Source organism: Clostridium paraputrificum AGR2156 (assembly GCF_000424025.1).
In the GTDB taxonomy this organism is placed as follows: domain Bacteria; phylum Bacillota; class Clostridia; order Clostridiales; family Clostridiaceae; genus Clostridium; species Clostridium paraputrificum.
The window spans coordinates 57672-115342 of record NZ_AUJC01000007.1; the positions used below are offsets into that span (position 1 = coordinate 57672).

Annotated in this window: 59 protein-coding genes, 2 riboswitches and 1 other annotated feature (2 of these 62 cut by a window edge); of the genes, 10 read left to right on the forward strand and 49 right to left on the reverse strand. The window is 29.6% G+C overall.

Annotated elements, in window-relative coordinates:
• Both feoB and G594_RS19890 read left to right on the forward strand, forming a co-directional pair.
• Positions 1–425: the 3' end of a ferrous iron transport protein B gene (feoB, locus tag G594_RS0108210; RefSeq protein ID WP_027098144.1), read on the forward strand. 1339 nt of this gene lie to the left of the window's left edge; the window shows 425 of its 1764 coding nt (coding positions 1340–1764); its start codon lies beyond the left edge, outside the window; the stop codon is at positions 423–425.
• Positions 426–441: 16 nt separating this feature from the next.
• The gene (locus G594_RS19890) at positions 442–573 is read left to right on the forward strand and encodes a FeoB-associated Cys-rich membrane protein (protein WP_081663621.1); all 132 of its coding nucleotides are present in this window, start codon (positions 442–444) and stop codon (positions 571–573) included.
• Positions 574–908: 335 nt separating this feature from the next.
• On the opposite strand, the gene G594_RS18610 is transcribed toward G594_RS19890, so the two are convergent.
• Positions 909–2096: an AI-2E family transporter gene (locus G594_RS18610; RefSeq protein ID WP_051195945.1), complete on the reverse strand. Its 1188-nt coding sequence runs from the start codon at positions 2094–2096 to the stop codon at positions 909–911.
• Between the two features lie 290 nt (positions 2097–2386).
• Positions 2387–4078 carry an arginine--tRNA ligase gene (argS, locus tag G594_RS0108225; protein WP_027098145.1) on the reverse strand — a complete coding sequence of 564 codons (1692 nt, stop codon included), beginning with the start codon at positions 4076–4078 and terminating at the stop codon, positions 2387–2389.
• A 38-nt stretch (positions 4079–4116) separates the two neighbouring features.
• Positions 4117–4321: a binding site (T-box leader), on the reverse strand.
• A gap of 129 nt (positions 4322–4450) precedes the next feature.
• Here argS and G594_RS0108230 point away from each other — a divergent pair.
• A complete protein-coding gene (locus tag G594_RS0108230; protein WP_027098146.1) occupies positions 4451–5968 on the forward strand; it encodes a Ppx/GppA phosphatase family protein in 1518 nt (505 codons plus the stop codon).
• Positions 5969–6015: 47 nt separating this feature from the next.
• Here G594_RS0108230 and trmB read toward each other — a convergent pair whose 3' ends face one another.
• The 4 genes from trmB to G594_RS19605 all read right to left on the reverse strand — a co-directional run bounded on the left by trmB (position 6016) and on the right by G594_RS19605 (position 10516).
• A complete protein-coding gene (gene trmB / locus G594_RS0108235; protein ID WP_027098147.1) occupies positions 6016–6657 on the reverse strand; it encodes a tRNA (guanosine(46)-N7)-methyltransferase TrmB in 642 nt (213 codons plus the stop codon).
• Between the two features lie 82 nt (positions 6658–6739).
• Positions 6740–7777, reverse strand: coding sequence for an NHL repeat-containing protein (locus G594_RS0108240; protein ID WP_027098148.1), 1038 nt, complete (start codon positions 7775–7777; stop codon positions 6740–6742).
• A 17-nt stretch (positions 7778–7794) separates the two neighbouring features.
• On the reverse strand, positions 7795–8817 hold the full coding sequence (locus G594_RS0108245; protein WP_027098149.1) for a phosphodiester glycosidase family protein: 1023 nt from the start codon (positions 8815–8817) through the stop codon (positions 7795–7797).
• Positions 8818–8962: 145 nt separating this feature from the next.
• Positions 8963–10516: an LCP family protein gene (locus G594_RS19605; protein WP_051195946.1), complete on the reverse strand. Its 1554-nt coding sequence runs from the start codon at positions 10514–10516 to the stop codon at positions 8963–8965.
• Positions 10517–10685: 169 nt separating this feature from the next.
• On the opposite strand from G594_RS19605, the gene G594_RS0108255 reads away from it, so the two are divergent.
• Complete coding sequence (locus G594_RS0108255) at positions 10686–11651, forward strand: biotin--[acetyl-CoA-carboxylase] ligase (RefSeq protein ID WP_027098150.1); 966 nt, start codon at positions 10686–10688, stop codon at positions 11649–11651.
• 54 nt (positions 11652–11705) lie between these two features.
• Here G594_RS0108255 and asnA read toward each other — a convergent pair whose 3' ends face one another.
• Together asnA and G594_RS0108270 are read right to left on the reverse strand one after the other, a co-directional pair.
• Positions 11706–12719 carry an aspartate--ammonia ligase gene (asnA, locus tag G594_RS0108260; RefSeq protein WP_027098151.1) on the reverse strand — a complete coding sequence of 338 codons (1014 nt, stop codon included), beginning with the start codon at positions 12717–12719 and terminating at the stop codon, positions 11706–11708.
• 138 nt (positions 12720–12857) lie between these two features.
• The gene (locus tag G594_RS0108270; RefSeq protein ID WP_027098152.1) at positions 12858–13808 is read right to left on the reverse strand and encodes an L-lactate dehydrogenase; all 951 of its coding nucleotides are present in this window, start codon (positions 13806–13808) and stop codon (positions 12858–12860) included.
• Between the two features lie 312 nt (positions 13809–14120).
• Here G594_RS0108270 and rocF point away from each other — a divergent pair, with 312 nt between their 5' ends.
• Together rocF and G594_RS0108280 are read left to right on the forward strand one after the other, a co-directional pair.
• Entirely contained in the window at positions 14121–15017 is an 897-nt protein-coding gene (gene rocF / locus G594_RS0108275) for an arginase (RefSeq protein WP_027098153.1), read from the forward strand.
• Between the two features lie 63 nt (positions 15018–15080).
• The gene (locus G594_RS0108280) at positions 15081–15692 is read left to right on the forward strand and encodes a 3'-5' exonuclease (RefSeq protein WP_027098154.1); all 612 of its coding nucleotides are present in this window, start codon (positions 15081–15083) and stop codon (positions 15690–15692) included.
• Positions 15693–15743: 51 nt separating this feature from the next.
• Here G594_RS0108280 and G594_RS19610 read toward each other — a convergent pair whose 3' ends face one another.
• The 5 genes from G594_RS19610 to G594_RS0108305 form a co-directional block, all read right to left on the reverse strand.
• Complete coding sequence (locus tag G594_RS19610; RefSeq protein ID WP_051195947.1) at positions 15744–16433, reverse strand: hypothetical protein; 690 nt, start codon at positions 16431–16433, stop codon at positions 15744–15746.
• Entirely contained in the window at positions 16430–17317 is an 888-nt protein-coding gene (locus G594_RS0108290) for an ABC transporter ATP-binding protein (RefSeq protein ID WP_027098156.1), read from the reverse strand. Before G594_RS0108290 ends, G594_RS19610 begins: the two co-directional genes overlap by 4 nt.
• A gap of 9 nt (positions 17318–17326) precedes the next feature.
• Entirely contained in the window at positions 17327–18391 is a 1065-nt protein-coding gene (locus tag G594_RS0108295; RefSeq protein WP_155849297.1) for a hypothetical protein, read from the reverse strand.
• A 245-nt stretch (positions 18392–18636) separates the two neighbouring features.
• Positions 18637–18900, reverse strand: coding sequence for a hypothetical protein (locus G594_RS0108300; RefSeq protein ID WP_027098158.1), 264 nt, complete (start codon positions 18898–18900; stop codon positions 18637–18639).
• A gap of 407 nt (positions 18901–19307) precedes the next feature.
• Entirely contained in the window at positions 19308–20549 is a 1242-nt protein-coding gene (locus tag G594_RS0108305; RefSeq protein WP_027098159.1) for a M48 family metallopeptidase, read from the reverse strand.
• A 152-nt stretch (positions 20550–20701) separates the two neighbouring features.
• On the opposite strand from G594_RS0108305, the gene G594_RS0108310 reads away from it, so the two are divergent.
• Positions 20702–21001: a hypothetical protein gene (locus tag G594_RS0108310; protein ID WP_027098160.1), complete on the forward strand. Its 300-nt coding sequence runs from the start codon at positions 20702–20704 to the stop codon at positions 20999–21001.
• A gap of 45 nt (positions 21002–21046) precedes the next feature.
• On the opposite strand, the gene pflA is transcribed toward G594_RS0108310, so the two are convergent.
• The 35 genes from pflA to G594_RS18620 form a co-directional block, all read right to left on the reverse strand.
• A complete protein-coding gene (gene pflA / locus G594_RS0108315; protein ID WP_027098161.1) occupies positions 21047–21763 on the reverse strand; it encodes a pyruvate formate-lyase-activating protein in 717 nt (238 codons plus the stop codon).
• Between the two features lie 72 nt (positions 21764–21835).
• Positions 21836–24064, reverse strand: a complete 2229-nt coding sequence (gene pflB / locus G594_RS0108320; RefSeq protein WP_027098162.1) for a formate C-acetyltransferase — start codon at positions 24062–24064, stop codon at positions 21836–21838.
• Positions 24065–24140: 76 nt separating this feature from the next.
• Positions 24141–24222: riboswitch (ZMP/ZTP riboswitch) on the reverse strand.
• A 57-nt stretch (positions 24223–24279) separates the two neighbouring features.
• A complete protein-coding gene (gene pyrE, locus G594_RS0108325; protein ID WP_027098163.1) occupies positions 24280–24954 on the reverse strand; it encodes an orotate phosphoribosyltransferase in 675 nt (224 codons plus the stop codon).
• 89 nt (positions 24955–25043) lie between these two features.
• Positions 25044–25940: a dihydroorotate dehydrogenase gene (locus tag G594_RS0108330; RefSeq protein WP_027098164.1), complete on the reverse strand. Its 897-nt coding sequence runs from the start codon at positions 25938–25940 to the stop codon at positions 25044–25046.
• A 12-nt stretch (positions 25941–25952) separates the two neighbouring features.
• Positions 25953–26696: a dihydroorotate dehydrogenase electron transfer subunit gene (locus tag G594_RS0108335; RefSeq protein ID WP_027098165.1), complete on the reverse strand. Its 744-nt coding sequence runs from the start codon at positions 26694–26696 to the stop codon at positions 25953–25955.
• A gap of 23 nt (positions 26697–26719) precedes the next feature.
• Complete coding sequence (gene pyrF / locus G594_RS0108340) at positions 26720–27589, reverse strand: orotidine-5'-phosphate decarboxylase (RefSeq protein ID WP_027098166.1); 870 nt, start codon at positions 27587–27589, stop codon at positions 26720–26722.
• A gap of 12 nt (positions 27590–27601) precedes the next feature.
• Positions 27602–28798: a dihydroorotase gene (locus G594_RS0108345; protein ID WP_027098167.1), complete on the reverse strand. Its 1197-nt coding sequence runs from the start codon at positions 28796–28798 to the stop codon at positions 27602–27604.
• 24 nt (positions 28799–28822) lie between these two features.
• Entirely contained in the window at positions 28823–29260 is a 438-nt protein-coding gene (locus G594_RS0108350) for an aspartate carbamoyltransferase regulatory subunit (protein WP_027098168.1), read from the reverse strand.
• Positions 29261–30181, reverse strand: a complete 921-nt coding sequence (pyrB, locus tag G594_RS0108355) for an aspartate carbamoyltransferase (protein WP_027098169.1) — start codon at positions 30179–30181, stop codon at positions 29261–29263. It lies immediately after the preceding gene.
• Between the two features lie 230 nt (positions 30182–30411).
• Complete coding sequence (locus G594_RS0108360; RefSeq protein WP_207636987.1) at positions 30412–31026, reverse strand: cyclase family protein; 615 nt, start codon at positions 31024–31026, stop codon at positions 30412–30414.
• Positions 31013–31630, reverse strand: a complete 618-nt coding sequence (locus G594_RS0108365; protein ID WP_027098171.1) for a DUF1919 domain-containing protein — start codon at positions 31628–31630, stop codon at positions 31013–31015. The genes G594_RS0108360 and G594_RS0108365 overlap by 14 nt, the downstream gene beginning before the upstream one ends.
• Positions 31631–31755: 125 nt before the next feature.
• Complete coding sequence (locus G594_RS0108370) at positions 31756–32130, reverse strand: hypothetical protein (protein WP_027098172.1); 375 nt, start codon at positions 32128–32130, stop codon at positions 31756–31758.
• 17 nt (positions 32131–32147) lie between these two features.
• On the reverse strand, positions 32148–32708 hold the full coding sequence (locus G594_RS0108375) for an HD domain-containing protein (protein ID WP_027098173.1): 561 nt from the start codon (positions 32706–32708) through the stop codon (positions 32148–32150).
• 104 nt (positions 32709–32812) lie between these two features.
• Positions 32813–34267 (reverse strand): cobyric acid synthase, encoded by a 1455-nt coding sequence (locus G594_RS0108380; protein WP_027098174.1) that lies wholly within the window; start codon positions 34265–34267, stop codon positions 32813–32815.
• A 9-nt stretch (positions 34268–34276) separates the two neighbouring features.
• Positions 34277–34924 carry a Dph6-related ATP pyrophosphatase gene (locus G594_RS0108385; protein WP_027098175.1) on the reverse strand — a complete coding sequence of 216 codons (648 nt, stop codon included), beginning with the start codon at positions 34922–34924 and terminating at the stop codon, positions 34277–34279.
• Positions 34925–34927: 3 nt separating this feature from the next.
• Positions 34928–35683, reverse strand: coding sequence for an ABC transporter ATP-binding protein (locus G594_RS0108390; RefSeq protein WP_027098176.1), 756 nt, complete (start codon positions 35681–35683; stop codon positions 34928–34930).
• Positions 35684–35687: 4 nt separating this feature from the next.
• The gene (locus G594_RS0108395; protein WP_027098177.1) at positions 35688–36713 is read right to left on the reverse strand and encodes a FecCD family ABC transporter permease; all 1026 of its coding nucleotides are present in this window, start codon (positions 36711–36713) and stop codon (positions 35688–35690) included.
• The gene (locus G594_RS0108400; RefSeq protein WP_027098178.1) at positions 36706–37617 is read right to left on the reverse strand and encodes an ABC transporter substrate-binding protein; all 912 of its coding nucleotides are present in this window, start codon (positions 37615–37617) and stop codon (positions 36706–36708) included. The genes G594_RS0108395 and G594_RS0108400 overlap by 8 nt, the downstream gene beginning before the upstream one ends.
• A 150-nt stretch (positions 37618–37767) precedes the next feature.
• Positions 37768–37944: riboswitch (cobalamin riboswitch) on the reverse strand.
• Positions 37945–37973: 29 nt separating this feature from the next.
• Positions 37974–38954: a hypothetical protein gene (locus G594_RS0108405; protein WP_027098179.1), complete on the reverse strand. Its 981-nt coding sequence runs from the start codon at positions 38952–38954 to the stop codon at positions 37974–37976.
• Positions 38951–40015 (reverse strand): threonine-phosphate decarboxylase CobD, encoded by a 1065-nt coding sequence (cobD, locus tag G594_RS0108410; RefSeq protein ID WP_027098180.1) that lies wholly within the window; start codon positions 40013–40015, stop codon positions 38951–38953. Before cobD ends, G594_RS0108405 begins: the two co-directional genes overlap by 4 nt.
• The gene (gene cbiB / locus G594_RS0108415; protein WP_027098181.1) at positions 40015–40956 is read right to left on the reverse strand and encodes an adenosylcobinamide-phosphate synthase CbiB; all 942 of its coding nucleotides are present in this window, start codon (positions 40954–40956) and stop codon (positions 40015–40017) included. Before cbiB ends, cobD begins: the two co-directional genes overlap by 1 nt.
• Positions 40957–40959: 3 nt before the next feature.
• Complete coding sequence (locus G594_RS0108420; protein WP_027098182.1) at positions 40960–41559, reverse strand: histidine phosphatase family protein; 600 nt, start codon at positions 41557–41559, stop codon at positions 40960–40962.
• Positions 41552–41932 (reverse strand): bifunctional adenosylcobinamide kinase/adenosylcobinamide-phosphate guanylyltransferase, encoded by a 381-nt coding sequence (locus tag G594_RS0108425; RefSeq protein ID WP_027098183.1) that lies wholly within the window; start codon positions 41930–41932, stop codon positions 41552–41554. Before G594_RS0108425 ends, G594_RS0108420 begins: the two co-directional genes overlap by 8 nt.
• Positions 41933–41942: 10 nt before the next feature.
• Positions 41943–42695 carry an adenosylcobinamide-GDP ribazoletransferase gene (locus tag G594_RS0108430; RefSeq protein WP_027098184.1) on the reverse strand — a complete coding sequence of 251 codons (753 nt, stop codon included), beginning with the start codon at positions 42693–42695 and terminating at the stop codon, positions 41943–41945.
• Positions 42670–43233, reverse strand: a complete 564-nt coding sequence (locus tag G594_RS0108435; protein ID WP_027098185.1) for a bifunctional adenosylcobinamide kinase/adenosylcobinamide-phosphate guanylyltransferase — start codon at positions 43231–43233, stop codon at positions 42670–42672. The genes G594_RS0108430 and G594_RS0108435 overlap by 26 nt, the downstream gene beginning before the upstream one ends.
• The gene (gene cobT, locus G594_RS0108440; protein WP_027098186.1) at positions 43230–44312 is read right to left on the reverse strand and encodes a nicotinate-nucleotide--dimethylbenzimidazole phosphoribosyltransferase; all 1083 of its coding nucleotides are present in this window, start codon (positions 44310–44312) and stop codon (positions 43230–43232) included. Before cobT ends, G594_RS0108435 begins: the two co-directional genes overlap by 4 nt.
• A 69-nt stretch (positions 44313–44381) precedes the next feature.
• Positions 44382–44990, reverse strand: a complete 609-nt coding sequence (locus tag G594_RS0108445; protein WP_027098187.1) for a hypothetical protein — start codon at positions 44988–44990, stop codon at positions 44382–44384.
• A 70-nt stretch (positions 44991–45060) separates the two neighbouring features.
• The gene (locus tag G594_RS0108450) at positions 45061–45705 is read right to left on the reverse strand and encodes a CpsD/CapB family tyrosine-protein kinase (RefSeq protein ID WP_120362597.1); all 645 of its coding nucleotides are present in this window, start codon (positions 45703–45705) and stop codon (positions 45061–45063) included.
• Complete coding sequence (locus G594_RS0108455) at positions 45656–46465, reverse strand: YveK family protein (protein ID WP_027098189.1); 810 nt, start codon at positions 46463–46465, stop codon at positions 45656–45658. The genes G594_RS0108450 and G594_RS0108455 overlap by 50 nt, the downstream gene beginning before the upstream one ends.
• 284 nt (positions 46466–46749) lie before the next feature.
• The gene (locus G594_RS0108460) at positions 46750–47529 is read right to left on the reverse strand and encodes a serine hydrolase (RefSeq protein WP_027098190.1); all 780 of its coding nucleotides are present in this window, start codon (positions 47527–47529) and stop codon (positions 46750–46752) included.
• A gap of 158 nt (positions 47530–47687) precedes the next feature.
• A complete protein-coding gene (locus G594_RS0108465) occupies positions 47688–48788 on the reverse strand; it encodes a 6-phosphofructokinase (RefSeq protein WP_027098191.1) in 1101 nt (366 codons plus the stop codon).
• A gap of 430 nt (positions 48789–49218) precedes the next feature.
• Positions 49219–50082: an undecaprenyl-diphosphate phosphatase gene (locus tag G594_RS0108470; protein WP_027098192.1), complete on the reverse strand. Its 864-nt coding sequence runs from the start codon at positions 50080–50082 to the stop codon at positions 49219–49221.
• Between the two features lie 88 nt (positions 50083–50170).
• Entirely contained in the window at positions 50171–51274 is a 1104-nt protein-coding gene (locus tag G594_RS0108475; protein WP_027098193.1) for a hypothetical protein, read from the reverse strand.
• A gap of 64 nt (positions 51275–51338) precedes the next feature.
• Entirely contained in the window at positions 51339–52316 is a 978-nt protein-coding gene (locus G594_RS0108480) for a type I phosphomannose isomerase catalytic subunit (RefSeq protein ID WP_027098194.1), read from the reverse strand.
• A 200-nt stretch (positions 52317–52516) separates the two neighbouring features.
• Positions 52517–54277: a tetratricopeptide repeat protein gene (locus G594_RS18620; RefSeq protein WP_051195948.1), complete on the reverse strand. Its 1761-nt coding sequence runs from the start codon at positions 54275–54277 to the stop codon at positions 52517–52519.
• 216 nt (positions 54278–54493) lie between these two features.
• Here G594_RS18620 and G594_RS0108490 point away from each other — a divergent pair, with 216 nt between their 5' ends.
• On the forward strand, positions 54494–55852 hold the full coding sequence (locus G594_RS0108490; protein WP_027098195.1) for a Mur ligase family protein: 1359 nt from the start codon (positions 54494–54496) through the stop codon (positions 55850–55852).
• A 16-nt stretch (positions 55853–55868) separates the two neighbouring features.
• Positions 55869–56591 carry a type 1 glutamine amidotransferase gene (locus tag G594_RS0108495; RefSeq protein WP_027098196.1) on the forward strand — a complete coding sequence of 241 codons (723 nt, stop codon included), beginning with the start codon at positions 55869–55871 and terminating at the stop codon, positions 56589–56591.
• A 145-nt stretch (positions 56592–56736) separates the two neighbouring features.
• On the opposite strand, the gene G594_RS0108500 is transcribed toward G594_RS0108495, so the two are convergent.
• The gene (locus G594_RS0108500) at positions 56737–57480 is read right to left on the reverse strand and encodes a polysaccharide deacetylase family protein (protein WP_027098197.1); all 744 of its coding nucleotides are present in this window, start codon (positions 57478–57480) and stop codon (positions 56737–56739) included.
• A 174-nt stretch (positions 57481–57654) separates the two neighbouring features.
• Here G594_RS0108500 and G594_RS0108505 point away from each other — a divergent pair, with 174 nt between their 5' ends.
• Positions 57655–57671 carry the beginning of a D-alanyl-D-alanine carboxypeptidase family protein gene (locus G594_RS0108505; RefSeq protein WP_027098198.1) on the forward strand. The gene runs 1285 nt beyond the window's last position, so only the first 17 of its 1302 coding nucleotides appear in the window; its start codon is at positions 57655–57657; the stop codon falls past the right edge of the window.

Consider the following 57671-nt stretch of genomic DNA (forward strand, 5'->3'; position numbering starts at 1 on the left):
CTATGAGTGTAGTTATTTGGTTATTATCTAACTTTAGCCTTAGCGGAATGGTTGATAACGTAAATGATAGTATCTTAGCTAACATTGGTTCCTTTATAGCACCAGTATTTACTCCATTAGGATTTGGTAACTGGCAATCATCAGTTTCTTTATTATCTGGGTTACTAGCTAAAGAAACAGTAGTTGCTTCTATGGGAGTTATATTTGGCGGAGATTTATCAGTAACATTAGCTTCACATTTCACTGCATTATCAGCTTACTCTTTCTTAGTATTTGTATTACTATACACTCCATGTGTATCTGTAATTGGTGCAATGAAAAAAGAATACGGAACTAAACTTACACTATTCTCAGTAACTTATCAATTAGTATTAGCATGGGTTGTTTCATTCTTAGTATTTAACATAGGCAAGTTCTTAATTTAGAAAGGTTGGTGATATTATGGAAATCTTAATTACTGCAGGAATAGTAACTTTAGCAATTTTCATAATTTATAAAAACATAAAAACATCTTCTAAAGGAAAATGTAATTGCGGCACTTGCTCTAAAAACTGCCCAGCCAGAAAAAATTAATAAATAAGATTTTTAAAGACTGCATCTTAATTGCAGTCTTTTTCTATTCTTTAGGAAATTATATGCCTCTGGTCTTTTGATTACATTGAATTCCAAAGTCCAGAGTGCACTGAAAAAAATCCACCACTCGGCAAGCTCGTCTTGACGACTTTTTTATAAATAAATTATTGAAAAATACTATCTACAATAAATAAACATATAAATATGTATTTATATAAATATACAAAGATATAAATATATATTTATACCCTTTCTTCATCTTAATAAAACAAAATATAATTCCATTGCTTCACCTTTATACTTCCCCAGACGTTAAAAACTCAGTAGTATTTAACCTACTGAGTTTTTTCTTTATCTATATTATCCTTACTATCTATCTTATCCTCATTAAAAAAATCTTCTTCTCTTGTATCAAATCTTTTCATAAGATTTTTATTCCTTGCCTTGAATAAATTCACCTTTCTTTCATAATATATGTTTATAGTTGCCATAGTAGGTGATGCAAGTAACATTCCTATTGGACCAAAGAATCCCCCACCTATTGTAACTGCTAATATTATATAAAATGGTTTTACTCCTACTTTATCACCTATAAGCTTAGGATCTAAGTACCACGCATCAAATTGTTGAAGGGCTAGTAAAAATACAAATATTGTTATAGCCATAGCTGGAGATACAAATATACCAACAGCTGCTCCAACCACTTCTCCAACAAATGGTCCAAAGTATGGAATCATATTAGTAACACCAACTATAATTGCTAATAACGGTGTATATGGTGCACCAATTATCATAAGTCCAAAAAATGCTAATACTCCTATTATGGCTGAATCTATAGCTTTAGTTCCAATATATTTACCTATCATTTCATGATAAGTTCTAACTAAACCTATTAATTTTGTTCCTTTCTCTTCTTTTAATATCATATAAGTTAAAGTTTTAACTTCAGTAATAAATCTTTCTTTATCTAATAATATATAAATTGAAATTAAGAATCCAAATCCTATTTTTACTACGTTTGTAGTAATTGATACTATAGAAGATACAGAACCGTCTAAGATTCCAATTATAATACTACTCATTTTTCCAGATATAACACTTATATTATCTAAAAGTCCAGTGCTATTTATTAAGTCATAAAGATTTTGATTTTTTAACGCTTCATTAATCCAACCTTGTACAGTTTCCATGTATTTAGGTATTTCAGATGTAATTGATATTATACTATCAACAATACTAGGAACAATATATAATGCACCTATTACTATAGCTCCTCCTATTAATAGATATGTACTTAAAATGGATAAGCCTCTTTTCATCTTTAATTTTCGTTCAAATAGATTCATTATTGGATTAATACAATAAGCAAATATCATTGCGTATATGAACGGAGATATTACAGACATTGTTGTACTTATAAGGTTTAAAAACATTTGATAATTGTCAATTAACTTATATCCCACAAGAGCTATTAAAACTATTACTAGAATGTCTCTATACTTTATATATTTATTAAAAAACAAACTTTTCCCACCTCTCTATAAAAAAGTGGCTTCGCCACGTTTTAGCGAAGAAGTCACTTTTTTCAGCCATACCACAGGTTCCAAAACTTGCTTTTGGTGTTCTGTGGCGGCACTATAATTTTTATTTTTTAACGTCTTCACATATTTTTACCACTTAATCTCGGTATCCGTAAGGTTTGCTACTCAAAAATTTTATACTTTTCTAGACGTTTAAAATTATTATAATTATAGCATATTTTTATCAATAATAAAGAGTATGTATTATACAAATACATACTCTCCTATCATAATTACATTTTTTCTACTACATCTATACCTAAAAGGTCTAATCCATTCTTTATAACTTGAGCAGAAGCTTCAACTAGCTTTAATCTTGTTGCCTTTAAAACTTCATCTTCTAAGTTTAATATTGAATGAGCATTATAGAATTTATTAAATGCCTTAGCAACTTCTATAGTATATCTTGTAACGATTGATGGCTCTAATTTATCTAATGCTAATAAGATTTGATTTTTAAAGTTATCTAAAGTCTTAATTAATTCAAATTCTTCCTTAGATGATAATTTACTATACTCTACTTCCTTGCTAATTCCTTCAGCTCTTCTTAAGATACTCTTTGCTCTAGCATATGCGTATTGAACATATGGACCAGTTTCCCCATCAAATGAAAGGATTTCTTTCCAATCAAATACTATATCCTTTTCTCTAGAGTTCTTTAAGTAAGTGAATATTACAGCACCTACCCCTATCTTCTTAGCTACTTCTTCTTTATTTTCTAATTCTGGATTCTTTTCATTAATAACTTCTAAAGTTTTTTCTACTGATTCTCTAATTAAATCATCAAGTAAAACAACTTCTCCCTTTCTTGTAGAAAGCTTTCTATCAGCAAACTTAACTAATCCAAATCCTACATGCACACAATCATTTGCCCACTCATGTCCAGCCAATTCTAGCACTTTAAATACTTGTTTAAAATGTAGAGCTTGAGGTGTTCCTACAACATATATACTCTTATAGAAGTCATATGTCTTCTTTCTATACATAGCTGCTGCTAAATCTCTTGTTGCATATATTGATGCTCCATCAGCCTTTAAAACTATGCATGGTGGCATATTATAGTCTTCTAGCATAACTACTTGTGCACCATTACTTTCAACTAAAAGCTTCTTTTCTTTTAATTCATTTACTACAACCTCCATCTTATCATTGTAGAAAGCTTCTCCGTTGTAAGAATCAAAATTTACTCCAAGTATATCATATACTCTTTCAAATTCCTTTAAGCTTAAGTCTCTAAATCTCTTCCATAAAGCCTCTGCCTCTGGATCTCCATTTTCTAAAGCTTTAAAATATGCTCTTCCTTCATCTTCTAATGATGGATCTTTTTCTGCTTCATCATGGAACTTAACATATATTCTTAATAATTCTTTTATTGGATCAGCTTCTAAAGCTTCTTCATCTACCCATCTATGATAAGCTGAGATAAGCTTACCAAACTGAGTTCCCCAATCCCCTAAATGATTTATACCTATTGCATTATATCCTTCTTTTTTATACATCTTGTATAATGCATTACCAATAGCTGTTGTGAAAAGATGTCCTACATGGAAAGGCTTAGCTATATTAGGTGAAGAATATTCAACACATACATTTTTTCCTTCTCCAATATTAGAAGCTCCATAGTTATCTCCTTCTTCTAATACCTTTTCTATTGTATTTTTACTGAATACACCTTTATCAACAAAGAAATTTACATATGGTCCTAGTTGTTCAACCTTTTCAAATCCATCTTTATTTATATTTTCTGCTAATTCACCAGAAATCATATTGGGTGCTTTTCTCATAACCTTAGCTAATTGAAAACATGGAAATGCATAATCCCCCATTTCTGGTCTTGGTGGAACTTCTATTAATCCTTCTATCTTGTCTAAATCTAAATCAACATGTTCTTTTATTAACTCTGCAATTTTCTTTTTATAATCCATATTTATCCTCCTAAAATAAAAAAATCGCCTCTTGAATAACAAGAGACGGAAATATCCGCGGTACCACTCTAGTTGCAATAAAATTGCCACTCAACTTTTTAACGCAGTATTCTGCGGCCAGTCTTACTCAATTCAGATGGCATCTCAGAGGCTCTCTTCCAAACTAACCTATTCACAGGGCTTACACCCTCCCCTGCTCGCTTTAGAAATCAGTTAGAGTACTCTTCTCTTCATTGATTTTCTATTATCTTTTATACATTATACCTATAAATAACTTTTAATGTCAATATTCATTTTTACATAACATTTTTCTATACACTATAGTATAATAATATTATTATTAATCTAATTATATATCTTAAGGAGTTATTTATGAATAGGGTTGGTGTTATAGACATAGGTTCTAATGCTATTAGATTTATGTTGACAGAAGTTGAAGAAGGTGGGTACTTTCGTATTATAGATGAATTAAGTACCACAGTTAGATTAGGATACGACTTAATTGATAATGATTTTATTTCTGATGAAAAGATACAAAAAACAATTAGCACGCTAACTACATTTAAGTCTCTTGCCTCTGTTTCTAAGGTATGCGATATTGTAACTGTTGCTACTGAGGCATTAAGTGCTGCTACAAATAAGGATAGGTTTGTTCATACTATAAAAGAAGCACTAGATATGGATGTTATTGTACTTTCTAGCGAGGAAGAACTTTATTTTAGTTACCTTGGTGTTACAAAAAGTATCTACTTTGATAATTCTCTTTTAGTTGATGTAGCTGGTACTTCTACTTATATAGCTTGGATATTAAATGGTGAAATAAAAGAAAGTGTAACCTTGCCTATAGGTAGCGTAAACTTAACATACAAGTATAATCTTCAAGATAGAATACTTAGGGATGATTTAGAGGGCGCAATTACAAAAATCTATAGTGAACTATCAGATATAGAATGGTTAGGAAACAATACTTTTGATTCTATAATCGGTGTAGGTGGAACAGTCCGCGCTATTGCAAAAATGAACAGAATAAAAAATAGATATCCTTTTGATATCACACATAACTACATAATGACTGATTATGATGTTCATGATATTTATAATCTTTTAAAAAGTAAGGATTATAAGCTTAGAAATAAATTCGATGGTTTATCAAAAGAAAGAGCTGATATTATAGTTGGTGGAGTTTCTATATTCCATGAAATAATTAAGTATGTTAACGCATCAAAAATAATCGTGTCTGGTAGAGGTCTTAGAGAAGGTATAATGTATGAGTACATAAATACTCATTTTAAACCTATAGAAGACATTCTAGATTATAGTATAAATGGTATATTAGAAGATCTTCACATTAACAAAGAACATGCTAAAAACGTGTATAACCTTAGCACAAAACTATTTGAAGCTTTCAAACCATTACATCATTTAGGCAATGAGTATGACCATATAATAAAGACAGCTGCTATGTTACATGATTGTGGTACATCAATAGATTACTATAATCACCATAAACATACTTTTTATATTATTTTAAACTCATATATTAATGGATTAACACATAAAGAACTTTTAATGAGTGCATCAATTGCAGCATCTCACAGAAATAATAGCTATCATGTTGCTTTACCTCAGTTCTGTTCAATAATAAATAGACTGGATTTTAAAGTTATTGAAGAATTAGGGGTCATTTTAAAAATTGCTGAAGGTCTTGATAGAAGTCTTTCTGGTGCAGTAAAAGATTTAAGTGTATCTATAAATGAAGATACTGTTGAGATTAAACTATATTCTTGTTTAAATCTTGATTTAGAAATTTCTCAAGCACTAAGATGTTCAGATAAGTTTAAAGAAGTATACAGCAAAACCTTAACTATAAAAAAGGTTTGCTCTAATTAATAAACAGAAAGGAGATATCAAAATTACCTTTTGATATCTCCTTTTTTCTACTTTAATGTTGCAATTAAACACATAGTCTTCATACCTAATGAAGTAAACTTTGTTTCATACTCTGTCATTATATTATTCTTAAAATCTGAGTTATGTAAATCATAAGTTAAGAAATCTATATTAAATCCACATTCCTTAAAATACTCTTGTGAATCATTGAATAAGTCTGTATCATCAGTTTTAAACCATATTTGTGCTCCTGGCTTTAAAAACTTCTTATACTCATTCAAAAACCTTATATGAGTTAATCTTCTCTTATTATGTCTATCCTTTGGCCATGGATTACAGAAATTTATATATATCTTATCTATTTCATCTTTATCAAACAGGTCTGCTATAAAGCTTATATTTAAAGCTACTATTCTAGCATTAGTTAATTCAGGTTGGACTTCCTTAACCTTTCTTAATGCATACACTAATACTTCATCTTTTAAATCTACAGCTATATGATTAATATCAGGATATCTTTTGCAATTTTCTGTTAAGAATCCTCCTCTACCACATCCAAGTTCTAAATGAATAGGATTGTTATTTCCAAACTCTTCTCTCCATTTTCCTTTTAAATCAGCTGGTTTGCTTATGAATATATTACTCTCTTCTAATTCAGGTCTAGCCCACCACTTTTTTCTTAGCCTCATATGTAAAAATCCTCCTAGGAACGTTTTTCGTTAGCGAGTTGTATTATACCATATATATTAATGAATATACAATTATACTTCTTTAAACCTCTGTTGCACTATCCACATCTTTTATATTTTTAATATAAATATAACCTTCTTTATTACTATATATAATCTTATCGTTCATACTAACAAACTTTCCTTTATATGAAATAGTTTCACCAGTAGTTTTATTTAGAACCATCCCTTTTAAATTATCATTAATAAGGATTTCTCCATTTTCAGTTACATAAATATCTTCTTTATTTTTGCTTTCATCAAGTGCTAATGATTGCCATTCACCTTCCTTAGTATTTAAAGAACCATACACTATTCTGTAGATTTTATCTCCTTCATATTCACCGAAATAAATATTATCATTGCTATCTGTTCCTAGCACATCTAGTTTCCCAGAAATATTTAGATTTAACTTTTTACTTTTTCCATTTGTATAACTATAAAAGCTATTTCTTGACTCATCTTCACAGATTAGTATATCTTTATTTTGAAAAGCAGCAATCTCCCCTAAATTCTTTATATTATGAGATACCTTAGTAAGTGTTTCATTAATATCAATTCTATAAATTGTTGGTCTACTACTTCCCCATGTTAATGCAATATATTTAACACCTGTTTTACTTGATACCTCTAATCCATTAATCTTCATACTATTAGAATAATTGCCTAATTCTTTTATTTTATGTTCAGTTTTTGAATTTATATCATATGTATAAAGTTGTACTCTATCGTTTATATCTCTTATAACTAATATAATTCTATTTACATTCTCTATCCAATCCGCATATAGTATTTCATCAGAATCCTCTATTGATATTTCATTCTCTTCACCATTTTTAGTGTTTATAGCATATAACTTATCATTATTAAAATATGAAATATATCTTCCTGAGTATGAAACTTTTACATCTTCTATATTATTAGGAATGGTAACATTAGCTTCTACTGGCTTAACTTCTACTTTCTCAACTTTAAAATCTGAGGAATGCTTAAAATACATCCTCTCTAAAATGTATAGCCCTCCAGCTTGTAAAGATAATGATAATAAAGCCCATATTACAACACGTTTTAAGTTTTTCATATATATTACCTCACCACTTATTTAACTATGAATGCAGATGCTATTGGTCTTTCACCTAAACTATTAGAAGGATTATTAATTACCTCTCCATCATAATACATAGTTGCAGATTTCCCACCATCAAGCATTGTTGCTGTAACACAGTCTAACTTGTACATAATTTCTTGGCTTTCTTTTAATGTGGCTGCTATCCTTCCTCCAGGAACCTTTGAATCTAACACAACTAGCACTATAGCACCATCTCTTCTTTGTCCAATTAATGTTCTTGGAGCAGTTCCTAATCCACCATCTCCTGATATTTTAGTCATTTTACCATTTATAACCAATACTGGACTTGCTCCCTCTGGTGTAAATGTAAGAGCATCCACTACATTCTGTTCTTCTAATTGCTTTAATGTATAGCCTCCTACTAAAAGTCTTCCATCCTTCGTCATAGCAGCTACATCATAACGCCCACCTGGAGCATCATCATTTAATATCTTTCCATCGGAAATTAATACCCCAACAGGTATACCACCATTGGATGTCCACAATTGGCTACCTTCTTCATCTGTAAAAGCTCCTCCATTAATAGCTGCTACAGCATCATAATTTTGAGCTATTTGCGATGTAGTTTCACCTTCTTTAAACAATTTTGATGTAACTCCAACCTTAACCCTAGTAGGATCTTTTACTATTAATACATGACCTGTAAATTTACTGTTATCAGTTAAAGTAGCCACCTCTATACTGTCATCCTTTACCTTTGAAATTTCTATAAGGCTAAAATCTTGATTTTCATTTGACACAACTTCCTGACTTTTACCTAAAATCTCATCAATTTTATCTTGAGATAAAAATGTTGTTGCTAACCACTGATAGTGCATTGAAGACATTGCTGTTCCAACAAATGTTCTTTTTGCATCTTCAAAAGGTCCATATAAAATCATAAATGGAGCTGTTACCCCTGTAAATATAATCATAAAAGCAAAAAAGGCTAATATTACTTTCCAACTCTTTTTCTTATTCTTTTTCGATCTCGTTATCTTTTTTCTCCCCATGTTACCACCTATACTATATCTATTTTTACTTATAAAATTATATCTTTTTTTACACAATACTTCAACACAAGTAATAATTTTGTAATAATATGAAAAAAAGATAAGATAATTTATATCCCATCTTTTTAGTTCAGCGTCATTCTTACTATTCATTTACATATTTATAAACCAGAATTTTAACTTCAGTCCACTCTTTAACGTGAGTGCCAACACCAAATACTGTTTTAACCATCCCATTATTTGCTTCTGTTGCTCCATCCGTAACATATTCTACAAAGCAATTTAGCTTTAAAGCACGTAACTTTTCTCTAGCATTGCTTTCACTTTCACCAACCAAGTTTGGTATTTCCACACCAACATATTTTCCAATATTAATAGTTACTTCACTTCCTCTTTCAACTTCACTGCCTACTCCTGGAGAAATTGAAATAACCTTGCCAGATTGATTTTCATCTGTAACATCTATCTCCTTAACGTTTGCCTTTAATTCTTTTTTATTTAACTCACTTATTGCTGTGTCCTTGCTCAAGCCTACTACAGAAGGAACTTTCACCAACTTTGGTACTTCAGGATCTGTTGTATTGTTAGACGGCTTTTCCTGTTCAATTTTATCTAACTCATCATCATTTTCTTCAATATGAGTAGGCTCTCCATGTTGTTGCTTATATTCATTATTTAAAGCATTGTAATTTGCCATTATACTATTAAAATGATCCTTATCTATATCTTCACTAGAATATGGTTTATCATTATAGATAAAATCATTTAGTATTTTTCCATTCTGCTCTTTATCTGTTAATAAAACCCATCCTTTATTTCTATATAAGCCACCTTGAGATAATTCAGTAGCAGGAATTTGCAATTGTTCAAATTTAAGTTCTCCAAACTTAGAAACCGTATATGCATAATTTAATAAGGTTAATGGTTCTATATTAGTCTTAACTGATGGCAATAAGTCATATAAAAGACCTGGATATTTAACTACGCTTACATCCATCATTTTTTCAGCTACTATATCAAGAACTCTTCTTTGACGTTCTGTTCTTTCATAGCTTCCATTACCAACTTTTCTTATTCTTGCATATGCTAAAGCCTGCTGTCCATCTAAATGTTGTAATCCTGGTGTAGTTAAAGGTGGTGATTTTACATCTCTAACTTCTCCAATAAATTTATTAATTTCTGGAATTTCATAATCTTTTACATCCACTTCTATTCCACCAATACCATCTATTATATCTTCAAATCCCCAGAAGTTAACCATTACATATTTATCTAATGTAAAGTTAAAATTCTCTTTTATGGTCTTCATTAATAATTCTGGTCCACCTAATGCTAAAGCAGCATTAATTTTTTGTTCACCATATCCTGGTATATCTACAAAAGTATCTCTCATTATTGAGGACAACTTTAACTTCTTAGTATTATTATCTATTGTTGCAATTATAATAGAATCTGATCTTGCCCTCTCATTAAGATCTCTAGCATCTGTACCTATTAATAGGATATTAGTTATTCCTGGTACCTCTTCAAATGAATCTTCTGTTGTTATATCTGATATATCTGAATTACTGTATATCTTACTTCTAACATAAAAATATCCAAATACAACGGATCCAACTAATAAAGCTAGAATAATGGATATTGTTATTATAATTTTAGTCTTCTTTGACATTTTCTTTTTATCTTTCTCTGGCTTCACCTTACTCACTCCTTTTCCTACTTCTCTTCATAATAATATTATTACAAACAAAATTCAATAAATAATTACGAAATACTTAAGATTTTGTAGACTACTTAATCTTTTTTATTATTTTCTATGTTATAATATGCAATATGTTAAGTTAATAATCTATTGTGGGAGATTTTTTATGAAAGAAGAAATAATCAAACTTCTAAAAGAAAGTGACAACTATGTATCAGGAGAAGAAATTAGCAAAGGTTTAGGAATAACTAGAGCCTCTGTTTGGAAACATATAAAAGTTCTAAAAGAGGATGGATACGAAATTGTAGGAGTATCTAATAAAGGATATAAATTAGTTAACTCTCCTGACTTAATATTAAAAAGTGATATAAATAAATATTTAACTACTAGATATATAGGACAAAATATAGAATACTTTAAGTCACTCTCATCAACTAATGATAAAGCAAAACTACTTGGAAATAGCATTGATATAAAAGATGGAACAATAATAATTGCTGAAGAACAAAGTGGCGGAAAAGGTAGATTAGGACGATACTGGTCATCACCTAAAGGTGGATTATGGCTGTCAATTATATTAAGGCCTAATATTGAACCTACAAACGCTCACAAAATTACTCAAATAGCTTCTGCCGCCTTAATCAAAACATTAAATAACTATGGAATAGATGCAAAAATAAAGTGGCCTAACGATATATATTTAAATAACAAAAAAATATGTGGAATATTAACAGAAATGAAATGCGATATGGATAGAATAAACTATATCGTAGTTGGCGTTGGAATTAATGTTAATATAAATTCAAATAATATTCTAGAGGAACTAAAAAATACTGCAACATCTTTAAAGATAGAGACGAATATTAGTTATGATAGAAATAAACTTCTTGCTTTATTTCTAAATAATTTCGAATATTTATATATTGATTTTATAGAAAAAAATATATATTCAGAGGTTGCTGAAATTAGTAAAACTCATTCTCTTATAATAAATAAGCAAGCTTTTCTTGTTACTTCAAGGGGGAAAGAGAAAGTTAACTGTATTGGATTAGACGATAATGGCGAATTAATTGTTTTAGACGAAAATGGAAATAAAAAAAATATTTTAAGTGGTGAAATTACTTTTAAATAATAAGCATCCTATATTAAAAATAAGAGAAATTGCAATGCAATTTCTCTTATTTTTCTATAATAGTCTTATTCCGTTTTCTTCACATATCCTATGGTTTTTTTCATCCCAAACAGAAGCTTGCACTTCTCCAATATGAGCTTTTCTTAGAAAGTACATACAAATTCTTGATTGTCCTATTCCTCCCCCTACTGTATAAGGAAGTTTTCCTTCTAATAACAATCTATGAAACTCTAATGACTTTCTTTCTTCACAGCCTGTCTTTTTTAATTGGTACTCTAAAGCGTCCTTATCTACTCTTATTCCCATAGAAGATAGCTCTACAGCTCTATCTAAAACTGGATACCAGAAAAGAATATCTCCATTTAACTTCCAATCATCATAATCTGGTGCTCTTCCATCATGTTTTTCTCCAGATGCTAAAACATCTCCTATCTTCATTATAAACACAGCTCCATGTTCTTTACATATTGCATCTTCTCTATCTTTAGGAGATAAATTTGGATATTTATCTTCTAATTCTTGAGATGTTATAATGAATATTTCATTAGGTAATTCCTTTTCTATACACTTTAATTCATTAGCTACAAAGTTCTCTGTTTCTTTAAATACACTATATATACTTCTAACTATCTCTTTTAACTTCTCTTCATTTCTTTCTTCTTTTAAGATAATCTTTTCCCAGTCCCATTGATCAACATAAATTGAATGAATGTTATCTAAGTCTTCATCTCTTCTTATAGCATTCATATCAGTATATAACCCATGTCCAGGTTCAAAACCATATCTATATAAGCTTAATCTTTTCCATTTAGCTAAAGAATGAACAATCTCTACATCTTCTCCTGTTGCTTTTAAGTCAAAATTAACAGGTCTTTCAACTCCATTTAAATTATCATTTAATCCAGTGGATGCTCCTACAAATAACGGTGCTGATACTCTAATTAAGTCTAATTTTTCTGATAAAGTTCTTTCAAAGAAATCCTTAATTTTTTTTATATGAATTTCTGTTTCTATAAGCGTTTCTTTTACTTCATAATCTTTTGGAATTATTATTCCATCTACATCCATTGTTACGCCCCCTTAAAGTTTATAAAATAGATTATACCAAATTACTTAAAGTTATTGAAGTATATTATCTAAATAAAAGTACTAAATCTCTCCAAAAGTAAGAAAGAAACACTATTAAAAAGTGTTTCTTTCTTACTTTTATTTAATACATTCATTTAAATGCTTCTTTAATATGTCTGCTGATTTCTTTAATTTATCTTCTTCTTCACTATTTAAAGATATTTCTATAACTTGTTTTATACCATTTCTGTTAACTATTGATGGTACTGCAAGATATATATCACTAATACCATATTGTCCTTCAAACAAACTAGATACAGTTAAAATTGAATTTTCATCTCTAAATATTGCTTCCACTATTCTATTTACAGCAAGACCTATAGCAAAATAAGTTGCTTTTTTCCTACTTATAATTTCATACGCTGCATTTTTAACATCATCTTCTATAACTTTTTTAATTTCTTTATCCCACTCTAAATTAACTCCCTTAGAATAGTTATCTAAGTCTTCAACCCCTATTCTTGCATTGCTCCAAGTAACAACTTCACTATCACCATGCTCACCTATAACATAACCATGCACATTATTATTATTAACTTCAAAATATTTACCTAAAACATACTTCAATCTAGAAGTGTCAAGTACAGTACCTGATCCAATGACTCTTTCTTTAGGGAATCCTGATAGTTTATATGTGATATAAGTTAAAATATCTACAGGATTAGATACAACTAATAGTATTGATTCTGGACTTAGTTTAGCCAATTCTGGCACAAAGCTTTCAAAAATCTTATAGTTCTTATCAATAAGATCTAACCTTGTTTCTCCATCTTTTTGACCAGCTCCAGCTGTTATTATAATTATATCTGAATCCTTTGTTTCACTAATTCCACCTGCATATATATTAACAGGTTTTACAAATGAAGTTCCATGAACTAAGTCCATTACTTCACCTATTGCCTTCTCCATATTTATGTCGTATATACAAATTTCCGTTGCTATTCCACTGTTCATTAAGGCGTAAGCTGTTGTTGCACCTACAAAACCTGCTCCTATTATAGATATCTTTCTTTTTCCTTCTCCAATCATTTTCAACCCTCCTATATTAGTTCTATTACTTAGTTTTACTATATAGATAATATTTTATTCCCGTTACAAATATTATATCTCATATAATAATTATTATCAATTAATTTTAGGAAATATTTTCTTTTTATTTGTACTTATTTTTACTTTTTTTTCGTATTTTACATATAATAAATTTGAATTTAAATTTCTAATTATCCCAAACTATAATAATAATATGAAATTTTTAAAATATTATTTACATTAAACTTTTAAAAGATTAATATAGTACCTGTAGCTATTTTAAAAATTTGTTAGCATACTTGGAGGAATGAAATGAAGATAAATATTATAGGAGTTCCTTTGTTCTATGGTTGTGATAAACCCGGTGTAGAAAAGGGACCTGATATTCTAAGAAAAAATGGTTTAATTGATGTATTTACTAAAAAACATGAGGTATGTGACTTAGGAAACGTAAAAGTAAACAAAGTATCCTCTGAAAATAAATATAAATGTAATAACAAAATGAAGTATTTAGATGAAATAATTAATATAAATAATGAATTAGCTGATAAAGTTAATAACTCTTTTGATAATGGTGCATTACCTTTAGTAATTGGTGGAGATCATGCTCTTGGTATGGGAAGCTTAGCTGGTTGTGGTAAATATTTCGGACAAGACCTAGCTGTAATTTGGGTAGATGCTCATGGAGATATAAATACACCAGAAACATCACCTTCTGGTAATGTTCATGGTATGCCTTTAGCTGCTTCTATGGGCGTTGGATATGATTCTTTAATAAATATTTATTATAAAGGTTGTAAAGTTAATCCTAAAAATGTTTATATAATTGGTGCAAGGGATCTAGATAAAGGTGAAATTGAATTAATTGAAAATAAGCATTTAAATGTTTGGACTATGAACGATATAAAAGAAAAAGGATTAGAAAAATGCTTGGAAGAATTAATTTCTACTTTAGATTCGTCAAACATAAATAATGTTCACTTAAGTTTTGATATAGATTCAATAGATCCTACTTTTATTCCTGGTACAGGCACACCTGTAGTAGATGGACTAACTATGGAAGGTGGAAAAAAGATTATAAAAGACTTATTAAATACTAATCTTATTAGATCTATTGACTTTGTAGAATTTAATCCAAGCTTAGATAAGGAAGATATTACTTTAAATAACTGTTTAAGCCTTTTAGAAGAAATTAGTAATAATCTATAGTTCCTAAAGTTTTAATTATGATATAATATTTTTATTATAATCGCTTCAACAGGAGGAACTAATATGAAGTTATTAATCTTTGATACTGAAACAACAAGTATTAAACCAGGACATATTTGTCAATTAAGCTATATTACAATAGATGCTTCAACAAAACCACAACAAACAATAGGAAAAAACTTTTTCTTTACAGTTGACGAAATGGATCCAGCTGCTGAAGCTGTTCATGGGTTTTCTTTAGAAAAACTTTATGATTTATCTAATGGTCAATATATTGAAGATTTAATTGAAGAGTTTATTAATGATTTTAGTGAAGCCGATTTTGTTATAGGTCATAATGTTAATTTTGACGTTAGATTCTTAAAATTAGAACTTGAAGCTATGGGAATTGACTATGAGCCAAAGAATATGTTCTGCACAATGCAATACTATAGAGATATATGTAAAATTCTTAGACCAAGTGGAGATTATAAAAATCCAAAACTTGAAGAAGTAATTAATTTTTTAGGAATTACAAAAGATCAAATATCAAGTAAGGCTGATGAGCTATTCCAAGGTAGTGGTGACTATCATGATGCTAGATTTGATACTGCAGCAACTTACTTGTTAATTATAGAAGGTTTAAAGAAGGGCTATATCCCAAGAGGATATTTTTCAAAAAAATTATTAAATTAATTTAGAAAGAGAAATTGCTTTGCAATTTCTCTTTTATATAATATCAAATAATTATATATGCCTTTTTCTTCCTATACTTTTATAAAACCCCCATAAAAATACAATTGATAGTATAAAGTAAAATAATTTCACCTTAACTCTAAAAGAATCATCTCCAACATCTAAAAAGAATCTATGAGCTAGCACTCCATATTCTTTAGTTATCTTTCCCCTCCATAAAAATTCTTGAATAAAATATCCAAATGTAACAAGTGTCATACTAATAGAAATACTTCTTGTTACCCCTATACATAAAAGTGTAAAAGATATTACAAAGATTTGGGTGATTAAAGAATATATAAGTATAGTTTTTATATTTGCATGTCCATCTATCCTCATTCCAATCAAAACATTAATAGCCGTACAAAAATATATTGGTATATAGATAGAAAGGAAGGTTATTAGCTTTCTTATAACATAAATATTACTTTTACTACCACCAGCAATAATAGAAATATCTACTATACTATTGGTATAATCCATACCTATAATAAACAATATACATGTTGTACAAAATAGCAACATCCAAAAATTTATTACACCTTCAAATACTCCTATAGTTGAAAAATATTCTTTACTACCTAAATTCTTAAATTTTATTACTATAAAATATATATTTATAAATAATGCTATACCCATACCTATCTTCAATATAGGTACTTTTAATATGTTTTCTATATGCTTAAAGTATTCTTTTATCATATATTCCACCCATTTTCATATTTCATACTATGGATTATATATGAGTCCTGTAACGTTGGTATAATATTTTGTGAATTTTCTACTTCGGCTTTCTTACTTATATACCTTATCCTAAAACAATCACCATCTATAATAGTAGATATAATTTTCAGCTTATCCAAATTCTTAACATATTCCTCTCCAGAGAAGGTTACTTCCCACAATAATCCCATTACTTCTTCTATAAAACTTTCTTTTGAACCTTTATATATTAATTCTCCATCTTTTAACACAATTAAATAATTACAATAATTCTCTATATCCTCAACTATATGAGTAGTTACAAATACTATTCTATCTCTACTTATTCTAGGAAAAAGCTCCCTAATAATATTTCTCTGCTCTGGGTCTAATCCTACTGTAGGCTCATCCATTATTATTACTTTTGGATATCCTATTAATGCTTGAGCAAAACCAAGCTTTTGTTTCATGCCACCTGAATACTCTTTAATTTTTCTTCCAATAAACTTTTTCATATTCAGAGTATTTACTATTTCATCTATATGCTTACATCTTTCCAATCCTTTAATTCCCTTTTTTAATGACGCAACTATTTGGAGAAACTCTTCACCTGTAAGATTATCATATACCTCAAAATTCTGTGGTAAGTACCCCAAACTATTTCGTATATCCTTTAAGTTCTTATCATATGATAAGCCATTTAGCTCTATACTTCCCCCTTGAAGTTTATATAATGTTGTTATAAGCTTCATAAGTGTACTCTTACCTGCTCCATTAGCTCCTAACACCCCTATTAATCCATCATTAACTTCAAAAGAAATATTATCTAATGCTCTTAAGTTTTTATATTCATAACTCACATCACTTACCTTCAAGTTATTCATAGCCTTCTCCTAATTTCTATAAATTTTATTTTGAAAATCTAATTCTCCTATTAAAACGTAATCTTTATATATATTTCTAACTAAATATTGCTTATCACTTCTTGGTGTGAAAATTATATTTGTTTTTTCATTTAACATACTTATTTCATCTTCATTAAATATACTATTAACTACTTCTACTTTTTCTCTAGAATCTATTAACTCTATATTTCCTACATAAGTATGATTATCATACTTCTTTTCTTCAATATTTCCCATCACTAAAAAAATCTCTTTATCCCTTCCCTCATACTTCCCAGCACTTGTTGAATTTAGATTACTGTATATCTTTTTATTACCACTTTTAATTATATTCAAGCTATATTTTTTATCATATCCCCTATATTCTCCCTTTGGATACCATTCAAAATAATCTGCTAAAAATATACTACTACTATTGGAGAAATACTTTTTACCTTCTCTCTCACCAAAAGTATTAATTATCCCCTTATATTTAATGTTTATATTAAGAGTTCTATCATATGTATCTCTATTAATTATTATGTTATCTCCATCTCTTTCAAATGATATATCTTTGTTATTCAAAGAAAGTTCTGTAACTTCCAATTTATTAAATAACTTTAGTTTTATAGTAGACAAATTGTCATTCACCACTTCTATTTTTATATTACAATCATTTTTAAATTCTTTATTAATATTAATTTTCATATCATATTCAAGTATATTAAATCCATCATTGTTTTCTTTGTTTTCATCATATAAAATACCAATATTATCAGTTGCCACACTATATTCTACAGGTTCAAACTTTTTTGTATTCAATATAATTAAAGATATTATTCCAATTACAACAACGGTACATATTATAGATTTAACACTTATTAAACCTTTTTTACCCTCTCCTTCTCCAATGTATAATAATATTAAAGACAAGATAATTATTAAAGTATAAATAATTATATGACTTTTAAAGACAGATCCTGTAGAAATCAATTCAAAAGTGCTTTGAACCATATCAATATGATATAATGGCGCTAATACATTTGTATTTTTATAAAAATTATTAATCCCCATGAATAATAATAAAATCAATATATATTTAATAATATCAATCTTTATAAATTTCCCTATAAGTAGCCCTAAACCCATAATGGTAAACAAAGACAAAGAACAATTTATTAATGCTAAGCTTGATTGATATAGAAAGTATTTAAACGGAACATTACAAATCCATCCTACAAGAATAAGAGTAATTAAAGTTACAAATAATATTAAACCGGTTATAATTAGGCTAGCACAAACCTTACTTGCAAACCTATTTACTGGCTATTAATTATCTTAAAAACTTCTGTATCACTTGCTCCTATATCTGAAAAAATTATTAGTAAAGGAATATAGATCAAATTTATTGGCAACCAATAATTCTTTAAAAAAGTAACTAATCCAAGATTAAATGAATTGTCTATTTTTCCTGCCCACAAGACTTGTTGAAGACCAAATAAAAAAAGTATTCCAACTATTATAACTATTGGTTTTCTACGTAATTCTATTAGCTCATACCTTATTAAACTTATAATCCTCATAAACCATACCCTTCACATTCTTAAAGTAGAGAATATCTACTTTATATTAACTATTTTTGTACTGTTTTCGAGTAATCTATATAATAACTTCTCAACTGCTCTCCATTTCTAAAACAAGCTCTATTCCATTCCTGGTCATTTTATAATCCTTGTATCTAATATTGTATTGGCTTATAGCATGGCCACCTCAATTCTAACCTTGTTCATTCATAGTAGTTTCTGCATAAACATCTAACATTCTATTCTTATTCCATTTTTTGTAATTACAATTTAATCTTACCACAGACTTTAATACATTTTTTTACTTTTTATACTTTTATTCTAGAAAAAAATAAAATATTCTTATTAATCTCGGAAATACTCATATATACACATGAATAAAATAAATCTAAAAAAAAATGTGAACTTTATTCACATTTTTTCTTTATAAACTCATTACTTAGTTCTATTCTTTCTCTACAAGTAGGATGATCATAAGCTAGCCATTTAATTACTGGATCAACATCAACTGGAGTTAAATTGCTTTCTATAAACTTAATCTCTAAAGCTCCATTTGTATATCCATCATTAGTTATTTCCATTGCAAAGGTATCAGCCTCTACTTCCATCTTTCTAGAGTAAGCTGTTTCAATTGGTGAAAATAAAAGGCCAATTACATTTAAGATAAATAATATATATGGTACTTTTTCTATTTTTCTATAATCTTTAGTTGAAAATCTTCTCATTAAATTATGAACTAACATTAATGTCATTAGTGTCAATAAAGATGATATTATTGTTGATTTCTGAATATGGTTTAATTTATAGTGCCCCATCTCATGAGCTGCTACTGATAATACCTCTTTTTCACTTAATCCATTTAAAGTAGTATCCCAAAATACTATTCTTCTACTATTATTAATTCCTGTCATATAGGCATTCATACTATTTGTTTCACCACTTTTAGGAATAACCTTTATATCTAAATTTTCTATTCCAGCTTCTTTTGATAAATCTATTATTTTGCTCTTTAATTCTCCCTCCTCCATAGGCACTAAATCATTTTGGGCCTCATCAAAATATGGATAAATATAATTACCTATTAGAGATACGCTTATTAGTATTACTGCTGATAAGAAATACCAACTTTTTCTCTTAAGAAAAATAACATATATTATGGCTACTATTGGAAGTGAAATAAGTAAATCTATAGAATCACTTACTATATAATCTTTAAGAAAATCTAAAAAGCCTAAATTACTTAATCCAACAAGTCTCCCTCTATAGAAAGAACTAAAAAGTGATTTAGGAAACATTAAAATCATATTAAATAGGTAATAAACAATAAAAAGAATTCCACCTTCAACTATTTTAAACCTAAAATTCCATCTCTTTATTAATCCAATACCACCATAAATATAGAATAATATAGGAAGAATAAGACTTAATACGATGCCACTGTAAAAGTATAATTTAGTAAACTCATAATTTGCAGCTACTTTATCTGGTGTTTGTGGAATAATTATCTCACCATCCCTTATCTCACACTCTACTTTAACTTTACTTTGAAGAGCCTTCTTATTCTTATTTTCTAATACCATAGTCATTGAGAATAAAAATATAAAAATAAGAGAAAATGCAAGAAAGGTTTTTAAAAGAAACTTTTTCATTTTATCTCCTCCATCCATGTTTATATATATTTATATAATCTCAAAAATATTTCTAAAAACTATGTAAACATTTAACTTATTTCCTTTATATAATTGTAAATTTTTTTATAATTATGTATAATAAAGATATATTTAGTGGGGAGGACTTATTTATGGATTTTAGTACTAAAAATATGATAAAAGCTTTACTAACAGATGCTGTATTATCTATAGGATTTTATTTTTTCTTTGGTATGAAGCTATTACCATTAGCTATTTTAATAGGAACTTTTTTAAGCATATCAATGTTCTTTAACCCAAGCAAACTTCAAAAAGCAAGAAGAGAAGCTGAACATAAAGCAAACTCTAAAATTGAAGTACCTAAAGAACTTGATCCAAAAGAAATATCTGAAGAAGATATTAAGAGTTTAGGATTAGATAATATTGATATAGATGACGATTCAGAGAAATAATATCTTAAATTATAAAAAAACTTTGCTTTCGCAAAGTTTTTTTCTTTATCCAATTACTTCATTAAGTAATTCTTTATACTTATTACATATCTCTTTGTCCATTGCAGGAGTACCTTCTAGTCTATACTCCATGCCTAAATTCTCATATTTATTTACTCCAAGTAAGTGATAAGGTAATAACTCTACCTTTTCTACATTCTTGATATTTTTAATATATTCACCTAATGCCTTTATATGTTCCTCTCCATCTGTTAATCCAGGAACAACAACATGTCTTATCCACATCTTTGTGTTATTTCTTTGCATCGCTTCTAAGAAATTAAGTGATTCATCTATTTCCAAACCAGTAACCTTCTTATAGCCTTCTCTAGTAAAATGTTTCACATCATATAATACTAAATCAGTATACTTAAGTATTTCATCATATTCCCCTAAACCATAACCTGCTGTATCAACACAAGTATGTATTCCCTTTTCTTTACAAAGCTTAAGTACTTCTATAAGGAATTCTGGTTGTCTTAATGGGTCACCACCTGAAATGGTTACTCCTCCTCCACTTTGCTTAAAGTAAGGTTTAAATCTTTCTATCTTCTTTACTAATTCTTCAGTGGTATACTCATCTCCACCATTACAATTCCAAGTATCTGGGTTATGGCAAAACTTACATCTTAGGGAACACCCTTGAAAAAATACAACTACTCTTATTCCTGGACCATCTACTAGTCCCATTGATTCTATTGAATGAATTCTTCCTTTTATCATTTTATCCTCCGTATTATAAAAATCCCATACCTATATATTACACTACAAATAGGTATGGGAGCAAAATATTAATTATAAACTTTCATGGAAAGTTCTACTTATTACTTCAAGCTGTTGTTCTCTAGTTAACCTATTAAAGTTTACAGCATAGCCTGACACCCTTATAGTAAGTGTTGGATATTTATCTTGATTTTCCATAGCATCCTCAAGCATTGCTCTATTTAATACATTAACATTTAAATGATGAGCCCCTTGAATAAAATACCCATCTAATATAGACACTAAATTATTCTCCCTTGTCTCTTCATCTTTTCCTAATGCATCAGGTACAATAGAAAATGTATTTGACACACCATCTTGGCACACCCCTCTATATGGTATTTTAGCCACTGAGTTTAATGATGCCAAAGCACCATTTTTATCTCTACCATGCATTGGATTTGCTCCTGGTGCTAAAGGTTCCCCCTTCTTTCTTCCATCAGGAGTTGTACCTGTCTTCTTACCATACATTACATTTGATGTTATAGTTAAGGCTGATAATGTATGGATTGCCCCTCTATATAACGGATGTTTCTTAAGCTCTGATATAAACTTATTTACTAGTTCAACTCCTAAATCATCTGCCCTATCATCATCATTCCCATACATAGGAAAATCTCCAACAGTTTCGAAATCAATTGCTATTCCCTCTTCATTTCTTATTGGTCTAACCTCTGCATACTTTATTGCAGAAAGGGAGTCTATTGCAACAGATAGTCCTGCAATACCAAATGCCATTAGCCTTTCAACATCTGTATCATGAAGAGCCATTTGTCCTGATTCATAGGCATATTTATCATGCATATTATGAATTATATTCATTGTATCTACATAAAGCTTTGCTACATACTCTAATACTTTATAGTAGTTTTTCTTAACCTTATCAAAATCTAATATTTCATCTTCTATTTTTTCTATACTTGGAACTACTTTTGTTCCTTTTATCTCATCTATCCCACCATTTATAGCATATAATAATGATTTTGCCACATTACACCTAGCTCCAAAGAACTGCATTTGTTTACCAACCTTCATTGCTGAAACACAGCAAGCTATTGCATAGTCATCTCCATATACTGGTCTCATTATATCGTCATTTTCATATTGAATAGCATCTGTGGCAATTGAGATTTTAGCACAGTATTTTTTAAAATTCTCTGGTAGATTCTGAGACCATAAAACAGTTAAATTTGGTTCTGGCGCTGGTCCTAAATTAATTAAGGTATTAAGATATCTAAAGGAATTTTTAGTAACTAATGGTTTACCATTAACACCAATACCTCCAATCGATTCTGTAACCCATGTAGGGTCTCCAGCAAATAATTCATTATACTCAGGAGTTCTTAAGTGTCTAACCAACCTTAGTTTTATAATAAATTGATCAATTAACTCTTGAGCTTCTTTTTCTGTTAATAACCCTCTCTCTAAATCTCTTTCTATAAATATATCTAAAAATGTTGATGTTCTACCAAGGGATGTAGCAGCTCCATTATTTTCTTTAACTCCTGCTAAATATCCAAAATATACAGCTTGTACTGCTTCTTTAGCATTAGATGCAGGCTTAGATATATCACATCCGTATTTTGATGCCATACTTTTAATTTTATTTAAAGCTCTTATTTGTTCTGAAACTTCTTCTCTCTTTCTTACAAGTTCATCAAGCATATCTCCCTGAAGCTCTTTTAAATCTTTTTTCTTTTCTCCCATTAAATAATCAATACCATAAAGTGCAATTCTTCTATAATCACCTATTATTCTTCCTCGTCCATAAGCATCTGGTAATCCTGTTAAAAGTCCTGCATGTCTCGCAGCTCTTATTTCATCTGTATAGCAATCAAATACTCCTTCATTATGTGTTTTTCTATATAATGAAAAATGTTTATCTATTTCTGGATCAAGTTCATATCCATATTCCTTAAGACTTTGATGCACCATTCTTATTCCACCAAAAGGATTTACAATTCTCTTTAAAGGAGCATCTGTCTGAAGCCCTATTATAACTTCATTATTCTTGTCTATGTATCCAGGTTCATAATTGTCTATTCCTGATACTCTATCTGTTGCGACATCAATTATTCCCTCTTTCATTTCTTTAATTATAAGTTCTTCACATTCGTTCCATACTTTCTTAGTCTTTTCAGTTATTCCCTCTAAAAAACTCTCATTACCTTCATAGAACTTATAGTTCTTTTGAATAAAATTTCTTACGTCTATTCCTTGTTGCCATGTACCTGTTTTAAATCCATCCCATTCTTTAAACATATTAAACCTCCTAAAACATATATAAGCTCATTTTGCCTTAATTAATGATTTAGAATAAAAAAAGCCGACAATCTGAGCTTATTGCCCAGACGGTCGGCATATTATCTTAGTCATACTTCATGTGGTATACTCCACTTCCGTCAGTCATATGACTTCATATATATGATATACTTATTCAGCATAAAATGTCAATATAATCCTTTTTGTTTTAATTCTTATTTAGCTCCATATTGCTCGTAATAAGAATCTATTCTAGCTTTTATCTCATCATTAATAATTACTTTTCCATTTACTTCTCTATTATATAGATATTTAATAACTTCTTCCATAGTAACTATAGCACAAGCCTTAAATCCATACTTTTCTTGTAATTCAACTAATGCAGATTTTTCTCCTTGTCCTTTTTCCATTCTATTTACAGAAATCATAAGTCCAACTGCATTTACATCAGCTTGTTCTTTTAATATTGGCATTGTCTCATAAATTGATTTACCTGATGTAGTAACATCTTCAACTATTAAAACTTTATCTCCGTCATTTAACTTACTTCCTAAAAGAATTCCAGTATCTCCATGATCCTTAACTTCTTTTCTGTTTGAACAATAACTTACATCTATTCCATATAAATCACTTAATGCCATAGTAACTGTTACACTTAGTGGAATTCCCTTATACGCAGGTCCAAATACTATGTTATAATCATCTCCAAAGTTTTCTTTTATAGCCTTTGCATAATATTCACCAAGTCTCTTAAGTTGGCTTCCTGTCTTATAGTTTCCTGTATTAACAAAGAAAGGTGTCTTTCTTCCACTCTTAGTTACAAAATCACCAAAAGTTAAAACTCCACATTCTATCATAAATTCAATAAACTCTTTTTTATAAGCTTGCATATTGATCCTCCAAATTTTAAATTAATATTTTAAGTAAATTATCTAGGTAAAAATCTTGTAGTAATTTAAACTATACTACTTTTATTACCCTACAATATTCCCACAATCTCATTAATATCTTTTATTCCTTGTTCTCTACAGAATCCTTCTATCTCTTCAATTATTTCTTTACCTGCCATTGGATTCATAAAGTTAACTGTACCTATTTGTACTGCACTAGCACCAGCCATCATAAACTCAACAGCATCCTTACCTGTAGTAATTCCACCTAATCCTATTACTGGTATACTTACAGCCTTTGATACCTCATGTACCATTCTTAATGCTACTGGCTTAACAGCTGGGCCTGAAACCCCTGCATAAACATTATCAAAAACTGGCTTTCTTTTATATATATCAACAGCAAGCCCCTTTAATGTATTTATTAAACTTAAAGAATCTGCCCCTGCCTCTTCACACTTTAATGCCATTTCCACTATATTTTCTGCATTTGGTGATAATTTAACCATAAGAGGCTTTTTACATAGCTTCTTTATTTCTTTTACAAAATCATGAGCTACATCAGCTTTAATTCCATAAGCCATTCCTCCACATTTAACATTTGGACATGAAATGTTAAGCTCTATCATTTGAACTGATGTGCCATTTAACTTCTCTATAGCCTCTGCATAGTCTTCAAAGCATCCTCCACCAACATTAGCAATAATATTAGTCCCTAGCTTCTCCATCTCTGGAAGTTCCTTATTTATAAAACCTTCTATTCCAGGATTTTGTAACCCTACTGAATTCATCATTCCTGATGGAGTTTCATAAACTCTTATTCCAGTATTACCCTCCTTAGGATTTATTGTAAGACCTTTAGATGATACTCCTCCCAAAATCCCTACATTGTAAAAGTTGTTATATTCTGCACCAAACCCAAAGGTTCCTGAAGCCGCTATAACAGGATTTTTAAATTCTACTCCATTTATATTAACCTTTAACATACTTCATCCCCCTTATAGTTCTACATAATATCCATCAAATACTGGACCATCTTTACAAGTTCTCTTGTGTCCATCTTTTGTCTTACATGTACAAACTAAACATGCTCCTACGCCACAAGCCATATGCTTTTCCATAGAAACATATACTTTAACCCCTTTTTCTTTACACATATTAACCACTGCCTTCATCATAACTTCTGGTCCGCAGCATAACACTGTATCATAATCTTCAACCTTTAAAATCTCAGTTACAAACCCCTTATGTCCATGTTTCCCTGTATTAGTGGAAACCTCTACCTTATTACCATACTTTGAAAGATTCTCTATTAAATAAACTTCGTCTCTAAACCCTGCATATATATCTATAATACCCTTAGGATTCTTTTCTCTTAACTTCTTTGAAACTTCAACCATAGGGGCAGTTCCTATTCCACCTGCTACTATTGCTACTTTTCCTAAGTCTTCATCTAAGTTAAAGCCATTTCCTAAAGGTCCTGTAAGACTTATCTCTTCACCAGATCTTAATTTAGAAAACTCTTCTGTACCCTTACCTACTACTGCATAAAGAAATGTAATTTCATCTCCATTTTTCTCACAAATACTAATGGGTCTTGGTAAAAGTGTTTGTCCATCTAATTTTAACATGTAAAATTGTCCTGGCTTTATCTCACCCTTATCTTCACAAACCATCTTATAAATTCCATCAACTATCTTTTCATTTGAAAGAACCTTAGATTTCTTATAAGTAATGCTCATTTCTTCTCCCCCTAATTTATATTTTATAAATTATTAACTGCTGCTCTTATCTCATCTCTCATTCTTATAGCTTCTTCTCTAGCACTTAATGCAAAATCAGTTTCTGGTTTGTTATCCTTCTTATAAGCTAAAAGTATTCCCCTTGATGAATTTACAACTCCACCATTTCCATTGTTTAAATACATAGCAACATCTTCTGCTTTCCCACCTTGAGCACCATATCCTGGTATTAAGAAGAACATTGAATTAAATCTCTTTCTTAACTCTTTTCCTTCTTCTACATGAGTACAACCTATTACTCCACCTAATGGGTGATATCCACATTCAGCAGTAAGTTCTTTTCCCATTTTCATTAGCTTATCTCCAACTACATGATAAACCTTGTCTCCTGATGCAGTATCTAAAAATTCAATATCTGCAGCTCCTGGGTTTGAAGTTCTTACTAAACAGAATATCCCTTTCTTTCCTGTTTCAATATATGGCATGTATGGTTCAATACTATCTAATCCCATGTATGGACTTAATGTAACAAAATCAGCTTCGAAATCTCCTTCAAAGTGTCCTTTAGCATACATCTTTGCAGTTGCAGCTATATCTCCTCTCTTAATGTCAGCAATTATTATAGCATCCTTTTCTCTTAAATACTCTAAAGTTCTTCTATACGCTCTCATTCCTGATAATCCTAAAGCTTCATAATAAGCTATTTGAACTTTATAGCATGCAACAACATCTAAAGTTTCATCTATAATTCTCTTATTAAATTCAACTATAGCATCCTCATTATTCATTCCTTCTTTTAAGAACTCTGGAATATAATCTAATGCTGTATCTAATCCTAAACAGACAACTCCTCTTTCTTCAACTCTTTTATAAATTTTGTCCATAATATTCATAATAGTATCCTCCTATTTTTTATAAACTATTTTACCGCCCTTAATTGTCATCTGAACTTCTCCGTAATATTCCATTCCATTAAATGGAGTATTATGCCCCTTTGATGCAAATGACTCACTATCTATTTTAACTTTCTTATCTAAATCCACAAGTACTAAATCTCCATCTCTTCCAATTCCTAGTGTCCCTTTATTCATTCCTAATATTTCTGATGGATTCTTAGACATTATTTCACTAAGTTTATTTAGTGATAGTCCATTTTCTTTTACTAAAGTAGTGTAGCATATAGAAAATGCTGTTTCTAATCCTACCATTCCTGGTGAACCCTTCTTCTTCTCTTCTTCTGTGTGAGGCGCATGATCTGTTCCTATACAGTCAACCATACCAGTCTTTATTGCATTTATTAAATAAGCTACATCCTCTTTTTCTCTTATAGGAGGATTTACTCTATAATCATTAACCTCTCTAGTTAAAGCTATATGATGAGGTGTAACTTCACAAGTTACATTAGTGCCTAAGAGCTTGGCATTTATTATATATTCCATAGATTCCTTAGTAGAAACATGACACATATGAAGTCTTCCACCTGTTAGCTTACATAGCTCTACATCTCTCCAAGTCATCATATTTTCAGCAACTCTCATATCCATCCTAGAGAATTCAGATGTTTCTGCATGAGACATAACGACCCAACCGTATTCCTTAGCTTTTAATAAAGCATCATGCATTACCTTCCCGTTTCCAACTCCTACTCCATCATCAGAGATTGCTTTTATTTCCTTATCATCCCTTAATTCATCTAAGTGCTCTAGAGTTTTCCCATCAAAATTCTTTGTTATAGATAAACATTGATGTAAATCAGCAAGTCCAACTTCTTTTCCCCTTCTTCTTACCTCTTCAAGAACCTCCTTTGAAGAGCATATAGGTTTTGTATTTGCCATCAAGCAAACTCCTGTAAACCCACCCTTAACTGCTGCTTTTGAACCTGTTTCTATATCTTCTTTCCAAGTTAAACCTGGCTCCCTAAAATGTGCGTGAGTGTCAATAAAGGTAGGCATTAGAGTTAGTCCTTTTGCATCAACTACTTCTACACCTTCTTTATTGATTGATTTTGCTACTTCCTTTATTCTGCCACCTTCAACTAAAACATCTCCAATAAAGTTTTGTACACAATCAACAATCTTAGCATTCTTTATTAAAATATTCATCTATAACACCTCTCTTCCTATACATTAAACTTCTGATAACTTAGTTATGTGATCACAATATTCACATCTATATGTACCTTTTTCTCTATCCATTAATATGAAAGAATGTGGCACATATTTTTCATCCACAGTTATGCATCTTGGATTATTACAGATTAAAATATTTTCAACCTTCTCTGGAAGTTCAGGCCTTACCTTTCTTACAATTCTTTCATCCTTAACTTCATTTATTGTAATACTTGGTGATAAAAGTCCAAGTACTGTATAATCTATATCTTCACAATTATCCTTTTCTATTTTTATTATATCTTTTTTCCCTAAGTTTTTACTTTCTGCGTTTATGATTAAAGCTACTCTGTAATCTGTCTTATCTAAATGTAGGTAGTTAAATATTTTAACTCCCATTCCAGCTTCAATATGATCTATAACCAATCCATTTTTAATACTTGTTATTTCCAACATCTACGCCACCCCCAAAAGCTTGCACATAAGTGCCATTCTTACATACATTCCATACTCAGCTTGTTTAAAGTATGCAGCTCTTTCATCTTCGTCTACTTCCATAGCTATTTCATTAACTCTTGGTAATGGATGCATTACTATCATATCTTTTTTTGCAGACTTCATTTTTTCAACATCTAGAATATAACTATCCTTAAGCCTTAAATACTCTTCTTCATTGAAAAATCTCTCTCTTTGAATTCTTGTCATATAAAGTATATCAAGCTCATCTATTACATCATCTAATCTCTCTACTTCTTTAAACTCTATATTCTTCTTCTCTATAAATTCATCTCTTATGTAATCAGGAATCTTAAGTTCCTTTGGTGAGATTAAGATGAACTTTGTTCCTTCATATCTAGACATAGCCTTTATCAATGAATGAACTGTTCTTCCATACTTTAAATCTCCACATATACCTACTGTATGCCCTTTTAAGCCATGCTTTAAGAATTCAATTGTTAAAAGATCTGTAAGAGTTTGAGTTGGATGTTGATGTCCTCCATCACCTGCATTTATAACTGGAACACTTGAAAATTTACTTGCAACCCTTGCTGCTCCTTCCTTTGGATGTCTCATCGCAATTATGTCTGTATATATTGATACCATCTTTATTGTATCTGCAAGAGTTTCTCCTTTAGATGCTGAAGTAGAATTGGGTTCTGAAAAACCTAAGATTTTACCACCTAGTCTCATCATAGCTGCTTCAAAGCTAAATCTTGTTCTTGTACTAGGCTCATAAAATAGAGTTGCTAAGATTTTCCCATCGCAAACCTTTGAGAACTTCTTAGGGTCTTGGATAATTTGATGTGCTAATTCAAAAATTTCGTCTAATTCCTCTAGGGATAAATCCATAGGGTCAATTAAGTGTTTGTTTATCATGTCTATCACTCCTTCTTAACTTCTCTGAGTTAAAATTAAAGGTTTATTTATATAATAAAAAGCCCTCCTTATGATAAGGAAGGCATAATAATCCTAATTAATCTTGGCAATTATAATACTTCCTTATTGATCTCACTGGACCAAATTAAAGGTTTTTCTTTTCGTTAAGAATAACACCAAAAGTAATAAATGTCAATGTAAATAATAGTATATATTTTTACTTATTAATGTTATTTTATAGCAACTGCCCTAACTAAACTTCCTTCCCCCTTTATCTTCAATGGAAATGCAATTACTTTAAATTCCTCTCCACCAACTAACATTTCTAAATTGCATAAGTTTTCAATAATAAATATTCTATTATTAAGTAACTTTTTATGTATAGTAAATGGATTTCTATCTGGAGATGGCATATCAAATCCCACCATCCTTATTTTCTTTTCTATAAATAAATCCACTAATTCTTCACTTATAATAGGATGATTCTCATAATAAGCATTAGTTCCATAATATTTCTCATATCCAGTAAATAGGATTACAATTTCCTTTTCATTTAATAAATCTTCATACTCTTTTTCTAATGTTATTAATTCTTTTCCTCTAACATCTATAATAACCCCTTCTCCCATAAAATTCTCTAAGGTATATTCACTTATATATTTACTACTATCTGTTAGATGCATTGGACAATCTAAATGAGTTCCAACATGCATACCTGATTTTAAAACAGAATATGTATACCCATCATTATCATATTTTTTAGTAAATTTAATAGATACCTCTTCATCTCCTGGATATACCAACATATTATTTTCTATTTCATAGGATAAATCAATATACTCCATTATTAAACCACTCCACATAATCAAAATCATCATAATACTTTAAATATGTATTTTCTCCCTTATATTCAAAAATGAATCCAAGAGAATGTCTACTTTCAAAACCTTTTATATAATATGTAGATTTAACTTCATCATATGGTTTATGTGTTAACATTACCTTATTCTTATAAGGTAAGTTATTAAATCTTTTTATAAGTTCATATGTACACCCATCTTTTTCTGTTGCTAATATGTATAAATTATTTTTATCAATTCTCTTTTTTCTTTCATCCCACTTTTCTTTTGCTAACTGGAAATTTTCATAATGCATAAAATTTATCTTTATATCCCCTAATTTTCCTATTGGATACTTGCTCCATTCTGCCTCTTCTAGCTCTAATGTAAGATAATAATCTAGCCTTTCTAAGAACTTAATAAAATCTTCCATAGAAAAATAAAGATTTACAGTTGGGGTATTAAATTTAAGTCCTAAATCATGAAGTATAAAACATCCGTTGCAATTATTTGAGATTAAAGTAAATGACTTATTTTTTAATTCTTCTCTTCTTCCCTTTAAATAAATCTCTCTCATTTCTTCTCTATTCTTTAAATTCTCATTCTCCACTCTCAATCCCCCCATAATTACTCATTTATTTTAGAATATCAGAAATCATATATGATATCTAGTATCCGTAACTCCAAACATCAAAGAAGAGTATTAACGAATTTAAACCGTTAATACTCTCTTTATTAATATTTCAGTACAAAATCACAAAGTAGATTATTATGCATAATTACTAATTTTTCGTTGAAAGGATTTAGATTCTTTATAAGCTCTATAATATTATGGTATATACTCTCTAAATACTTTTTTAAGTATTCTCTGCTATTTGTATATCCAATCTTATTAGGATCTTCAACATTTATTTTTATCTCTTTAATCTCCTCATTTATTCCTTCTAACGCCTTTACTACATCAGCTATAAAGTTATCATCAAATATACTCATATTTCCCATTAAGCCATATCTAACTTTGCTGGTAATACCCCTAAGGTTATAAATTTGATCCTCAAGCCTAACTGCATCAGCTTTACCCAATACCTTAATTAGCAATCCTTTTTCCATAATACCTACCTCTCTTCCTATTTATTGAAACTTTCAATAACTTCTATTAGTTTCTTCTTTAATTTATCATGGTCTATCTCTTTATAAACAGATTTTTCTCTAAATTTACTAAGAGAATCTGCAATTTGAAGAATCAAGATTAAGTCTAATATGTTTTTATCTTGTATGTGTTCTATCTTTTTTACTGATGATTTATGATACCTTACTAATAAAGCTACTTTTTCTATGTCATCATCTGATATTTCAAAAAAGTCACCTATATTATTTCTTATCCAATCAGCACCTGCTTGACTATGCTTTTTATCTATTTTCTTTATATCATGAGTAAGAGCTGATAAGTATAATATTCTTTCATCCCTATTGTCTTTATTAATAATATACTTCCTATATAACTTTAAAGCAATATCTCCAGTTAGCTTAGAGTGATAGTATCTATACTTCATAGCATCTTTATAGGTTATATTATTGCACTCATTCATAGTTTTCTTATATTCTTCCATACTTCTATCCCAAATGTCATAACTAATCTTTAAAATGCATTCTATAGATACTTCTTCAAACTTTTTCTTTGTACTCATCTCTTTCATCCTTTTTTATAGAAATTCCTCAAAATATAATATGCAGAAATATTATAAATGACTTAATAAAGAAAAAAGAAACTGCCTAAGCAGTTCCACATAAACTATTTACCATTAATTATAGAATTAACAAGGTCCATATCTATATTCTCTTCTAAAATATCACACAACTTATCATACTCATTCATCTTGTATTCTTTATAACTAACTTTTTCATGGCATTCAAGTTGGCTAACGTATTTATTTATAAAGGTATAGGCAAAGTCCTCTTCTTCAAATATTCCATGAAGATATGTTCCATATACATTTCTACTCTTCATGCCTAAAACTTCCCCAGCTTCTCCCTGTATCCATATAGATTTATCATCTAAACATTCACTTACTCCATTATGGATTTCATAACCTCTAACAACCAATCCTTCATTATTCTTTGCTTTAACCTGTCTAGTCTTCTTCTTTCCATTAAAAGTAGTAGCTAAATCTAATAATCCTAACCCTTTTACCTCTCTAGGACTTCCCTCTACCCCTAGAGGATCTTTAATCTCTTTTCCTAATATCTGATATCCACCACAGATTCCAAATATTATAGTATCACTTTTAGCTTTTTCTAGGATAATTTCACGGAATCCAGTTTCCTTTATAAAATTTAAATCTTCAATTGTATTTTTACTTCCTGGAATTATAATCATTTTAGCATTTTCAATCTCTTTTGGAGAATTTATATATCTTATGTTAATACCATTCATTGCTCTTAAGACATTAAAATCAGTAAAGTTTGACATATGAGGTAATCTTATAACCACCACATCAATACCTTTTCCCTTTTTATTAGATATCTTTTCTGTAACCCCATCCTCATCCTCAATATTCAATTCAAAATAAGGCATTACTCCTAATACAGGAATATTTATAAGTTCTTCAACTTGTTTCATTGCAGGTTTGAAAAATTCTTTCTTTCCCCTAAACTTATTAATTATTACGCCTTTAATTAAAGCCCTCTCTTCTGGAGGTAAAAGCATTATGGTTCCAACTATTGAAGCAAATACCCCACCTCTATCAATATCTGCAACTAATATTACAGGTGAATTAGAAACCTTAGCCATTTCTATATTTGCTATATCAGTTTCTCTTAAATTTATTTCTGCGCAGCTTCCAGACCCCTCTAAAACTATAAAATCATAGTCCTTAGATATATGGTCAAAGGCTTCCTTTGCAACACCTTTTAAATACTTATTTAAGTCCTTATACTTATAGCCATCCATTGTACAGTAAACTTTACCTCTAACAATAACTTGTGTTTTATTGTTTGCACTAGGCTTCATTAAAATTGGATTCATATATTCCTTAGGCTCTATTTCACAAGCTTCTGCCTGAACAACCTGTGCCCTTCCTATTTCATCTCCTTCTTTAGTAACAAAAGAATTTAAAGAAATATTTAAAGCCTTAAAAGGAGCAACATTATATCCTTTTCTTTTATAATATCTACAAAAAGCTGTTGCTAATGTACTCTTACCCACAGAAGATGCTGTTCCTAAAAACATTAATCTTTTAGCTTCCATACTATCACCCTATCTAATATCTAAAAATCCATGAGTTTCTGTAAGAATATTCTTCCCTGTTTCAAATTGAATTTTATTCTTAAACAATGGACCATCAAATACGAAAGTATGATATTCTCCATTTTCTCCACAAGGATCTGAACCAGTTGCCTTTATTCTTTCAACAACTTCTTTTGTTAAAACTTCGCCTAAAAACTCTGGTCCCATATCCTTTAGCCTTACATTCTTAATAACAGTTTTAAAGCCACTATCTATAAACTCATAAGTCAAAGCTTCTCTATCTTCAAGCCATAATGGAAATATAGCTTCCAACCCTACTGCTTCACATCTTTCAGTACACCAAGTTCTATGCGCTTCTAAATCTATATCTCCAAATACACAAGCATCTGCGCCTTGTTCCTTCCACTTCCTTAAAGTTTTTTCAAAGGCAGTCTTGTACTCTTCTCCCTGACACTTTATCATATCTAATTCTATTTCTAAGGACTTTGATACTTCATTTAATAAATGTTCTTGGATTCCATGAAACCAACTTCTACATACTTTTTTATCAACAGTTACTAATAAAGCTAATGGTGTATATCCTCCCTTTATCATTCTATAAAGAGAAAGTGTACTATCTTTACCACAACTATATGACATAACAAACTTTTTCATTATAATCTACCTCCACTTTTCTAAGGCATTTATCATAAACTTCTTTATATCCACTCCATAAACTTCTTTAAGTTTATCTTCTGATAATACATCCTTTGTCTTGCCTTTAGAAACTATATATCCTTCACTTAACATAATCACATCATCACTAAACATTTGAACAAGGTTTAAATCATGTAATACTCCAATAACAGTTTTTTGATTTTCCTTTGTCCATTTGTTTATATGTTCTAATATTTCTATCTGACACTTTAAATCCAAATGATTTGTAGGTTCATCAAGTAAAATAACATCAGGTTCCTGTGCAAAAACCCTTGCAAGATAAACTCTTTGAAGTTGTCCTCCAGATAGTTCATTTATAAGTTTATCTTTTAAATCTAAAATCCCTACATTACTAAGACAGTTTAATATTATTTCCTCATCCTTCTTAGAAAGTCTTGCGAATACTCCATCTATATGAGCATATCTCCCCAAAGCAACAGTTTCATAAACAGTATATGGAAAATATATTTGAGAGTTTTGACTCATAAGAGCCACCTTTTTTGCAAGCTCTTTTCTCTTTATACTTTTAACTTCTTTCCCATCTAAAAATATATTTCCTTTATAATCTATTAAGCTAACCATTGCCTTAAGCAAGGTACTTTTTCCACATCCATTTGGACCAACTATAGAAACATTTTGTCCCCTAGTTATATCTATATTAAAATCTTTTATAACGTCTTTACCATCATATCCACAGTATAAATTTCTAACCTTTAGCATAATATCACCTACTTCTTTTACTAAAATATAAGTAGCCAAAGAATGGTGCTCCTATAATTGCAGTTATTGCACCAACTGGTAATTCAGATGGACTTATTATAGTTCTAGCTACTAAATCTGTAAGAACCATAAAAGATCCTCCTAATAAAATACACATAGGTATAACTACTTTATGGTTTGATCCAAATATCTTTCTCACTAAATGCGGTACAATTAAATCTATAAATCCTATAGTTCCGCTTAAAGCTACAGCACTTCCTGTAAGCACTGCTGTTGAAAATAACAAATGTTTTTTTACTTTTTCAGTTTCAACTCCTATTGCTTTTGCTCCATCTTCTCCAAATGTTAAAATATCCATTTCCCTAGAATATCTTAATACAATAGATACTCCTACAATAAAGAATGGAAGCCCTACTAGCAAGTAAGACCATCCTCTCATGTTAAAGGAACCCATTTGCCACATGGTTATGGCCTCAATTTTATGAGTATTTAATGCTGAAATGGTAGTAAGCATAGCACTTGCAAAAAGTGAAAAAACCATACCTGATAAAATAATAGTATTATTAGACATACCTCTATCTACTCTATTAGCAAACAAAATAACCATAATCACTGTTAAAAGCCCTGATAAAAATCCTATAAAAGGTAATGCTAAATTCCCTATAAATGGAATTGATACCCCTAAAATTATATATATTCCTACACCTAAAGATGCTCCTGAGGACACCCCTAATGTATATGGTGAAGCTAAAGGGTTCTTAAGTATTGACTGCATAACTGCTCCACTTACTGATAGTGCTGCTCCTATCATAAAAGCAAGTAAAACTCTTGGAAATCTTACAACCCAGATAATCGCTACGTCATTACTTCCAACACCTTCAATTAAAGGAATAGAAAATAACTTGTTCCCAATAACTGAAATAATGTTGAATATATTAATATTGGAACTTCCAATGGAAGTTCCAATACATATCACTAAAAATGCTAGTGGTAGTGATAACCACAATAACATCTTTCTCTTTTTATTCATACTTGTCTGGATATACAGCCTTTGCCATTTCTTTTAATGCAGCTATAACATTTTGACTTGGACGTGATGTAGTATTCTTATCTAAAAGAAATATTTGATTATTCTTAATAGCAGTAACACCTTCCCATCCTTTTCTTTTAGCAATTGAACCTATTGGATCATCTAAAAATGCTTGGTTTGTTAAGATTACATCTGGATTAGCAGCTATAACTGATTCTTCACTTGGCGAAATCCAACTCTTTTCAGATTCAAATATATTCTTAGCTCCAATTATTGAAATAGCTTCATTTAAGAATGTATCTGAACCAAATGAACTAAGCTTTGAACCTGAACCTATTTCAAAGTAAACTTTTTTCTTATCAGTTATTGTATCTCCAATTGCTTTTATATCAGCAACTTCCTTTTTCATATCTTCAACTAATTTAGAAGCTTCCTTCTTTTTATCAACTAAGTTACCTATAAATTCAATATCTCCATATATTCCATCAAAACTTACGCTACTTGGAATATATACTACAGGTATTCCTGCATCTTTAACAGCTTGGAATGGATCCTCATCTCCAGCTTTATTATGTCCTGATGCAATTATTATATCTGGTTCTAATCCTATAATAGTTTCAGCATCTGGATTTCTAAAATTTATCTTTGGTATATCTTCACTTATTCCTTTAACATCCTCTGAATACTTATCTACAGCGACTAATTTATCAGCCATTCCCAACGCAACTAAAACTTCTGTATTAGATGGTGCTGTTGATATTATTCTTTCCACCTTGCTAGGCTTAGTAAAGTCATTTCCTTCTCTGTCTTGCATTGTTACAGCCTTATCTGAGCAACCTACTAATAATGTTAGTAACATCATAGTAGATAAAATAAGACCTGTTAGTTTTTTTGTTAGTTTCATTTTTTAATCCCTCCATTTACATTATGGGGTTTTGAATTGAAAACATAGGATAAAAAAATGCATACCCATAAGGTATGCATATACATTCTACTTTTTTGTACAATAAGTAAAATGACCTACGTACCCTATAATTCCACCCTCAGAGAATAATAGTACCATCGTTATTAGGCAGGTCTCCCGACTTAACTTCATCCGCAATCTAACCTTCCCACATAAATAATTATGCAGTGGCTTAACTAGATTTTGTCCATTTCACGGTTACTGGGGTAGTTGAAGATTTACACTCCATTCCCTATTAAGTAAAACACCTAAAACAAGTCAATTCCTAATAATTATAGTTAAAGGCTTATATTTTGTCAATTAAATATACTTAGATATGGTACATATCCTTTTTCATGACTACCTGTAAAGGAATCTGTCCTATGGTCACAAGTTATTCTTATATTTATCCCCTTCAGATTTAATAAAGGAAAAAGAAGCTCATTTTTAACTTTTTCTAAAAACTGTATTTTGCCTTTAAAATCTTTTCTATGAGAAAGCTCATCAAATCCATTTACATGTAAAATAATATTATTAGCTTTTGGAAGCCACTCTAATACACCTTCTAGTTTATTATGCAACGCGCTGTTCCACTCCCCTGTAGCTCCTTTAGGTTGAACAACTATCATTCCTAAAGCCTTTCCCATACCACAAATTAAATCTATTCCTCCGATTAACACTGATTCCTTATTATACTTCTTCAATTTCACCTCACCCGAGGCCCCCCAAGGCCAAAGCATTAATCCTTCTAAATCCCTATCTTTGAAAAATTCATAGGAGTAATTAATTATATTCCTTAATCTTTTATTTTCAGGCATAATTTCTTCTACTTTTTTACCCACACTAAAATGCGGTGGGTTAAGCTTTTCCTGTACAATCTCATTTAAAAGAAGTAAATTCTTATATTGGTAACATGGATAAAAATATCCACCTTCTACTTTTAATTCTTTTAAAACTTCTCCTATATTTTTATCTAAATCTCCACCAGTAAAATCTTCTAGTATTCCATTATTAACCTTAATTATATTGCACCTATAAATACCACTTCCACCTTTTATTTCTATCCCCCTATTTAAAGCTTCATAAAAGGCCCTTTCTCCGATATCTACCTTAGAACTATCGTAACCAAGCATTTTAAAAATACAGTTTAAACTATCTAAATCCTTTCCTTCCACTGAAAAGTCTTCTTTCATTTCAGTATAATTTAACTTCATATCTCCAAAAAGAAGTTTTTTAAAGGAATGTCCCTCAAGACACTCCTCCATAAATCCATCTAGTATAATCAATATATCTTTCATTTATTAAATACCTTTCTTAGAGCATATATAAGTTTCTCATTTTGCCCTCTAGTTCTTACAGCAACCCTATAGTAATCAGAACCTAACCCTATATAATTACTACAGCTTCTTATAATTATTCCATGCTTAATAAGTTCTTCTTTTAAATTAATATCTATTCTAGTCTTAAAAAATATAAAGTTAACTACCCCCTCAAAGACCTCTAATTCTTTAAACGTACATAACTCATTATATAAAAATACTTTTTCATTTTTTATAAAATCTATTGAATTTTTCTGGTATTCTCTTTCTTTCAACGCGACTATTGCTCCAGTTGAAGCAACTGTATTTATAGACCATGGCACAGAAACCTTGTTAATCTTTCTAATAAATTCAGCGTTTCCTGTAATTCCATAACCTACTCTTATGCCAGGAAAACTAAAAAACTTTGTAAGAGACTTAACTATAATAAGATTTTCATACTCTTTACACATGTCTATTAAAGAGTATCTACTTTTATCTTCTATAAAATCTAAAAATGACTCATCTATAACAACCTTAGTATTGGAAGATTTATTTAACACTTTAATTAAAAACTCCTTAGATACTAACTGCCCTGTTGGATTATTAGGATTACAGATGAAAAGCATATCCATACTTTTATCTATAGCTTCTAAAAATCCATCATCTAACTTAAAATTTTCCCTATTTAATTTATAATAAACTATTTCTCCATTAATAGCCCTTATACCATCTTCATATTCAGAAAAGGTTGGAGCTGGAATAAGAACCTTTTTAGGATTTAGCCCTCTAATTACATTAAATATAACCTCAGCTGCTCCATTACCTAAAAGTATATTATTATAATCAATACCTTCATATTCAGAAATACCCATTCTCAAATCGTGATAAGTTATATCTGGATACCTTTCTATTCTGTCTAAAGATTTAATCATTTCTTCCTTAACTTTCTTAGAAATTCCTAAAGGATTTATATTAGCAGAAAAATCTATAATCTCTTTTTCACAAACATTATATTTTCTACATATCTCTTCTACATTTCCACCGTGTCCTAAGTTCATTATATTAACCCTCCAAGAACTATTATAATAAGTCCAACACTAAATCCTAATAAAGTAACTACTAATAAAATATTATTTGTCTTATATAAATCTGAAATTTCTATTACTTTATTCTTATCACCTATTGTTGGCTTTTCTACAATCTTACCAAAGTAATAATTTGCTCCTCCAAGTCTTATTCCTAAAGCTCCTGCAACAGCTGATTCTGGATGAGCACTATTAGGACTAGTATGATTATATCTATCTCTCTTATAAATTCTATAGCTATTTTTATAATCTAGTCCCAATATAAATGCAGCAAAAATCACTAAATATCCTGTAATTCTTGCTGGAATATAATTAAATAAATCATCCATCTTTGCAGGTACAAACCCAAAATCTATGTACTTATCATTCTTATATCCAAACATTGAATCACAAGTATTAACTGCTTTATATGTCATAGCAAGAGGTGCACCACCTAAAGCTCCAAATAATAGTGGCGCTATTATTCCATCTGATGTATTTTCTGCTACTGTTTCAATTACAGCTCTAATAATTCCTTCTTCATCTAGAACTTTAGTATCTCTTCCTACTATGTAGGATAGTTGCTTCCTTGCCCCCTCAATATCACCTGATTCTAAAACTTTAATTACCTTTAATCCTTCTACCTTTAATCCCTTAGAAGATATACAAAAATATAATAATATCCCTTCAATAATAATTCCAAATATATTGCTTATACTAAAAGCAAGCCTAACTATTAATGAATTAACTAAAAAAGTTATTAATATAACTCCTAACCATGTTACAAATCCAGATATTTTTAAGTTCTTAAATACTCTTCTTGTTATATTTTCAAGCTTAATACCTAAAGATCCTATTATTCTTACTGGATGAAAAGGATTATTAGGATCTCCTATTATAAAATCTAACACTAAACCTATGGTATATGATAACATTTCTTAAATCTCCCCTAGTATTTTTATTTCTATATCTTTATCAACTTTAACCTCTAACTTATATCCCCTACCACAACTAGGTTGCATTGTATAAAAATCCTTTGAGGATTTGCAGAATAATTCAAGTAAGGTACCTATAACACCACCATGGCAAATAAGTAAAGCTTCCTCTTCACCTTTTTCTATAACTTCCCTAAAAAGTCTCCTTAGAGCCTTACTAAGTCTTCTATAGAACTCTTCTTTACACTCACCATTTGGACATTTTACCTTTTTACTTTCATCCATAATCCAAGCTATATAATCACTATTATCCTTTAGCATATCATAGGACTTCATCTCAAAATCTCCAAAATTATATTCAAAAAAATCATTCTTCTTTGCGTATTTTGAATTTGGAAAAATAATTTCAAAAGTTTCATTTGCCCTTTTAGCACCACTTGTATAATTTAACCTGCACTTTGGATAATCTACAGTAGATTTTAATTTAAGAATCTCCTTATACCCTAATTCACTCAATGAAACATCTGACTTACCACAATACAATCTTCTTTCATTACATAGTGTTTTTCCATGTCTTATTAAATACAAAACTATCTTATTCATCCTTCAAAACCATAGGAAGACCACAAAATACCCTTGTAACCTTATTACTTTTAATAGTTAAAAATTGTAGCACTTTTCCTGTTTCCTCTCTCCACTTTCTATCCTCTTTTTTTAGAGGTACTATACCAGATGATAAATCATCTGAAATAATTATTTTATCATTAAATCTTTCTATATTTTTCTTAAAAAACGCCATTGCATCTCTACCATTAATTACTTCATTATAAATAAACATATGAATTCCACATATAACCTTCTTTGAAAAGTCTATTTTACCTTCTCCACAGAAGAATATATCCTTCTCATCTATATTAAACTTTTCCTTTATAAGCCTAAGCTTACCGTTATAGGCTCCACCAAAATATAGTTCCATATCCTTCTCCTTATATAATAGCTAAAACTAAAATTCCAAATACCTCAGTTAATACGAGAATATATCCAGCTACATCTCCATTAATTCCACCAAGTTCTTTTTTGCAATTTTTTAAAAGAATTAACCCTACAACTCCCATAACTAATGGCATTATTATATATTTATTTCCTAAGAAATAACTCAAAATTAATATAATTATAAAAGTTATCCCTAGGGTTATCTTATCTATTTTTCCTGTCCCATTTTTAAAGAGATTTCCATAATAGCTTTCCCCTAAAGGCTCATTAGAGATAATAATGTATGCTGCTATAGTCCTAGATATTATAGGTATTAATATAAGAGCAATTAAATTAAAATCCTTTTCTAATGCAGTGTAAATTCCTGCAAAATCCATAATAAACAAAAGACCTAAAGCTATAACAGCAAAGGCACCAACTCTAGAATCCTTTAAAATTTTCAGCTTATCCTCTTTAGATTTTCTAGAAAGGAGTGCATCACAAACATCCATAAATCCATCTAGATGTATAAAACCTGTAACTATAAAAGGAAGAGTTAATAAAATACCTGTTGACATCATTAAGCTTATTTCAAAATACTTAAGAAGTACTCCTCCCCCATACCATATAAGCCCTACTATAAATCCTACAAATGGATATATTCTCATCATATACTTTGCAGATTTTTCTTCCCATATATATTTAGGCAATGGTATTACTGTAAACATACTAACTGCCATATTAAATGCATTCAATAAGTTCTTCATTATTAATCCTTTCCTTACCTTTATGTACTATAATATTTCCAAAGGAACTCTCTATTACAGCCTGTGACATTTTAGCTATTTCACAATTTATAATACCAAGTTCTTTTCTAAAATCCTCTGTAAAATCATCATACCTAATTCCATCGCTAAATACATAATCTGATACAATAACTAAATTAGAAACCTTCTTAGAAATCTCATTTACTTCTGTTATAATTTTATCTTTAACATTTTTCACAATCTGTTTATTATTAAACATCTCATTAGTAACAAGAGATGTAATACTATCAAGTAGTACTGTATCACCCTTATTTAGCATTGGTAAAACGCTACTAATATCCCTTGGAACTTCTATTGTTATATAGCCATGTCCACTTCTGTTTTTTATATGTTCCTCTATTCTTTTTAAATCCTCATCATCATAAGGTTTCATGGTAGCTAGATAATATAAATTTCCCTTATTAAATAACTTCTCTGCAATACTCTCTCCATAATTGGACTTTTGGCTTTTAGACCCGCCAACAACAAATATTATCATACTATATAATTTTCTTCTCCTTTTATTTTTTCAAGATAAGAATTATCAATTTCCCCTTCTTCAAAGGTTGCCATATTATTCATCATAGACAATGCAAACTCCACTACAGAAAATGCTATTGGACAGCCACTACCTTCTCCAAGTCTCATTCCCAAATTAAGCATTGGCTCAAGTCCTAACTCCTCTATAGCTAAATTATATCCTATTTCTTTAGACTTATGAGAAGGTATAAGATATTCCTTTACAATAGGATTAAGCCTTGATGCTAGAAGGGCTGATACAACTGAAATAAAGCCATCAATAACAACTGGTATTCTATAATATGCAGCTCCTAAAAACACTCCTGTCATTCCAGCTATATCGTACCCTCCAACCTTTGATATTATATCCATTGGATCCATTCTATTTATATCCTTACTTTCAACAGCAGTTTTGACCACTAGCTTTTTCTTATTAAAGGCCTCCTCAGTAACCCCAGCACCTTTACCAACTACTTTATCAACTTTACAGTCAATCAAACACATTAAAACTGCTGCAGATGTTGTCGTGTTACCTATTCCCATTTCCCCAACACCAATTATATCAAAGCCTTCATCCTTAGCTTTTTTAGCCATCTCAATTCCTATTTCAATTCCCCTTTTAGCTTCTTCATAGCTCATAGCATTTTCTTTATATATATTTCTAGTTCCTTTAGATATTTTTTTATCCACAATCCCATTTATTTTTTCATCAGAATTTATTCCTATATCTACAACAATTAACTTTGTATCATTTGTTTTACCTATTGCACAAACTCCAGTTTTACCTTTAATAAAATTCTTTGTTTGGGCTAAAGTTACATATTGTGGAGAGGAGGCTACCCCTTCTTCAACCACTCCATTATCCGCACTCATAATAATAATACCTTTATTTCGTATGGAATTCTTTATATTTCCTGTTATGCCTGAAATCTGTATTGCTAAATCCTCAAGTCTTCCTAAACTTCCTAAAGGCTTTGCTAAGGAATCAACTCTTATTTTAGCTTCTTCGATTTTATCTTTATATAATGGTTTGATTCCATTTATCACTTCATTTATCATACTACGCCCCCATATTATTAAAATATTACCCCTATTATATCAGCAAATAAAAAACAAAACAAAAAGGTACTAAAAATTTAGTACCCATTCAAATTCATTTATAACATTAATAGCAAAGTCTGGGATATTAGAATTAAGAACTTTATTGGAAAAGCCACTATTTTCTCCTAGAATTTTAAATTCAATTCTATCTAAAATATTAACTATGTCCTTAATAGAATTATTCCTTTTTACATTCTCTATATATCCCCCAACTTCTTTTATACTTCCTTTCATTAAAATATCACCATTACTTATATTTTTAATAGCTATACTTTTATTAAATATATTAATACTAAAACCCATATTTAAATTATTTATTATAGATGATAATGTTTTATAAAAGTAATACATTTCAGATAAAGATAAATCACTTATAAAGTTTTTCCCATGGATTAAGTTTATAACTTCTGTGCATTCTTTTTCAATGACTAATAACTCTTCCCTAGATAAACTTAAGTTTTTCATGTAAGTTATTATATTATCACTACAATATGAATTTATCCCAACAATTCTTAATTGATATTTTATATCATTTATATCTTTAGCACTTAAATCAAGTGCTAATACTATACTAGGTATATTTAAAAAAAGTATTATTGCTATTGAAACCATAGAACTTCTTATAATTTTCTTCATAAAAATACTCCTTAAATAGAACTGTCTATTAAGGAGTATCCGCATTTAGATTGATTTAAATACAATTATTTTAATAATAGTAATACTTGTAATCATTCTCTTTCTTGTCCCCATTTATAACTGTTCCAATTAACTTACCGCCAACTAATTCTAAAGTTTCTCTACATACTAAAAGTTCATCTTTCTTTGTAAACCCATATTTCACCACCAATATAACTCCGTCTACTTTCGAACTTAGAATTTGTGCGTCAGCCACTACCCTAAGAGGTGGGGAATCAATTATAATATAATCAAATATATCCTTTAGTTCCTTTAACATTAATTCAAAATTTTCACTTCCCAATAGCTCTGCAGGATTTGGTGGTCTATTTCCTGAAGGTAAAAAAAATAGATTATCCTTTATATTAACTATTGCTTTTTCTACGTTTGTTTCCCCTATTATTACTTCTGTTAATCCACATTCTCCACTAATCCTTAAATACTTATGTAAAGAAGGTCTTCTCAAGTCGCAATCTACAAGCAAAACTTTTTTCTTATCAAAAGATAAGCTTATTGCTAGGTTTGTCGCTGTTGTTGATTTACCCTCACCTTTTTCTGATGATGTTATAAGAAATACTTTGTTATTTTTATCTGCAGATGAATACTTAATACTTGTTTTAAGCTTACTATACGCTTCCGCATATATCGTTGTAGGATTCTCTAGAATATTCTTCACCCTTATTTTTCCTCCTTCTTTTTTTATTTCTTAGATGTTTATTTCCCAAAATCCTTTTACTCTTAAAATCATCTAACTTATCTTCATCTGTATATTCAGGTAAAATTCCTAAAACAGATACTCCTAGTATTTCTTCTATTTCTTCCTTGCTCTTTGCAGTGTTATACATAAATTCTAACAATAATGCTAAACCTACAGAACACATTACTCCTATCATAAATGTAATAGCTATATTTAGTTTCTTATTAGGGCTAATTGCTGATTCAGGATATTTAGGTGTTGTTACTATACTAACATTACCATTGGCATATATCTTTGATGATGTTTCTATAAACTCATCAATAATATTATTTAATACCTTTAAGCCCTCTCCTGGTTCTTTAGTACTTAATGATATGGTCAAAAACTGGTCATCATTTCCGGCTATTACTTCTAGGTTAGATAAAATAGACTTTGCACTAGCATTACTATCTCCTCTATCTAGTGCTCTTTGAATTACATCATCTGATTTTGCAATTCCAGCATATGTTTTCATTAGTTTTTGATACATCTGAACTTCGCTACTATTGTAATCTGATGCCCCGTCGCTTACTTCTTTACCTATAAATAACTTTGTACTTATTTTATATACAGGTTTAGTTATAAAAAAGCTATATACAGAAGCCACAATTAGACATACTAATACGATAATAGCGATCATCTTCCATCTTCTTTTCAAGGTTTCTAGAACTTCTTTAATTGATACCTCTTCACTTTCCAATTACCCTCTCTCCTTTATTACATATATCACCAAATAATATTGTAAACTTATTGTTAATTTCTTACAATATTTTAATAAATAAATTCATAATTCTAATTCCTGACTCTTAATCTGAAACATGTATTAAACACTTTCTAAATTATTCTTTTTTCTATATTTATTAATTGATAACAAAAGAAGAATGTATCAAAATTCACTTTGATACATTCTTCTTTTACCCTCATATTTTCAATTTCACCATAGTTGAACCCCTACCTAACCCACAGGTAGAGATATTTATGTTTTCAATGCCAATTATTCATGACATTGTCCCACATCATTTTACCACACTTAGCCAAAGTTACTGTTCCATATACACTATTAGGAACGGAAGTTGATAATACAGTAAATACAAAATTCCCCTTAGGTAATTGAATTAATGCTGTATCATTTTCAACACCTTTCTTGTCACCAGTTTTACTGGAAATTTCATATTTCAAATCATCTGGTATATATAAAGCAAGTTTATTCTTAATTTGTTGCCTTCTTAATATATCTACTAACATAGTGCTATTATCTCTATTTAGATAAGTTGCATTATGTAGATGCTTCCATATCTTAGAAAGATCATATGCGCTTGTTATATTTTCTACACCCTCTTTAGATTGTCTTTCATCGCTAGTCTTTCTGTTAAGAATAGTATTTTTTAATCCCATTTCTTTTATGTTTGAATTAATATTATCCATTCCAATTATATCAATTATCTTATTGGCTGCAGTATTATCACTTTGTATAAGCATTGCTACTAACAATTCAAATATTGTATACTCTCTCTCATTAAATTCATGGATTATACCAGTTCCATAAACTTTATCTTCTTTTTCTATTTTGATTTTATCCATGAAATCTACCTTTTTATCTTCAACAGCTTTTATAAGAGAAACTGCTATAGGAAGTTTCATGCACCCTGCAGCAACCATTTGAACGTTTTCATTATACCCATAAATGAATCCGCTCGATAGATCTTCAAAGAAAAATCCGTAAGTTCCTATTCTTGATTCTAAATATCTCTTTATCTCTTTCATAATACCCTCCAGCTTCTAAAAATTAACTGTCCCTAGGAAAAGTATATCATATTTTCAGAAAATTTTGAAGATACAAATTAAATATAATATCATTAAATATTACAGAAACTCCCCATTAGGGGAGTTTTATAACTTTTTTTATTCCCTTTTATATTAAATTAATCTCCAAAAGAAATTCCTATTTTTTTAGCAACTTGAACTAACTCTCCATCCGGCAACACTTGCTTAGTTTTTTGTCCAATAACATTTTCTAAACTATCAGAAGATATTGTATCTCCTTTTAAGCATACCATATCACCAAACTTACCTTCATTTATCAACTCAACAGCAGCTACCCCATATCTAGTCGAAAGAATTCTATCATAAGTAGAAGTAGTTCCTCCTCTTTGGATATGACCAAGCACTGTACATCTTACTTCATGATCTGGAATTATCTTTTCTAAATCATCAGCTAACTTATTACCAATTCCACCAAGTCTAATTGGATCTGGACTATCTGCTACAATCTTAGAAACTACCACGTCACCATCTTTAGGTTTAGCCCCTTCTGCTACTACTATAATAGTAAATAGTTTGCCCTCTTTTCTTCTCTCTTCAACTTTTTCTTTTATTTTGTTTATATCGTAAGGTATCTCTGGTAGCAAAATAACATCTGCAGAACCTGCTATTCCAGACTCTAATGCTATCCAACCAGCACCTCTTCCCATAACCTCACAAATCATAATTCTATGATGTGATTCAGCAGTTGTATGAAGTCTATCTAAAGCTCCAGTAGCAACATCTATTGCTGTATTAAATCCAAATGTAACATCTGTAGATGCTAAATCATTATCAATTGTCTTTGGAACTCCTATTACTTTAACTCCTTTTCTAGCAAAATCTCTAGCTGATGTTAAGGTTCCATCTCCACCTATTACAACTAGAACATCTACACCCTCTTTTTTCATATTTTCTACGGCTACATCTGAAACATCCTTTTTTACCATTTGACCATCTTCTTCTACTTGATAATCAAATAGGTTGTCCTTGTTTGAACTGTATAGAATAGTACCTCCTCTATGTAATATTCCGGATACTGATTCTAATGTTAGAGGAATGAAGTCATTGTTATATAGGCCTCTATATCCAAATTTATAGCCTATAACCTCCATACCATAATTTAATATTGCAGTTCTTGTTACAGCTCTAATTACTGCATTTAATCCAGGACAATCTCCACCACCTGTTAGTAAGGCAATTTTTTTAATTTGTTGTTCCATTCTCATATCCCCCTCTACCACACACGTTATACCGTAATTGTTTTTATATTCATTATTTTCAAACAATTTAGAATAAAAAAATATAAAAACTATTACTTTACGACACTTTTTGATATTGTTTACATACAATGCATTACAAGAAAATGTCATTTACTTATTTTATGATATCATAAATTTAAATTGGTGAAAAGTAGAATTGAATGTAAATTTTATAATTTTTAGAAAATTTACAAAATAAAGATAGAGTGGATATTCATCCCCTTAGTACTTAAGGTGAAAAAACTATAAACTTATTACCTTTGACCTTATAACTTTTTAATATAAAAATGTAATACTCCCTTTGATTTATAGCTAATTAAAGGTTTATAATTTCCTAAATGTTAAAGAAAAGAGAAACCTCTAATTGAGGTTTCTCTCCTATGATTTATATTTACGATAGCGTTATTATCTTTGTGAATACTAATACTGCTAATAATATTCCTGCCGCTACTCTGTATATAGCAAATACTCTCATTGGTTTTTTCTTTAAATAATCAATAAATTTCTTCATTACTATTATAGAAACAACAAATGCCACTATAAATCCTAATACTAGGGCAATCCATAATGTAGAATTCATAATTGAATAATCAAATTCAAATAGATCCTTTGCTGATGAACCAATCATTGCTGGTACTGCTAAGAAAAATGAAAACTCTGCTGCTATAGGAGTAGATAACCCTGCAATCCATCCTCCCATAATAGTTGATGCACTTCTTGACATACCTGGCCACATTGAAAGTACTTGAAAACAGCCTACTATTAGTGACTTTCCAGGAGTAATTTCATCTATATCTTTTACAGCATGTTTTTTACTTCTAAATAGTCCTTCAATTACTAGCAATAATATACCACCAACTATAAATCCTACAATTACAGCTTCTGGTCTAAATAATGCCTTAATATTATCATAAAATAACATCCCGATTATACCTGCTGGTATTGATGCTACTATAACATTAATTCCAAATCTAAATCCTACTTTTCCTTTTTTACCACCTGTAAAAATATATTGGAAAAATTCTATTACACTATCCTTAATTTTTATCCAGTAAAGCACAACTACAGCTAAAATAGCTCCAAGTTGAATAACTACTTCGAACATCTCTGCAAATTGTGGAGACGCACTACGGAAATTTATAGCACTTCCTACTAAAATCATATGTCCTGTAGATGATACTGGAATAAATTCTGTTAATCCTTCAACAATTGCAATAATTATTGATTTTAAAATAAATATTAAGTCTAACCCCACTCATATCACACTCACTTTCTTTTTAACTCCGATTTTTATTATACTTAACCCAAAACTACTTGTCTATTAACTTAATAAATTATTAAGATTATTTATCCCTCTCTACTACTATCCTTTTAAGTATATTTACTCCATCCTTAGATAATTCTATTTTATTTGTTCCTTCTACTAATTCAACTTCTTCATACCTATCTATCTTTTTCATTTTACCATCATTAATTCTTAAATAGTAATTTTTTATTGTACTTCCATTTTCGAATGCACCAATAACATAAACATAGCTATTTGAAGATTCCATAGGCTTTCTCATTAGTATTATATATGTACTACTATCTTTGCCAGTTGCCTTTGTACTAGGTGACAATGTAAACAATGTCTTTTCTGTTGTAAAAATTGTTGATGGAAAATAATCATTTTCAATCTTCATATCAATATCTTTTTCTGAACTACAGTATGTTAAATAGCTATTACTTTTCTTCATTGAAATAGTATTATCTATTGCAACTGTATATGAAGATAAGTATTTAGATATCTTCTTTCTGTAATCATTTTGACTACTATTTCCTATATAAGTTAAGTCCTTAAGCTTCTCTCCTAAAACTTCAATAGAAGATAGTTTTACCCCACCTTTTTCTAGATACCCTTTATCCTTAAAATCCACCATTATCCACTTATTATTCTCTTTACTCCAGTACTCAACAACATAATATGAAGGATTCTTTTGGAACTGAGGTACCTCTTTTCTAAACTCACCAACTCTAGCCACAAATCCAGCCGCTAATAAGATATCTCGTTCTATTATTGCCATATCTCTATCTGATACCTTTTTATTGCCACCCTTTTCCTCTAAGATAGCATATCCATCTTTAGCAACAGAACTATCTACATCATCATATTCGATGATACTCTTTAATATATCTACAGTTTGTAATACCTTTTCTAATTCACTTTTATTGTTATTAACTATTTTACTTACGCTGTAAACACTATCTAACTTTTTTATAGAATTAGGCTTTTCCTCAATATCTTGGTAAAACAATGTAATGTTATTATCATTATAAATATTATCCCATTCTATAACTCTTAATCCCTTGTTATTACTAAAATTTTTGAAATAAAGAGTAGCACAACCAATAATTATTAAGGCAAAAAGTATAACCTTTACTAATTTAAACTTATTTTTATTTGCCATTTTATTCCCACCTTTTAAAAAAGAAACTAAGAGCAATTACACTCCTAGTTTCTTATCGTCCACTTTACTTAATTACATTACTTAATATTTTTGATTTTTCTACTTCTAAATCAGGAACATAACTCTTTAACAAAGTAAAGTTCCCCTCTAAAGTATACTCTCCAAGGCTTGCAGGTATTAAGATACTATCTCCAAGCTTTATTTCCAATTCATTTCCTGAAGATACTATCTTCCCATTACCTTCCACACAAGTGAATAAGAAAAATCTATCTAAGTCACTATTTTCTATAGCCTTACTTTTAACTTCATACTTTTCAATTGCAAAAAATTCACTTAAGCATAAAATTGTTTTATCAAAGCCTTCTTCATGAATTGTGATACCTTTACTATTTTCACACTTTAAATCAAAATCAATTACATCTAGAGCTTTTTCAACGTGTATTTCTCTTCCTCTATTATAGTCATATACTCTGTATGTTGTATCACTACTTTGTTGGATTTCTGCTATGGTTACCCCTTCACATATGGCATGTACTAAACCACTTTGTACATAGAACATATCACCTTTTTTAACTGGTATCTTATTTAAATATGGTTCTAAACAACCATCTTCTATAGCCTTCTTAAAAATTTCTTTGTCACAATCCTTAGTTCCTACAATAAGTGATGCTCCTTCTTCTGCATCTACAACATACCACGCTTCAGTTTTTCCTAAGTCATTCTCTGCTTCTTTTGCATACTTGTCATCTGGATGTACTTGAACAGATAATTTATCCTTTGAATTTATAAGCTTAATTAGTAACGGAAAATTATCCTTGCTAATTTTTATTCCTACAACTTCTTCTCCGTATTTATCTATAAGTTCTTTAAATGATAATCCCTTAAGTTCTCCATTTTCTATAATTCCTGTTCCATTTCTATGGCAAGCAATATCCCAACTTTCGCCTATACATCCTTCTGGAACATTATCCCTAAACTTTTCTAGGTCTCTACCTCCCCATATCCTCTCATAATACAGATTTTCAAACTTAATTGGATACATAAAATACCCCTCCTATAATTTTCTTTAGTTAATATATTATTATTATATTATTCTTTCTACAATTAGGCAAAGATTCTAATTAACTAATTAAGAGTAAAAAAGAAAAAACTTTCATTATAGAAATTTGTCACTATAAAAAAAGAGAAATTGCAAAACAATTTCTCTATCTAATCTATATTTTTTATTCTCCTTAACTTTTCTTAATAGAATAATGTAAAGTCTGGTACTGTTAATTTTGATCCATCTTCCTTATTATATGCATCATATAGGGTCTTTGCCTTTTGGTAATTCTCAGATATAACATTTCTTGTTTCAGTATCTACTGAATTAGTTAATCCATCATACGCTGCTTTTATATTAACCATACCTCTTTCAATTTCACCTTCCATTGCAATATAGAAGACTCCTGCATTATTTAATGTCTTAAGATCACTCTTATCCACTGAATAAGCAGACCTAATTGCAGCTATAGCTTCATCTGTTTTTCCTTCATTTAAATATACAGTTCCTAAGGTTCTAAAATACTTTGTAGATTGTTCATCTAATTTAGTGCATTGCTTTAGTAACTCTATAGCTTCACTATTCTTTCCATCTTCTACTTTTATGTTGGCCATATTATATAAAATTTCAGCATCATTTGGCTTAACTAATGAAGCTAAATTATAATACTCATAAGCCTTCCCCTTATCTTGAGTATTATATGAATAATAATCAGCTATTTTTAATAATATATTGTAATTAAAAGGTTCCTTTTCAATAGCCATTCTTAAATAAGGTTCTGCTATTTCACTTTGTTCTTTTGCTATCATAATTTCTGGTATTAAGAATCCGTAATTATCAGGATAATCTTTATTTGCTAAAATACTTTGTTTACATAACTCAAAAGCCTTATCATAATCTCCTAAATCAAAGTAATACCAAGCTGCTGTATGATAACCAAAATATGAATTTTCATCATTCTCTATTACTGCATTTAATATTTTTTCTGCCTCTTCATTATTTCCTAAATGTTGATCAATCTTTGCAATTATAGTCTTAAAAACTACATTACCAACATCTTTCCCTTCTAGCTCTTGTACTAACGCATTTGCTTCATTAGTGGTTTCTTCAAGCATTGAGTAACACTTTGCAAGCCAAACTTTGTAACATACTTCATCTGGATTTGCTTCCGACAACTCAGATAATTTCATAATTACAGAATCCCTATCGTAAGATGAAATTTGAGCTATAACATCATATACTTTTATTTCATCTTTATTTTTATACCAAGCATCCTTTAATATATCATAACCCTTATCCCAATTATCTACTAGCATATTCATTCTTGCATATAATGCTAAGTCATAGGAAGATTCTTCATCAACATCATACTCTTTGATTATGTTGTTAGCCTTCTCTCTTTGTCCATTTACCATGTATATTGTAAACATTGTTCTTTGAATAGACTTATCTAATGCATTTTCTTCCATGAACATTTCACCATGTTCTAAGGCTTTTTCCTTTTCTCCATTCATAAGGAAAGTAAGTGCTATAAGATTTCCAAGTTCACCGTCTACATCATTATATTTGCTCTTACCATGCTCGTCTATAAGCTCATTTCTTTTTTGATATGATTCTTCTAATAAAGAGTTTGACTTTTCATAATCTCCCTTTACTGAATATATCTCTGCAATCTTAACTGTATAAATAGGCCACTCTTCATCTTCCTGTAATTTTTCATATTCTGCAATTGCAGCATCATAATCCCCATCAAAAAAACTAGCTTCAGCTTTATTAGTAGCTATACTAACAGCATTAACACCCATTATTTTTTGACAGGTAAACATAACTAAAAAAGCAAACAGCATTACACCTGATATAGTTACTATAGTGTCTATTCTGGCATCTTTTTCTGAAAGCTTCTTATAGGCTGTCCCTATTTTTCCAAAACTATTTTTAATTCCTTTTAAAACCTTTTCCATACTGCACCCACCTTTTCACTTATACACAAGGTTTACATATGTATTATTCTAACATTTACAATATAAAAAATCTACTACAAATAATTGTAAATACCACACAAAATATCTCTTTTATCTTATAATCTTCTACAAAATATTATAAGTTTATGCTATACTTATTCTCAAAGTTTACAATTAAGCTTTTAAGGACATACTACATAGTAAGCATTTAAGGTGGTGAGCAATATTAATATTAAGTCTATTTTAAGTATTTTAGCTGGTAAGATTACATTATTTATATCTAAAAACCTTCTAAAAGGGGGAAGCACCTTTCCAGGTACTGTTGCATTAAAATTTGATAAAGAGATATTAAAAAAGGTTGCTAAGGGATATAAAGTTATACTTGTAACCGGAACTAATGGTAAAACTACTACTACAAGTATGATTACTAATATATTTAAAGCAAATGGACATACAGTAATTACAAATAACACAGGAGCTAACCTATTTAGAGGAATAGTTGCTTGTTTTATAGATAACTATAAATTTTTCAACAAAAAACATGATAGTTATGCAATTATTGAAGTAGATGAAGCTAATCTAAAATTTGTAACGGAATATATAACACCTGAAATTATAACTATTACTAATCTATTTAGAGACCAATTAGATAGATATGGTGAAGTTTATACTACCCTTTCAAAAATATTAGAAGGTGTTGAAAAAGTTCCATTATCTAAATTAGTTCTAAATGGTGATGATTCTTTATTTGGTAAATTACCTGTTCCAAATGAAACTATATACTATGGTTTTAACGTAGGGGTAAAAAAGGATAATACTATTGATGTTAATGCTGATGCAAAGTTCTGCAAAATTTGTAAAGCTCCATATCAATATAACTTTATAACATATAATCATCTAGGAGATTTCTACTGCTCAGAATGTGGCTATAAAAGAGCTGATCTTAAATATTCTGTAAATGAAATTTTAGAATTAAACCCTAATTCATCTAAAGTACTTATTAATAATGATGAAATAACTATTAGTCAATCAGGAATCTATAATATTTACAATGGTCTTTGCGCATATTCAATAACCAAAGAAATAGGAATTAATGAAGAATCAATAAAATCTTCCCTTGGAAAACAAGATTCTAGCTTTGGTAGACAAGAAGAAATAAGTATAGATAATAAGCAGGTAAAAATAATACTTGTTAAGAATCCTGCTGGATATAACCAAGCTATAGATACACTTTGTTTAAATAAAGAAGACTTCTCTACTTTATTTATGCTTAATGATAATTATGCTGATGGTACTGATGTTTCTTGGATTTGGGATGTTGATTTTGAAAGATTAAAAGAACTTCCTATAAAGGATGTATTTGTTTCTGGAATAAGATTGTATGATATGGCAGTTAGATTAAAAGTGGCTGGACTTAATTCAGAAAAATTTATTCTAGAAGAAAACTATGAAGCATTAACAGAAAAAATTAAAAATAGTAGCACTAATAGAATTTATATATTAGCTACTTATACAGCCATGATCAATTATAGAAAATATCTACACTCAAAAGGCTATATTAAAAAGCTTTGGTAGTAAAAGGAGTGGAATTATGGAATTAAATATTTGTCATCTTTATCCTGATCTTTTAAATGTTTATGGAGATGTTGGTAATATTCTTGTATTAAAACATAGAGCTGAAGAAAGAGGAATAAAGGTTAATATAGTTAATGTTTCTTTAAATGATAAATTTAATAAAGACGATATAGATATAGTTTTCTTTGGCGGAGGTCAAGACTATGAGCAATCAATTGTTTCTGAAGACCTTAAAAATAATAAAGGAGAAGTTCTAAAGCAATATATAGAAGATGAAAAAGTTCTTCTTGCTATATGTGGCGGATATCAACTTCTAGGAAAGCATTATATTTCTCCTAATGGCGAAAAACTTGAAGGATTAAGCATACTAGATATCTATACTGAGGGTGGAGAAAAGAGACTTATTGGAAATACTGTAATCTACAACGAAGAATTTAATGAAACCTATGTTGGTTTTGAAAATCACTCTGGTAGAACATTTATAAATGGATTAAAGCCTCTTGGAAAATGTATTCATGGATACGGCAACAATGGTGAAGATAATTATGAAGGATGCATCTATAAGAATACTTTCTGCACTTATTTCCACGGATCATTACTTTCAAAAAATCCTGAGCTTGCAGATAGATTTTTAAGAATTGCTTTAGAAAAAAAATATGGTTCTGTTGAACTTAAAAAGCTTGATGATACTTTTGAATTAAAAGCCAAAGAACATATCATAAATAGATTTAAAGAATAGAAAGAGCTCTGCTAACTTGGCAGAGTTCTTTCTATTCTATCTATTCTTTATAACTCTACTAACTCTTTGACTCTCTATATTATAATTGAACTTATTTATATATTTATATATTTATATATTTTTGTAAATATATATTGTTATTTCCCTACCTTCTATTAATAACTCTTATATTCTCTAAGTATTGTTTTTCCCAAGGCTCCATCTCACTTAAAGTTTTAAATTTATATCCCATTACTTTGTACTCATTAATTATGGTGTCTAAAGCTTCAGTTGTAGTATTCTTATTATCTAAGTCATGCATTAAAAGAACTTCAACTTGATATTTACAGCCACCAGAACTAACGTTATCCTCTATTATATCAGTTGCTACACTTATGGCTGTAGCATCACCAGAATCAACATTCCAATCTACATAATCAACTCCCTTTTTCAAAAGATTATTTCTTATACTAGCTAGAACCTCTCTATCTCCAACTAAGTTATCAGACCCGCCCGGCATCCTTACAAATGTACACCCAACATTTTTTCCTGTAACCTTGTTAATAGATTTTTGACATTTGCTTAAGTCATCAAAATAAAACTCTTGGGAACTATATAGCTCCTTATAAGTATGATTGTTGCAATGTGGATATATATCCATATTATTCTTGTCCATATTTTTCACAATCTCCGGAAACATTTCAACATTCTTCCCAACAACAAAGAAAGATGCTCTTACATCATTTTTCTTTAAAACATTTAAAATTCTATTTGTGTTATTGGGTGAAGGACCATCATCAAAAGTTAAATAAACTAACTTTTCTCCTTCCACTGCATCCACCTTATAATTACAAAAAGGTACACATAAAAAACTCAGTATAATTAATATGAATCCTTTTAGCTTCTTCATTTTTTCACCTCCTACTTCATTTATCCTTAGTGTTGGCATTTTTAAGCTTTTATATTTAAGTAATTAATAGGAAATTAAGAATATTGTCATTTTACATATTGTTATTAAAATACATAAATGATATACTAAAAATGTTTTCAGACACATTATTTTTAAGAGATGGGGAGATGAACCGTGACAAAAAGAAAGAC

Bases quoted from the DNA above. Each gene is read 5' to 3' on its own strand.
- G594_RS0108335 (WP_027098165.1), bottom strand. From the start codon at position 26,696: ATGAGCATTACTTATAAGAAATCTAAGGTTCTTTCAAATGAAAAGATA.
- G594_RS0108480 (WP_027098194.1), bottom strand. From the start codon at position 52,316: ATGTATCCAATTAAGTTTGAAAATCTGTATTATGAGAGGATATGGGGA.
- G594_RS0108255 (WP_027098150.1), top strand. From the start codon at position 10,686: ATGAAAGAAGAAATAATCAAACTTCTAAAAGAAAGTGACAACTATGTA.
- G594_RS0108465 (WP_027098191.1), bottom strand. From the start codon at position 48,788: ATGGAACAACAAATTAAAAAAATTGCCTTACTAACAGGTGGTGGAGAT.
- G594_RS0108395 (WP_027098177.1), bottom strand. From the start codon at position 36,713: ATGAATAAAAAGAGAAAGATGTTATTGTGGTTATCACTACCACTAGCA.
- G594_RS0108460 (WP_027098190.1), bottom strand. From the start codon at position 47,529: ATGAAAGAGATAAAGAGATATTTAGAATCAAGAATAGGAACTTACGGA.
- pflB (WP_027098162.1), bottom strand. From the start codon at position 24,064: ATGTTTAAAGAATGGGATGGATTTAAAACAGGTACATGGCAACAAGGA.
- trmB (WP_027098147.1), bottom strand. From the start codon at position 6,657: ATGAGGCTAAGAAAAAAGTGGTGGGCTAGACCTGAATTAGAAGAGAGT.
- G594_RS0108350 (WP_027098168.1), bottom strand. From the start codon at position 29,260: ATGTTGGAAATAACAAGTATTAAAAATGGATTGGTTATAGATCATATT.
- G594_RS0108400 (WP_027098178.1), bottom strand. From the start codon at position 37,617: ATGAAACTAACAAAAAAACTAACAGGTCTTATTTTATCTACTATGATG.
- G594_RS0108305 (WP_027098159.1), bottom strand. From the start codon at position 20,549: ATGAAAAAGTTTCTTTTAAAAACCTTTCTTGCATTTTCTCTTATTTTT.
- G594_RS0108360 (WP_207636987.1), bottom strand. From the start codon at position 31,026: ATGGAGTATATTGATTTATCCTATGAAATAGAAAATAATATGTTGGTA.
- G594_RS18620 (WP_051195948.1), bottom strand. From the start codon at position 54,277: ATGGAAAAGGTTTTAAAAGGAATTAAAAATAGTTTTGGAAAAATAGGG.
- G594_RS0108240 (WP_027098148.1), bottom strand. From the start codon at position 7,777: ATGAAAAACTTAAAACGTGTTGTAATATGGGCTTTATTATCATTATCT.
- G594_RS0108435 (WP_027098185.1), bottom strand. From the start codon at position 43,233: ATGATAATATTTGTTGTTGGCGGGTCTAAAAGCCAAAAGTCCAATTAT.
- rocF (WP_027098153.1), top strand. From the start codon at position 14,121: ATGAAGATAAATATTATAGGAGTTCCTTTGTTCTATGGTTGTGATAAA.
- argS (WP_027098145.1), bottom strand. From the start codon at position 4,078: ATGGATTATAAAAAGAAAATTGCAGAGTTAATAAAAGAACATGTTGAT.
- G594_RS0108430 (WP_027098184.1), bottom strand. From the start codon at position 42,695: ATGAAGAACTTATTGAATGCATTTAATATGGCAGTTAGTATGTTTACA.
- G594_RS0108420 (WP_027098182.1), bottom strand. From the start codon at position 41,559: ATGAATAAGATAGTTTTGTATTTAATAAGACATGGAAAAACACTATGT.
- pyrF (WP_027098166.1), bottom strand. From the start codon at position 27,589: ATGAATATTATGGACAAAATTTATAAAAGAGTTGAAGAAAGAGGAGTT.
- G594_RS0108405 (WP_027098179.1), bottom strand. From the start codon at position 38,954: ATGAAAGATATATTGATTATACTAGATGGATTTATGGAGGAGTGTCTT.
- G594_RS0108245 (WP_027098149.1), bottom strand. From the start codon at position 8,817: ATGGGGAGAAAAAAGATAACGAGATCGAAAAAGAATAAGAAAAAGAGT.
- G594_RS0108345 (WP_027098167.1), bottom strand. From the start codon at position 28,798: ATGAATATTTTAATAAAGAATGCTAAGATTGTTGATTGTGTACAAAAC.
- G594_RS0108445 (WP_027098187.1), bottom strand. From the start codon at position 44,990: ATGAAGAAAATTATAAGAAGTTCTATGGTTTCAATAGCAATAATACTT.
- G594_RS0108390 (WP_027098176.1), bottom strand. From the start codon at position 35,683: ATGCTAAAGGTTAGAAATTTATACTGTGGATATGATGGTAAAGACGTT.
- cbiB (WP_027098181.1), bottom strand. From the start codon at position 40,956: ATGTTATCATATACCATAGGTTTAGTGTTAGATTTTATAATAGGAGAT.
- asnA (WP_027098151.1), bottom strand. From the start codon at position 12,719: ATGGATGTAGATGGAATAATAATTCCAAAAGATTATGAAGTAAAAGAA.
- G594_RS0108270 (WP_027098152.1), bottom strand. From the start codon at position 13,808: ATGATTGGAGAAGGAAAAAGAAAGATATCTATAATAGGAGCAGGTTTT.
- G594_RS19890 (WP_081663621.1), top strand. From the start codon at position 442: ATGGAAATCTTAATTACTGCAGGAATAGTAACTTTAGCAATTTTCATA.
- pyrE (WP_027098163.1), bottom strand. From the start codon at position 24,954: ATGCAAGCTTATAAAAAAGAGTTTATTGAATTTATGATAGAATGTGGA.
- G594_RS0108375 (WP_027098173.1), bottom strand. From the start codon at position 32,708: ATGAGTACAAAGAAAAAGTTTGAAGAAGTATCTATAGAATGCATTTTA.
- G594_RS0108500 (WP_027098197.1), bottom strand. From the start codon at position 57,480: ATGAAGAAGCTAAAAGGATTCATATTAATTATACTGAGTTTTTTATGT.
- cobT (WP_027098186.1), bottom strand. From the start codon at position 44,312: ATGATAAATGAAGTGATAAATGGAATCAAACCATTATATAAAGATAAA.
- G594_RS0108495 (WP_027098196.1), top strand. From the start codon at position 55,869: ATGGAATTAAATATTTGTCATCTTTATCCTGATCTTTTAAATGTTTAT.
- pyrB (WP_027098169.1), bottom strand. From the start codon at position 30,181: ATGATAAACAAACACTTAATTGACCCTATGGATTTATCCCTAGAGGAA.
- G594_RS0108295 (WP_155849297.1), bottom strand. From the start codon at position 18,391: ATGGGGATTAATAATTTTTATAAAAATACAAATGTATTAGCGCCATTA.
- G594_RS0108380 (WP_027098174.1), bottom strand. From the start codon at position 34,267: ATGGAAGCTAAAAGATTAATGTTTTTAGGAACAGCATCTTCTGTGGGT.
- pflA (WP_027098161.1), bottom strand. From the start codon at position 21,763: ATGATAAAAGGAAGAATTCATTCAATAGAATCAATGGGACTAGTAGAT.
- G594_RS0108230 (WP_027098146.1), top strand. From the start codon at position 4,451: ATGAATAGGGTTGGTGTTATAGACATAGGTTCTAATGCTATTAGATTT.
- G594_RS0108300 (WP_027098158.1), bottom strand. From the start codon at position 18,900: ATGAGGATTATAAGTTTAATAAGGTATGAGCTAATAGAATTACGTAGA.
- cobD (WP_027098180.1), bottom strand. From the start codon at position 40,015: ATGAACTTAGGACACGGTGGAAATGTAGAAGAGATATGTAGAAAATAT.
- G594_RS0108290 (WP_027098156.1), bottom strand. From the start codon at position 17,317: ATGAATAACTTGAAGGTAAGTGATGTGAGTTATGAATATAAAAACTTA.
- G594_RS19610 (WP_051195947.1), bottom strand. From the start codon at position 16,433: ATGATAAAAGAATACTTTAAGCATATAGAAAACATATTAAAAGTACCT.
- G594_RS0108310 (WP_027098160.1), top strand. From the start codon at position 20,702: ATGGATTTTAGTACTAAAAATATGATAAAAGCTTTACTAACAGATGCT.
- G594_RS0108370 (WP_027098172.1), bottom strand. From the start codon at position 32,130: ATGGAAAAAGGATTGCTAATTAAGGTATTGGGTAAAGCTGATGCAGTT.
- G594_RS0108280 (WP_027098154.1), top strand. From the start codon at position 15,081: ATGAAGTTATTAATCTTTGATACTGAAACAACAAGTATTAAACCAGGA.
- G594_RS0108330 (WP_027098164.1), bottom strand. From the start codon at position 25,940: ATGTTAAAGGTTAATATAAATGGAGTAGAATTTAAAAATCCTGTTATA.
- G594_RS0108425 (WP_027098183.1), bottom strand. From the start codon at position 41,932: ATGGAACTATATTTTGGTGGAGCCTATAACGGTAAGCTTAGGCTTATA.
- G594_RS0108475 (WP_027098193.1), bottom strand. From the start codon at position 51,274: ATGGCAAATAAAAATAAGTTTAAATTAGTAAAGGTTATACTTTTTGCC.